Below are 55,643 nucleotides of genomic sequence, written 5' to 3'. Positions count from 1 at the left end.
ACTTGCTGTCCGATTATCAACGAGGCAGTGCCCAGTTGTTGAAGATCGGCTGTGACCAGCAGTTCGTCGTCGAGCCGGGAGGGCCGATGGTATTTGAGCTGTGTTTCGCTCACCACGAACTGGCCGCCGGTTTCTTCCTTGAGCTTGCGCTGCTCGACGCCCAGGGAGCGCAGCCATTCGGTGCGCCCGCGCTCCATGAACTTCAGGTAGTTGGCGTAGAACACGATGCCGCCCGCATCGGTGTCTTCCCAGTAGACGCGGATCGGAAACGCGTAGCTCATGCAGCGCGGTTCTCGGCCATCGCGCGCAGGCGTTCGACGGCTTCCTTCAGATGCTCCATCGAACTCGCGGTGGAGAAGCGCACGAACTTCGCGGTCTCTGCCGTGCCGAAATCGCGGCCGGGCGTGACCGCGACGTGGGCGCGTTTCATCGTCTCGAAGGCGAAGTCCCAACTGCCCGAGATGCCGAGCTTTTCGGCAAAGCTGGTGCAATCGGCCCAGGCGTAGAAGGCGCCATCGGGCACCACGGGCACGTTCAGGCCCAGTGCGTTCAGTTGCGGAATGAACCAGTCGCGGCGCGCCTTGAACTCGGCGCGGCGGCGTTCGTACTCGGCGATGCTCGCATCCTCGAAGCAGGCGAGCGCCGCGTATTGCGACACCGTGCTCGCGCAGATGAAGAGGTTCTGCGCGAGGCGCTCGACCACCGGCACCAGCACTTCGGGCACCACCAGCCAGCCGAGGCGCCAGCCGGTCATGTTGAAGTACTTGCTGAAGCTGTTGATGCTGATGACGTTGTCGTCGATGTCCAGCGCCGTCTGCCCGAAAGCGTCGTCGTAGGAGAGACCCAAGTAGATCTCGTCGATCAACGTGATGCCGCCGCGCTCGGACACGACCTTGTGGATGCGGCGCAGCTCATCTGGCGCGATCGAGGTGCCGGTCGGGTTCGATGGCGAGGCGAGCAGCACGCCGCGCGTCTTGTCGGTCCAGGCGGCCTCGACCTTGGCGGCGGTGAGCTGGAAGCGCTCTTCGGCCGTGGTCGGGATGAGCACGGCCTTGCCGTCCGCGGCGCTCACGAAGTGGCGGTTGCAGGGGTAGCTCGGGTCGGGCAGCAAGATCTCGTCGCCCGATTCGATCAGCGCGAGGCAGGCGAGCTGCAACGCGGCCGAGGCGCCGGCCGTCACCACGATGCGGCGGGCGGGCACGTCAACGCCGAAACGTTGGGAGTACCAGCCGCTGATGCGTTCGCGCAGGTGGTCGAGGCCGGTGGCTTGCGTGTACTGCGTGGCACCGGCGCGCACGGCGCGCAGCGCGGCTTCCTGCACCAGTGGCGGGGCGGTGAAATCGGGCTCGCCGATGTTCAGGAAGATCATCGGCCGGTCGGTGTGCGCCACTTCGCGCGCCAACGCACCAGCAGCCTTCGCCACCTCCATCACATAGAAGGGCTCGATGCGCTCCGCGCGCGTCGAGATCCTCATGCCTTGGCCTTGCCGGAAGCGCGATCCGCTTCCACTTCGAGCGGACGCAGCTGCGGCGCCAGCCCGTTGAGCACGGCGTTCACGTACTTGTGGCCGTCGGTGCCGCCGAATTCCTTGGCGAGCTCGATGCACTCGTTGAGCACCACGCGCCAAGGCACGTCGGGGCAGTTCTGGAACTCGTACACACCGATCCACATCACGGCGTGCTCGATGGGCGAGATTTCCTCGAACTTGCGGTCGAGCAGCGGACGGATCAGCGCATCGAGCTGCTCGGCGTTGTCGATCGAGCCGTGCAGCAGCGCGTCGTAGTGCGCGGCGTCGGCCTTGTGAAAGCCCGCGAGGTCGCGCGTGAAGTGGTCGATGTCGGTCGGGTCGTTGCGGCCCACCAGGTGCTGGTAGAGCGCCTGCAGCGCGAACTCGCGTGCGCGGCTGCGGTTGGACTTGGCCGAAGCCTTGCGTGCGCCGGTGCTGGTGAGGCCCGTGCGCGACTGGCGGGGCTTGGCGCCGCCTGCCTTGGTGGTGTCTTCGGTCATGAAAGGGTGGCCAGCAGTTGCGCCATCTCGACGGCGACCTGGGCTGCATCGCGGCCCTTGTCGGTCTGCCGTGCGACGGCCTGCTCGAGGTTTTCGGTGGTGAGGATCGCGTTGGCGATGGGAAGGCGGTAATCGAGCGCGATGCGGCTCACGCTCGCGCCCGATTCGTTGGCCACCAGTTCGAAGTGGTAGGTCTCGCCGCGGATGATGCAGCCCAGCGCGACGAGCGCGTGGTAGCCGCCTCGCTCGGCCAGCGCCTGCAGCGCCACGGGCACTTCGAGTGCGCCGGGCACCTTCAGGTGATGGATGTCGGCCGCAGCCACGCCCAGCGCTTCGAGCTCGGCGAGGCAGGCCGCTGCCAGCGCATCGGTGATGTCGGCGTTGAAGCGTGCCTGCACGATGCCGATGCGCAGGCCCTTGCCGTTGAGCGCGATTTCGCCCTTGTTTGAACCTTGCATGGTCGGTCAGTCTTTCGTGAGGTAGCCGGCGATTTCGAGGCCGTAGCCCGCTGCCATGCTGGGCATGCGACGCGGCGTGCCCAGCAGGTTCATCTTGTGCACGCCGCATTCGCGCAGGATCTGTGCGCCGATGCCGTAGCTGCGCAGGTCCATGCGGCCGCGCTCGGGCGCTTGCGCCGGGCGCGCGGTGCCGTCGAACTGCGCGAGCAGCTCGCCGGCTGTCTCGCCGCAATTCAGCAGCACGGCCACGCCCTTGCCCTCGGTCGCGATGTGCGAGAGGCTGGCGTCCAGGCTCCAGGAGTGCAGCGAGCGGTTGATTTCGAGCGCATCGAGCACCGAGAGCGGCTCGTGCACGCGCACCGACACCGTGTCTTCAGGCGCCCACTTGCCGCGCACGAGCGCCAGGTGCACCCCGCGGCTGGGCTTGTCGATGAAGGCGTGGGCGGTGAAGGCGCCCCAGGCGGTTTGAATCTCGCGGCAGCCGACCTTCTCGACCAGCGATTCGACGCGGCTCCTGTGCTCGATGAGCGCGGCGATGGTGCCGATCTTGATGTCGTGCTCGGCCGCGAAGACCTGCAGGTCGGGCAGGCGGGCCATGGTGCCGTCTTCGTTCATCACCTCGCAGATCACCGAGGCGGGCGAGCAGCCGGCCATGGCGGCGAGGTCGCAGCCGGCTTCGGTATGGCCGGCGCGCATCAGCACGCCGCCGTCCACCGCCTGCAGCGGGAAGATGTGGCCGGGCTGCACCAGGTCGGCGGCCACGGCATTGCGCGCGACGGCCGCCTGCACGGTGCGGGCGCGGTCGGCGGCAGAGATGCCGGTGGTCACGCCTTCTGCCGCTTCGATGGACACGGTGAAGGCGGTCGAATGCTTGGCGCCGTTGCGCTGGACCATCGGCGGCAGCTGCAGCCGCTCGCACATTTCGCGCGAGAGCGTGAGGCAGATGAGGCCGCGCGCATGGCGGGCCATGAAATTGATGGCTTCGGGCGTGATGTGGTCGGCCGCGATGACGATGTCGCCTTCGTTCTCGCGGTCTTCCTCGTCCACCAGGATCACCATGCGGCCCGCGGCCAGCTCGGCGACGATCTCCTCGACCGATGAAATGGGGGCTGGCGCGCGCGCGGCGCTCGGGGCGGCGCCGATGGGCGTGACGGAGGCGTTCATTCGGCGGTGTCCTTGGAATACGTGGCGGTCTGCGGGACCCCGACGCCGGCCTGGAGCATGCGCTCCACGTAGCGCGCCACGGTGTCGATTTCTAGATTGACCTTCGAGCCGGCCTTGAGGCCGCCGAGGGAGGTGTTGTCCACGGTGTGCGGGATCAGGTTGATGCTGATCTCGGCGCCGTCTTCGGTGTCTTTGACGCTGTTGACGGTGAGGCTCACGCCGTTGATGGTGATCGAGCCCTTGTAGGCCAGGAAGCGGGCGAGGGCGGGCGGTGCGACCACGCGCAATTCCCAGCTTTCGCCGACCGGCTCGAAGAAGCTCACCGTGCCGATGCCGTCCACATGGCCCGAGACGATGTGGCCACCGAGGCGGTCGCTCGCGCGCAGGGCCTTTTCGAGGTTGATGCGGCTGCCCTCGTCGGTCAGGCCCGCGGTCTTGTCGAGGGATTCGGCCGAAATGTCGATGGTGAACTGCTGCCGCTCGGGAGCGAGCGTGGTGACGGTCATGCAGGCGCCGTTCAGCGCGATGCTGTCGCCCAGCCCGACGTCGTCGAGATAGCCGTCAGGCACCGCAATGCTGAGTCTTTTGCCGTAGGAGGAGGAGGTGCCGAGGTCGTGGATGGCGGCGATGCGCCCCACGCCGGTGATGATTCCGGTGAACATTTGCACATTTTCGCAGACATCCAAGCCCCCCCGGCTTTTCATGGCGCTTTGCGCCATGCAATTCGCTACCCCCCGAGGCGCAGGTGCGGCCCGCCTTGGGGTGGCCCGGCGGCGGCCGCCGCTATCCATCTCTCTAGAAGACGTCTTTTTCGCGGACCCGGGCGAGGATTCGGATATCGGGGCCGAGCATGTCCACGGACCTGAATTCGAGGGGAAGGGCGCCCGTCAACGCAGTCAGAGGGCCGTCTGTGTGAATGTGGCTGGCGATGTCGAGCCCCTGGCCGATCAGCTTTGGGGCGAGGTAAACGAGCAGTTCATCGACGCAGCCCTCCCGGATCAGCGAGCCGTTGAGCTTGTGTCCCGACTCGACATGCAGCTCGTTGACGCCGCGCACTGCCAAATCTTTCAGCATCGCGCCCAGATCGACCTTGCCATCGGCATTCGCCAGGCAGGTGACGGTGGCGCCACGGGCTTCGAGCGCGGCGGCCTTGGCTTCGTTCCGCACCGCCGCATAGATCCAAACGGGCCGGCCTGCTATGAATATGTGAGCGTCGGGCGGCGTTTGAAGACGGCTGTCGACCACCACGAGATGCGGCTGGCGCGGCGTCTCGACCAGCCGTACATCGAGGCGCGGGTTGTCCTCGAGCACGGTGCCGACGCCGGTCAGCACGGCGCTCGCGCGGGCGCGCCAGGCGTGGCCGTCCATACGCGCGGGCTCGGAGGTGATCCATTGGCTCACGCCGTTCTCCAGCCCCGTCTTGCCGTCCAGCGAGGCCGCCACCTTGAGCCGCACCCACGGCGTCTTGCGCACCATGCGGCTGAAGAACCCGATGTTGAGCTCGCGCGATTCGGCGGCGCCGGGGCCGACCTCGACCTCGACACCCGCCGCGCGCAGCCGCTCGAAGCCCTGGCCCGCGACCAGCGGGTTCGGATCGGCCAACGATGCCACGACCCGCCCGATGCCCGCCGCAATCAGCGCATCGCAGCAAGGCCCGGTGCGGCCGTGATGCGAACAGGGCTCCAGCGTGACATAGGCCGTCGCGCCTTCGACCGAGTGACCTTGGGCTGCCGCATCGCGCAGCGCCATCACCTCGGCATGGGGCCCGCCGGCCTTCTGCGTGTGCCCCTGGCCCAGCACGCGCCCATCGGCGTCGCACAGCACGCAGCCCACGCGCGGGTTCGGATCGGTCAGCAGCAAGGCGTCGGAAGCCAGGCGCAAGGCTGTCGCGATGTGCTGCGCGTCTTGTTCGTGTGAAGGCATGGGAAGGAAAGAGGCGGGACGGGAAAAATTTAACACCGGTGCCGTTCGATCATACGAGCGGCATACCCATGCGGATGAACGGTGCGCGCCCTGCCGCAAGCCGCCCCTACGCTCGAAGTTCGATGGCGGGAACAAAGAAGCAACACAAGTTGCAGCAGATCAGGGAGGACATCGAACATGGCTTCAACGAAGCATCGGGCCGCGGGCTTTTCGCTCGTGGAGGTATTGGTATCCATCGTCGTATTGAGCATGGGACTGCTCGGCGCGATCGGCATGCTGCTGGCGTCGGTGCGCACCAGCAACGAGTCGGCCACTTTCACGGCAGCGCTCAGTCTGGCGCGCGACCTGTCGGAGAAGGTGCGAATGAACAAGGGCATCGCCACGCGCAACGACGCCGGCAATGCCTACCTTGTCGAGGACTGGCGCGAGGGCGGCGCATCGGAGGCCGCTGCCACCGGTGCGGCCTGCGTGGGCGGCGGCGCGGTTTGCAGCACGGCGGACCTTGCGGCATGGGACATGAACGAGTGGCAGCGCCGCATCGCCAAGGCGCTGCCCGATGCGCGCGTCAGCGTGTGCTTCGACGAGGCGCCGTGGAACGCGGCAGCGCAGGCGTACACGTGGACATGCAGCAAAACGGGCCGCACCGTGGTCGTGAAGCTTGGCTGGACGCCGCGCGCCGGCCTCGGTGCGAAGGCGGATTCATCGTCGGCGCCGCGGCTGGTGATGCAACTGGTCGCAGGGCAGGTGCGCGATGGCCAGGCGGGTTCCTGAGTTCGCCGGCCGCGTGCTCGAACGCGGTGTGACGCTGGTCGAGCTGTTGGTTGCCATGGTCGTTGCAATGGTCGTCGTGCTCGCGGCCACGGTCGCCTTTGTCGCCAGCCAGCGCTTGTTCACGGCCGATGCCGACGCACAGGCGGTGGAGGAGTCGCTGAGGTTCGCGGGTTTCGTCGTCAGGAGCGTCGCGCGGCAGGCGGGCTATTCCGACTACACGCCCGACGCCGGGGGCCCCCAGGGTTCCGAAGGCACGGCAGGCAGCACGGGCGCCACGGCATCGTCGGACGACCCCGCCGACCTCGACATCGTGGGCGCGAGCGACACCCGCGTCAGCGGCGTTGGCGATAGCCACGGCGCGCACGGCACGCGCGGCATCAACGCCAGCGATTCGCTGCGGGTCCGCTTTTTCGGCCGCAGCCGTGCCGATGGCGACGGCACCGAACCCGACGGCACCATGATCGACTGCATGGGTTTCGCCCAGCCCGGTCCGGCGGCGGACACGCCTGTCTCCGCAGACCGCGCCTGGAGTTTTTTCTATGTCGCCGAAGCCGCGGACAGGGAGCCCGAGCTCTACTGCAAGTACCGCAGCGGCAAGGGCGGGGCGTTCAGTGCGCAACCCCTGGCGCGCGGCATCGAAGTGTTCAAGGTTGTCTACGGCCACGACGCCGACGGCAACGGCGTTCCCGAGCAGTGGCTGGACGCCGCGCAGCTCGAGGCCATGGCGGCCTCCAGAGACAAGGTCGGCGACGAATGGCGCAAGGTGGTGGGCCTGCGCATCGGCATGGTGGCGCGCAGCGCGCTTAGCCGGGGCGGGCGCCAGGAGGCGGAGGAGGTGCTCTATCCGTTGGGTACCGATTTCTCCGAGCTGAGCTTCAGGCCCGCGGCCGATGGCCGGCTGCGGCGTGTGGCGACCTTCACGGTCATGCTGCGCAATGCAATGAAGGCGCCGGCATCGTGAGTCCGCGCCGTCTTTCGCCGTTGCAGCGGGGCTTCTCGCTGATCGTCGTGCTGCTGCTTCTCGTCGTGGTGACCGTGCTGGGCCTCGGAGCGGCGCAGGTCTCGCTGGTCAACGAGCGCAGCGCCCGCAACGACCGCGATGCCGAGGTGGCATTCCAGGCGGCCGAGGCTGCCCTTGTCGATGCCGAAACAGACGTGCTCGGGCCCAACGAGAACCCACGGCAGCGCCTCTGCCTTTTCAATCGCCAGGATGCGACGGCCTTCGTCGCAGGGTGTGGTGGCGACGGCGAGCAGCAGGGGTTGTGCGCACCAGCCGGGCCGGGCGTCGATCCGGCGTGGATGACCGTCGATCTTTCGGCTGGGAGCGGCAAGTCGGTCGCCTACGGCACCTTCACGGGCCAGACCTACTTCAGCGGCGACGCCGCCACCGACAGCAGCGCCGGCGCGTCGCCGGCCCGTGCGCCGCGCTACATCGTGGAAGCGGTTCGCAGCCGCGGCTGGCACGCCAACACGTTGCAGAGCGCGAGTGCCCAGGACGCCAGCTACATCTTTCGCGTCACGGCCATCGGCTACGGCATGCGTGAAGAGACACAGGTCGTTCTGCAGACCACCTTGTACAAACCGGCGGCCAGCCTTGGCTGCCCTTCCTGAGGACGGGACCTTCATGCGCTCTCTTCGAATTTGCGCGATGGCGGCCTTTGCCGCCACGTGCTTCCATGTCGCGACGGCGGCCAACGCAGCAGACGCGGAGCTTCCGGGCGAGCCGATGTTTTCGCTGGCTTCGCGCGCCGACCCGGGGCTGGTGATCGATCTTTCGCTGAAGCGCGCGAATGCCGGTGCCGCGTACCGCGACAACTTCGACGCGAAGAAAATCTACGGCGGCTACTGGGACGCGATGGGCTGCTACAGCTATGCGCCGGGTGACGGTTACTTCAAGCGCTCGTCCACCGCAGCAAGGCTGAGCGGCGGAGAGATAGCCTGCACCAACCAGTGGAGCGGCAACCTGCTGAACTGGGCAGTGTCGTCTTCCCTAGACGGAGTGCGCCTCGCATTGACGGGCGGCGACCGCGTGATCGACGAACCCGGCCGCACGGTGCTGCAGCGCGCGGTGTTGCCGGAGGACTTTCATCGCAGCACCCACTTCCCCGACAAGGCGATCATCGGCAACCTGAACAGGCTGACGCCACTCGTCACGGGCGCGCGCGGCGGAATGCGCGCGACGGACTCGCTGCACTTCAGCAGTTGCCTCGATCGGTTTGTCGTCGGGCCTGCCGCTGCCGGCACTTGCGCGGCGCCGGGCGGCACGTCTTACATCGCGCGCGTCGAGGTGTGCGCGGCGGCCGAGGCGGCGATTCGTCCCGGGCTCTGTGCCAGGTACCCGGCTGGCAATTCCAAGCCCGTGGGGGCCATCCAGCGCCATGCCGGGCGGATGAAGTTCTCCGTTTTCGGCTACTTGCCGGACGACGATCCCGCACGCTACGGCGGTGTCCTGCGCGCACCGATGAAGCACGTCGGACCCAGGAAGATCGACACCGCTTTCGACATGGTCGACAACCCGCAGGCAGAGTGGCATGCGACAACGGGCGTCTTCAAGGCCGACACTGCAGAGGGCCCTGGTGTCGTCAACGCCATCAACCGCTTCGGGCGCAACGGCGTCCGACATGGCGCGTACAGCGTGTTCGATCCTGCAGGGGAGCTTTACTACGAGTCGCTGCGCTACCTGCAGGGCAAGGCGCCGACGCCGCAGGCGGTAGCCGGTAGCGACAGCCCCCGAGGCCATCGCGACCCCATCGCCGTCAGCTGCCAGAGAAACGATGTCCTGGTGATCGGCGATGCCGACACCCACTACGACCGCTCGTTGCCCGGCATGTCGAGGGGAAACTCCATCGGCGATTTCGATCGCAGCTTCAACATCGCTGACCATGAGCCCGACACGGCCCACTGGACAGGCCTGGTCGGCGCCTTCGAAAACAGGGAGGCGCTGGCCTATGCGCACCCGTCGGGCAAGGCGGGTCTCACCACCCGTGGCAACGAGGGGCCGCGGGCGTTCAACTACAAGGGCGGCGTGTCGTTGACCTCGGCCGACATCGCGAGCGCTGAAACCGGCGCCGACAAGGGATCGTTCGGGATGGCAGGCCTTGCTTACTGGGCCCGCACGCAGAAGATACGCAGCGACCATCCCGGCTTGCGCGTGCAGACCTTCGCCATCGACATGGGGCAGGGCGGTACGAGCGCCATCGGGCAGCGGCAACGCGGCAGCGTCTTCTACCTGGCCGCGAAGTACGGCGGTTTTGCCGACAGCAACGACGACGGCAATCCGTTCCTTGCGTCGGGCGGCGGTTCCGAATGGGCCGAAGGCCTCGACGGCGACGGCCAGCCCAAGCCCGCCAACTACTTCCTGGCCGGCGAACCGGCACAGATGACCGAGGCCGTCCGCCGGATCTTCCTGCGCGCCGTGGCGCCGACCGGCGGCACCACGGCGGGAAGCGCCATGTCGTCGAACACGATCACGCAGGGCGGCGCGCGCCTCTACGTGCCGCAGTTCAACGGGCGACGCTGGTCGGGCACGTTGCTGTCGCATCCCCTCCAGCTCGATGCGGCGACCGGCGCGGTCCAGCCTGCCGACAAGCCCGACTGGGACGCCGGCGAGCTGTTGACCGGCAACCCGAACGCCGTGCCGCCCCTGGCCGCGCGCGATGTCGCGAGCAGGCGCATCTTCACGCTCTCGACGGCGGATGCCGGCACGCCATTTCAATGGGAAGCGCTCGACAACGGGCTGCGCGGCTGGCTGAACGCAACGCCCTATGCCGTGCCGGAAACCTCCGATGGCCTGGGCGCGGAGCGGCTGGCTTATCTGCGTGGGGATCGCCGGAGGGAACTGTCCGCCCCGCAGGGCATTTTTCGCGTGCGCGATTCGGTCATGGGCGACGTGACCAATTCGAACCCGTTGCATGTGGGGGCACCCGGCCTCGCGATCCAGGAGCCGGGCCACGAAAGATTCCTGGCCGCCCATCGCGACCGGCCGCCCGTCGTGTACGTCGGTGCCAACGACGGCATGCTGCATGCCTTCGACGCCCGCACCGGGAACGAGCTCTTCGCCTATGTGCCGCGCATCATGTTCGCCCGGCTGGCCGCCTACACCTCGCCGGACTATGTGCACCGCAGCTACGTCGACGGAACACCCGTCGTCGGCGACGCCCGCATGGCCGGCGGCGAGTGGAAGACCGTGCTGGTTTCCGGCAACGGCGGCGGAGCCACCGGCGTCTTCGCGCTCGACGTGACGGATCCCGCGGCGTTCTCGGCGGACAAGGTGCTCTGGGAATTCAGCGGCGCATATGACGACGACATGGGCCATGTGACCCAGGCGCCGCGCATCATGAAGTTCCGAACCGCGGCGGCCACCAGAACCCGGGCGGCGACCTATGGCTGGTTTGCCGTCGTTCCCTCGGGCTTCAACAACGCCAATCCCGACAAGCAGGCCGCGCTGTTCCTGCTGTCGCTGGACAAGGCCGCAGGCGAAGCCTGGAAGCAAAACACCAACTACTACAAGATCGTCCTCCCGATCCCCAAGGACAAGACCCTCGTGAATGTCTTGAGCACCCCGGGCGATTACGCGGGCGCGGACGACGCCACGCGCTTTCTCTACGCAGGCGACACGCAGGGCAATCTGTGGAAGTTCGATTTCTCGGGCAATGCCCCGTGGGGCGCCAGGGCACTGGCGCTGAACGGCAAGCCCTTGATGGTCGCCACGGCCGGCAGCGGCGCGGATGCGAAGCGGCAGCCGATCACCGTTGCGCCCGAGGTCGGCGTGGGGCCGGCGGGCGGCGCGATCGTGCTCTTCGGAACCGGAAAGTTCGTGAGCCCCGAAGACCTGGGGCGTTCGAGCCGCGGCGTGCAGACGGTGTATGGCGTGTACGACAACGGCGTGGCCATTCCCGCCGGCGAAGCGCGCGCGCAGTTGCAGCAGCGCAAGGCCGGCGCTGTCGATGGACAGGCATTTCCCCCGGTCACCGGCGATGCCTTCGTGTATGGCGCGTTCGACGGCAAGACGAATGCCCGGCGCGGCTGGTACTTCGACCTGCCGGCGGGGCTCGAGCGGGGCGAGCGGCTGGTCTTCAAGCCGATGCTCGGCGATGGCCAGTTGTTCTTCAACACGTTGATTCCCGATTCCAGCGCATGCAGCGCCGACGGCGGCGGCCGCACCTGCGCGGTGAATGCGATGACGGGGCTCTCGCAGGGCGGCACCTGCATGCCATCGAGCGCCGGCATGCTGGGTGCGCCTCATCTGGTGCAACTGGGCACGGCCGGCTTCGGTGCGTCCGATGCATTCGGGCGCCGCCCGGAAACGAAGCGCCTCGCCATCGTCAGCACGGGCGCGCGCAGCGGCCGGGGCGCAGGCCTCTCGACCGCGCAGCCCGTCGGAGACGGCAACGCGGGCCAGACCGGCAGACGGCTGAACTGGCGACAGATCTCCGACTTCCGGAGGGCAAAGCAATGAGGGCCCCGGTGCTTCGCGGCTTCACGCTGATCGAGATGCTGATCGTGCTGGCCATCGCCGCGATCCTGGCCGCCATCTCCTATCCGTCCTACATGGATTTCGTGCGCAAGAGCTGGCGCAGCGAGGGGCGTTCCGCGCTCATGCAGCAGATGCAGGAGCAGGAGCGGCTCTATACCCGGGTGGGGCGATACCGGCCCTACGAGGGCGAGTCGGGGGATGGGGGCGTGGGCGGCAAGTACATCGTCAAGAGCGCCAATTGCGAAGGGCGGGGGAGCATCGCTGGCTGCATCCGGCTGACGGCCACGCTGAAGGCGGGGTTCTTCGACCCTCACGTCGGCAATCTCTGGGTGGACAGCACGGGTGGCAGAGGATGCGACGGGACGCTGCCCGGCAGGTGCTGGCAATGAAGCGCGGCAACACGACGTCGCTCAGCGGCTTCACGCTGATCGAATTGATGGCGATCGTTGCCATCGTCGCGGTGCTGGCGGCTATCGGCGTGCCGAGCTTTCGCGACATGCTGCTCAACCAGCGTCTGGCGACGGCTGCGCAAGGATTCAATTCGGCGCTGGGCTTTGCGCGCATGGAGGCCATCCAGCGCGCGCAGGGCGTGGAGGTGGCTGCACTCGCGGGCGGAGACTGGTCCGAAGGCTGGGAGGTTCGCACCGGTTCCGACGCGTCATCCCGAACGCAGGGGCCAGCGCAAACGCTGCGGCGCTTCGACCCCTTGCCGCAGGGTGTGAGCATCGACACGACGCTCGGCGGCGGCTTTGCACAAGGCTTGCGCTACGACGGTAACGGGTTCTCGCGCCAGACCGCCAGGGCCGGCTTCAGCGCGGGCTGCCTGACGTTCAAGGCCGAGACCGGGCGCAGGGCCTCGGTCATCGTCTCGGCGTCGGGCCGGGCGAAGGTCTGCAATCCGGATGTGAGCGGCGATTGCGGCTCGGGTGCATGCGCCAGGGGAGAAGGCAGCGGGGCGTGAAAACAGAGGCCGGCGGATTCAAATGTCCCGCAGCAACTGCCGGAACTCGTCCACGTCCTCGAAGCTGCGATACACCGAGGCAAAGCGCACGTAGGCGACCTTGTCCAGGCGCTTGAGCTCGCGCATCACGAGTTCGCCGACCTTGGTCGAATCGATTTCGCGCAGGCCGCTTGCCAAAAGCTTCTGCTCGATGCGCAGGAGGGCGGTGTCGATCTGCTCGATGCTCACCGGACGCTTGCGCAGGGCCAGCATCATCGAGGCGCGCACCTTGGAGGAGTCGAAGTCGGCGCGGCTGCCGTCTTTCTTCACGACCACGGGGAAGTTGACGTCGGGGCGCTCGTAGGTGGTGAAGCGCTTGTCGCAGGCGCTGCACTGGCGGCGCCTGCGGACGAAGTCGGCGTCTTCCGAAACGCGGGTCTCCACGACCTGCGTTTCAAGATGACCGCAAAAAGGGCATTTCATGCGGTCGGACCGTGCAGATCAGCGATAGACGGGAAAGCGGCTCGTCAGCGCGTGCACCTTGGCGCGCACCGCGTCGATGTTCGCCGCGTCGCGCGGGTTCTCGAGCACGTCGGCGACCAGGTTCGCAGTGATGCGGGCCTCTTCGTCCTTGAAGCCGCGGGTGGTCATGGCCGGGGTGCCGATGCGCACGCCGCTGGTGACCATCGGCTTTTCGGGGTCATTCGGGATCGCGTTCTTGTTGATCGTCATGTGGGCGCTGCCCAGCACGGCTTCGGCTTCCTTGCCGGTGATCCCCTTGGCGCGCAGGTCGACCAGCATGACGTGGCTCTCGGTGCGGCCGCTCACGATGCGCAGGCCCCGCTCGGTGAGAGTGTCCGCCACGATCCTGGCGTTCTTGACCACCTGTTGCTGGTAGGCTTTGAACTCGGGCGTCATCGCTTCCTTGAACGCGACGGCCTTGGCGGCGATCACGTGCATCAGCGGGCCGCCTTGCAGGCCCGGGAAGATCGCGCTGTTGATCGCCTTCTCGTGCTGCGACTTCATCAGGATGATGCCGCCGCGCGGGCCGCGCAGGCTCTTGTGGGTGGTGGAAGTGACGATGTCGGCGTGCGGCACCGGGTTGGGGTACACGCCCGCGGCCACGAGGCCGGCGTAGTGGGCGATGTCGACCATGAAGATCGCGCCCACGTCCTTGGCCACCTTGGCAAAGCGCTCGAAGTCGATGTGCAGCGAGTAGGCCGAGGCGCCCGCGATGATCAGCTTGGGCATGTGCTCGTGCGCCTTGCGTTCCATCGCGTCGTAGTCGATGGCTTCGTTGGCGTCCAGGCCGTAGCTCACCACGTTGAACCACTTGCCGCTCATGTTGAGAGGCATGCCGTGGGTCAGGTGGCCGCCTTCGGCCAGGCTCATGCCCATGATGGTGTCGCCGGGCTTCAGGAAGGCGAGCATCACGGCTTCGTTGGCCGAGGCGCCGCAATGCGGCTGCACGTTGGCGGCATCGGCACCGAAGATCTGCTTGACGCGGTCGATGGCCAACTGCTCTGCCACGTCGACGTGCTCGCAGCCGCCGTAGTAGCGCTTGCCCGGATAGCCTTCGGCGTACTTGTTGGTGAGCTGCGAGCCCTGGGCGGCCATGACGGCCGGCGAGGCGTAGTTCTCGCTGGCGATCAGCTCGATGTGGTGTTCCTGGCGCGCGTTTTCGGCTTGAATGGCGGCCCAGATCTCGGGGTCGGTCTGTTCGACCAGGATATTGCGTTGGTACATGGCAGTCCTTTGAAGACGAGGTCCTTGTTCTTCAACCAAACAAGGGCTGCCCAGGCGAACGGCTGAACGCCTGTTGTGGTCAGGCGGCACGCTTCCCAGTGGTATTCCACGTCAGCGCGTGGCACCTTGTTCAGATGCTGCGCCTATCGCCAGTCGCGTACGGGGCCGAGTGTAGCTCACACCCGGCCAGGCCAGCTTCAGGAAACGGCGGAAAGCAGGGCGACCTTTGCGGGTTCCGAGCCTTCCTCGGCCTTGATCGGCGCCGGTGCCGGCGTCACGATGGGAATCGGCTGCGCACGCACGGTCGTGCGGGGCGGCTGCACCGACGGCGCACGGCCATTGGCGACCTGCAACAGGCGCTCATGCTCGGCCATCACCTTGTTGGCGTAGCCGCCGTCGTCTTCCAGGTTGGCCGCGCCGACGTAGTAGCGCAGGCCCCCTTCGAGCGAGCCGGCGCGGGAGATGCATTCCTGCAGCACCTTCACGCCCACGCGCATGTTCGTCACCGGATCGAAGGCGGTGAGCGTGCCGCCCGCGCTTTCGTACTTGTCGCCATGCACGCGGGTCATGACCTGCATCAGGCCCTGGGCGCCGACATGGCTCTGGGCAAAGGGATTGAAACTGGATTCCACGGCCATGATGGCCAGGATCAGCGTTGGGTCGAGCTTGGTGCGCTTGCCGATGTTGTAGGCCTCGGCCACGAGCACGCTCAGCGGCTCGGCCGCCACGCTGTACTTCTTGCTCAGCCAGTACGCCACGGCGGCCTGCTGCTTGGGCAGGTCGCCGGGGCTCGCGGCCGTTGTGCGCTCGATGGCGGTCGGCTCCAGGTCGGTGACTTCAGGCGCGGGCTTGCGCGACTGCAGCCAGCCCATGAGCTGTTCCTCGCCGGTCTGGCGCAGATCGGGCCGTGCCACGAGGGCGAGGGCCGCAAACACGATGGCCAGGCCGACCAACGCGAACCCGTTGTGGGTGATTTCAAAAAAGCCGTCTGCCACATCGGACACAAAGGTCCGCAGCCCGCGGGCTGTGGCATCAAACGCCTTGTTCATCGCTCTTCCTTTCTGTGCGGCACCTGCTCGCAGCGCCCGGAGAGGCGATGGATGAAGGCAGCGGCGCTTGGATTGGTACGAATCAGGCTCCGCGCATGGAGGGTGTAGGGTAAGGAGCGCGGTGACCTGATCAAGCCGGGGGGAGTTCTCGGCAGCGGATTCAGGGTGGCCCCGCTGCGTCAGGCAGTCGGGGCAGGGCGGATTCTAGCGTCGCTAAATACCCGGTCAAGCATAAGAAAATCGTTTCATATGCTAATAGATGTTTAAAAATCCGGCCCCCACAGAGGCATTTCGCCTAAGGGAAATCCCTTGGAAGATTGGATTTGCAATGCGAGGGTGCGGCACCTAATCTGAACGGGCCTGGGTTTTCAGGCGTTTTTCCGAAGTCAGGCAGTCCGAGGTGCAAGTCAAGGGCTCGAATGACGGAGGATCCACGGCGGCAATCTTTTGCTGCCAGCACGGCAGGAACCATTGACTTCCGGTCGCGCGAATCGATGGCTTGGGTGTTAGGCCCGCCATCAAGCCCGGCAACGAGACATTCCGTCGCGCTGCCGGGCTTTCTTGTTTCTGCATCGACGCTTGTTTGCGGCACACTCCCGCGATGGATTTAGCTTCGCTCAAACAAAACAAATGGGTGCGACGTGGGATCGTCGCATTGCTGGTTCTGTTGGCCCTCTGGGTCATCGCATGGTTGGCGGTACCGCCGATTGCCAAGAGCCAGCTTCAAAAGATCGCGAGCGAGAAACTGGGCCGGCAGGTCACCGTGGGCAAGATCGATTTCAAGCCCTGGACTCTCGAACTTGCGCTGCACGACCTGCGCATCGCCACCGCCGACGGCAAGCAGCCGCAGCTGGCCATCAAGCGCATCTACGCCGATGCCGAACTGCAATCGCTCTTTCGCCTGGCGCCCGTGATCGATGCGGTCTCGGTCGAGTCGCCGGCCATCCTGCTCACGCACAAGGCCGACGGCAAGTACGACATCGACGACATCCTGGCCAAGCTGGCCTCGGGTCCACCGCCCGACCCCAAGGCGGAGCCGGCGCGTTTCGCGATCTACAACATCTCTATCAGGGACGGCGCGGTCGACTTCGACGACCAGACGGTCAAGCGCAAGCACGAGTTGCGCAACTTCGTGCTCAACGTGCCCTTCCTCAGCAACCTGGCTTCGCAGCGCGAGGTCAAGACCGAACCCAAGCTGGCCTTCGTGCTCAACGGCAGCAACTTCGATTCGGCCGCCTTCACCACGCCCTTCGCGGAAAGCCGCAAGACCGACGCCCACGTGCAGTTCAAGGGCCTCGACCTCGTGCCTTACCTGGGCTACATCCCCGGCGGCCTGCCGGTGAAGCTGCAGGCCGGCAGCCTCGATGCCGACCTGAAGATCGATTTCCAGCAGGCCGCGACCACCGGCCTGAAGATCTACGGCACGGTCGAGGCGCACGGCGCGAAGCTGAGCGACGCCAAGGGCCGTGACCTGCTGGGCTTCGATTCGCTCAAGCTTGCGCTGGCGGACGTTCGCCCGCTCGAATCGGTGTTCCATTTGAGCGAAGTGGCGCTGGCCAATCCGCAGCTCGTGGTGGCGCGCGATGCCTCGGGCCAGCTCAACCTGATGGCCACCGACCCGGCCACCGGCGCTGCGGAAAAAGTGGCGCCGCTCCCCGCCGCCGCAGCCAGCGCGCCAGCCGGCAAGACGGCGGAAAAGCCCAAGCTGAGGGTGCAGGTCGACAAGGTGGCGCTGAGTGGTGGGCGCATCGGCTGGCGCGACGAGACCGTCAAGCCCTCGGCCGCGGTCGACGTGACCGACCTGGGGCTCGACGTCACTGCCATCACCTGGCCGATGGAGAAACCGGCCCAGTTCAACGGCAGCACCGCCATTGCCGGCGCCTCGCTCAAGTTCAAGGGCAGCGCCACCGACAAGGTGGCGGACGTGCAGACCGAGGTCGACGCGCTCCCGCTCTCGCTGGCCGCACCCTATCTGGCGCAGAGCCTGGAGCCCACGCTCGACGGCAAGCTCAGCGGGCAGATCGACATCGCCTGGAACCAACCCAATCTCAAGTTCAAGGCGCGCCGGCTGGCCGCCGACGGGCTCGCGCTGACCCAGACCAAGACCGCGCTGGCGAGCGTCGGCCGCTTCGAGCTGGTCGATGCCGAGGTCGACATGACGCAGCACACGCTGAACATCGCCTCGTTCACCGCCACCAATCCCAAGATACGCGTGGAACGCGACAACGAGAAGCGCTGGATGTTCGAGCGCTGGCTGCGCACCCCGGCCGGTAGCGGCGGCGCGACCGAAGCGAAGGTCGCGGCGCCCAAGCCGGCTGGCGCCGGATCGGCCAAGGCCGACGCCAACACCAAGCCCTGGGCATTGACCATCGCCTCCATGGCAGTCGACAACGGCAGCCTCTCTTATTCAGACAAGGCCGGCGCGCTGCCGGTGACGGTCGAGGTCACGGCCTTCAAGCTGAACGCACAGAAGATCGCGCCGGAGACCAACACCGTGTCGCCGTTGCAGGTCTCGGGCCGCATCGGTTCCGGGCGCTCCGAACCGGGCAAGTTCGACTACAAGGGCAACGTGGTGCTCAAGCCGCTGGCGGCCGAGGGCCGGCTGGAGGTGATCTCGTTCCCCGCGCATGCCTTCAAGGCCTACTACGCGGACGCGCTCAACGTCGACATCCGCCGCGCTTTCGCGAGCTACCGCGGCACGGTCCACTACGCGACCACGCCAGCCGGCATGACCGTCAAGCTGGCCGGCGACACCGCGCTGGACGACTTCCGCGCGAACAGCGTCTCGCTGACCCAGTCGCCCGGTTTCGACCGCAACACCAACCAGCTCCTGAGCTGGAAGACGCTGAGCCTGCGTGGCCTGCAGGTCAGTCTGGCCCCCAACGCGCCGCCGAACGTGAACGTGCGCGAGACCACGCTGACCGACTTCTTCGCCCGTGTGATCGTCGATCCGACCGGCCGGCTCAACCTGCTCAACCTGACGAAGAAGGGCGAGGCCGAGGGGGCAGCCGCTGCTGCGGCAACCGCCGAAGCCAAGACCCAGAAGAGCCCGGGCGGCACCACCACCACGACCCGCGGGGCGCCGCCGGCGCAGCGCTCGGGCGGTGCACCGGTTCCGGCCGAAGCCATGGTGGGCGGCAGCCCCGAGCAGCCCGCGAAGGCGCAGGCGCCTGTCGCCACGGCGCAGGCGGCCGCAGACACCGGCCCCACGCCGGTCATCAACTTCGGACCGATGAGCCTGGTCAACGGCAAGATCGATTTCACCGACCTCTTCGTCAAGCCGAACTACTCGGCCGACCTGAGCGAGCTGACCGGCAAGCTCAGTTCCTTCTCGTCGAACCCGCCCAAGGGCGAGACCGGCCGGCCTGCGCTCGCCGACCTGGAACTGCGCGGCAAGGCGCAGCAGACCGCCGCGCTGGAAATCACCGGCAAGCTCAATCCGCTGGCCAAGCCGCTCGAGCTCGACGTCACGGCCAAGATGCGCGACCTCGACTTGGCGCCGCTGTCGCCGTACTCGGTGCGCTACGCCGGCCACGGCATCGAGCGCGGCAAGATGAGCATGGACGTGAACTACAAGGTCGCGCCCGACGGCCAGCTCACGGCCACCAACAAGCTGGTGCTCAACCAGCTGCAGTTCGGCGAGGAGGTCGCCGGCGCACCCAACAGCCTGCCGGTGAAACTGGCCGTGGCCTTGCTGGCCGACCGCAACGGCGTGATCGACGTCGACCTGCCGCTCAGCGGGTCGCTCAACGATCCGCAGTTCAGCGTCGGTCCGCTGATCTGGAAGGCCGTGGTCAACCTGATCGTCAAGGCCGTGACGGCGCCGTTCAGCCTGCTCACCGGCGGTCTTGGCGGCGGCGGCAGCGGCGAATCGAGCACCATCACCTTCGAGCCGGGAAGTTCGGTGCTCAGCGCCGTGGCCAAGGAAAGCCTGGACAAGGTCGCCAAGGCGCTGACCGAGCGGCCGACGCTGGAGATGACGGTCATCGGCACCTCGAGCCTCGAGAAGGAGCGCGACGCCTACCAGCGCCAGCGCGTGCGCCAGCTGACCCAGGCCGAGAAGCGCCGTGTCGCGGTGCGCGGCGGCCAGACCGGCACCGATGTGTCGCCGGTCACCGACGCCGAATACCCCGAGCTGCTGACGGCCGTCTACAAGCGCGCCGACATCACCAAGCCGCGCAACCTCGTCGGCCTCGCCAAGGACCTGCCCGTCAAGGAAATGGAAAACCTGCTGTTCGCCAGCGTGCCGGTCGACGAGGAGTCGATGCGGCAACTGGCCGTGGAGCGCGGTGCCGCGGTGCGCGACTACCTGCTGGCACAGAAGCTCACGAGCGAGCGCCTGTTCCTGGGCGCGGTGCGCACCACGGCCAGCGGTGCCGACTGGAAGCCAGGCGCCGAGCTCAAACTGACCATGAAGTAAGAACGGCCACTTGGCTTTTTGCATCGGCTTGCTATATATGTAGTTCCCGCCAATCTCCCAGCCCCGCAGCCAGCGTTGGCCGCCGTTCCGCCACGGAATTCGGCGGTCCATCGCAAGTGGGTGAAAATGTCGATGTGCGCCGGCCTTTGCCGGCGCCTTCGCTTTCTCTACCAAGACAACGATTTCGCCAGTGACCTCTACTTCTTCCAAGCCACACGACCTTCAAGCCCTCGATACGCTCACCGGCGGCGCCTTCACCGCGCCGACTTCGGGCGAGCGCGCCGCGCGCATCCGCGACTGGCTCGCGGGCAACCCGGCATCCGAGCAAATGCAGGAAGTCTTCAAGGAGCTGAGTGGTCGCGACAAGGGCGCGGCACGCCTGCTGCGCGAGAAGCTCGACGAGCTCAAGCGCGCCAAGGGCCAGGAAGCGATTGCCGCCGAATGGGCGCAGAAGGCCGAACTGCTGCTGGGCCAGTCCAAGCTCAACATCGCCGATGCACTCGCCTGGCAGCGCGACGCAGCCAAGGCTGGCGCACCGCTCTCGCGCGAACCGCTCGCCGGCCTGAAGGCCAGGCTGGCCGAACGCGTGAAGGGCATCGAAGACCTGCAGCACCGCGCCCAGGTGCATCGCGAAGCCGCCGTGCTGCTTGCACAGCGTTTTGAAGTGCTCTCCACCAAGGGCTGGCAGGACGCCCAGGCTGCCGAAGAGTCGCTGCGCAACGACGTGACGCACTGGCAGCAGCAGGCTGCCGACATCACCTCCGACATCAACTGGAACAGCCTCGACGCCAAGTTCGCGCCGCAGCTGGAGGCATCGAAGTCGCAACTGCTGGTCGTGTCCGATGCGTTCCACAGCGCGCTGGCGCAGGCCATCGCCGCTGCAGCCGATGCCGCCGCACCGCTGCCGCCGGTGCCCGTGTGGGCCGACGAGCTGCGCAGCGCGCGTGGCGAGGTGATCGCTCCCAAGGCCGCTGCGCCCGCACGGCCTGCGGCGCCGAAGGTCGATCCGGCCGTTCGCGCCGCCGCGCAGGACGCCGTGCAGGCCGCGCTCGCCAAGCTCGAACAGGAAACCGCCGAAGGCCACGGCAAGGCCAGCGCCGGCGCGGCCGCCGCGCTGCGTGCGGTGCTCAAGGAGCACGGCAAGCTGGTCGAGTCGCCGCTCGAAGCCCGTGTGCACGCCGCGCTGGTTGCAGCCGGTGAGCTCGAAGGCTGGCAGCGCTGGAGCGCCGACAAGGTCCGCGAAGACCTCGTCGCCAAGGCCGAAGGCCTGCTCAAGCGCCCCGAAGGCCAGGCCCTCGGCGGCCGCAAGATGCAGGAAACACTGCGCGCGCTGCGCGACCAGTGGAAGCAGGCCGACCAGGGTGGCGTGCCGAACCATGCACTGTGGAAGCGCTTCGACGAAGCCTGCAACGAAGCCCACAAGGTGGTCGAAGCCTGGCTCGAGAAGGTTCGCGCCGATGCGGCCGAGCACCGCGCGCATCGCGTGGCGCTGATCGAAGAGGTCAAGGCCTGGGCCGCCGAGCATGCCGGCGCCACCGACCTGAAGGCGCACAACCGCGCGCTGCACCAGTTCGCCGACCGCTGGCGCGATGCCGGCCACGTGGGCGAGAAGGTGTTCGCCGAGCTGCAGCCGCAGTGGAACGAAGCCTTCGGTGCCGCGCGCGCGCCGTTCGAGACGGCCCAGAAGGCCAGCGTCGAACGCCGCCAGGCCATGATCGCCGAGGCCACCGAGCTCGGCGCCCAGCCGATGCTGCGCATCGACGCCGTCAAGGCGCTGCAGCAGCGCTGGCAGCACGAGGCGCAAAGCGTGCCGCTCGACCGCCGCCACGAACAGAAACTGTGGGACGCGTTCCGCGCCCCCATCGACGAAGCCTTCAACCGCAAGACCGCCGAGCGCGAAAAGGCATCGGCCGCCATGAGCGAGCACGACCGCCATGTGCTCGAGGCCTCCAAGGCGCTGGACGCAGCCAATGCCGGCGGCGACGTGCAGAAGATCCGCGCGGCCATCGCCCGCCTCGAGGGTGCGCTGCGCGGCGAAGCGCCGCCGCCCGCACCCAAGGCCGAACAGGCCGTGGCGAGCACCGACGGTCCGTCGGTCGGCGCAACCGAAGTCGTGGCGCCCGGACAGGCCGCCGCTGAATTCGCCGAAAGCGCAGAGCAGGCGCCGAGCCCGAGCGATGCGGAAGCCTCGCCAGCCGCGCCGACCGAAGCAGCGCAGGCTGCCGCACCCGACCTCGTGGCCCCGGCCGATGGCGCCGATGCCTCTGCACGCGCCGACGGTGCAGCGCACGAAGCCGGTGAGGCCGCCGCTGTCGAAAGCCCGGCACCGGCCGCTGCGCCCAAGCCAGCGCCCAAGCCGGTCGTGGCCATGCGTGGTGGTGACGATCGTCCCAGCAGCAGGAAGACGGACGCGGCGCCCGCAGGCCGCGCTGGCGGCAAGTTCGGCGACCGTCGCGACGGCGGCCGGCCAGGTCCGGGTCGTCCCGGCGACCGTGGCGGTCCTCGCCCCGATGGACGCGGCGACCGTGGTGGCGATCGCGGCGCACCGGCCGGTCGTTTCGGCGACCGTCCTCCGCGCTTCGAAGACCGCGGCCCGCGTCTGGGCGATGCCGCTTTCCGCGCCCAGCGCGAAGCGCTCGAACGCGCGGACATGGCGCTGCGCAAGCTCGCGGCGCAAGCCCACGGCGAGGCGCTGACGCAAGTGCTCGGCGCCTGGGAGCAGCGCGATGCGGCGCGCCTTCCGAGCGTCCAGGAACTGGGGCGCGCGGTCACGCCGGCTGTGCGCACGAACTGGTCGCAAGCCATCGGCAGCGCACCGACGGCTGCTGCCAGCGATGCCGCGGAAGCGCTGCTGCGCCTGGAAATGGCCGCCGAAGTGCCGACGCCCGCCGAGCAGCTCGACGCGCGCCGTGCGCTGCAACTCAAGCTGCTGACGAAGCGCGGCGACCCGGCGCCGGCCCAGACCTGGGGCCAGGATGCCGGCAAGGTGCTGGCTGCGGCGCACGATGCGGCGAGCGCACGTCGTCTGCAGAACGCGTTGAAGGCGCTGCTGCGCAAGTAAATACGCAAGCAAGGCCGCACGGGCCGCACGGCCATGAAAAAGACGCCCCACGGGGCGTCTTTTTTTGGGGAGGTGCCGAAATCAGCGGACCCTGTCGCCGCTCAGTCTTGCCTGCCCAGGAAAAACTCATCAAAGAGAACGGTCACCGCGGCGAAATCCCGGGCGAAGTTCGGACGATTCACGAAGTAGGCCTCGCAGGCCACCGCGAAGAACTCGCTGATCGATGTCGCGCCGTAATCGTCCAGCCACGGCGGCTCGGCACCGAAGCGCTCGGCCATGATGGTCTTCTCACGGAAATCGTCGTAGGCCGGTTGCAGCACGGCCAGCCACGCGGCGCGCGATTCGCGGGCACTGCGCTTGCCCGCGAAGCCGGACGGCAAGGGCGGGCAGCCATCGGCGTCGCCGCCGCGCATGTCGATCTTGTGGGCGAACTCGTGGATCACGACGTTGTAGCCGCCTTCGCTGGTGACGCTGCTCGCGAGCACGTCCTGCCAGCTGAGCATGACCGGGCCGCGGTCCATGGCTTCGCCGGCGACCACCTCGTCGTACTCGTGCACGACCAGCGCCTCGTCGACGACCTTGCGCCGCGCCACGACCTCGGACGGATGCACCACGATGCCGACGAAATCGTCGTACCAGTCGAGATGGCCCTTCAGGTGCAGCACGGGCAGCACGGCCTGCGCGGCGATGGCCAGTGCCACCTCGTCGGTGATGACAAAGCCTTGGGTGCCGTGGAATTCCTTGTCGCGAAGGAATTCGGCCGCCAGCGCGCGCAGCCGCTGCACATCGGTAGCGGGGCGGTCGGCCAGGAAGGCATAGCGCGCCAGCGTGGCCTGCCAGGCGGCATCGGGAATCGGGGGCAGGGCGCGCAGACGACGCAGCCACTTGAACATCGGCAGTTCCGCGGTTCGGGCGCGACTAGCGCAGGTCGACGCGTTGCGCGCCGGCGGCGGAGAGGCACAGCAACTGCGCGCGCGGCGGATGGGCTGCCGCGTCCCAGTCGCTCAGCACGATGCGGCGCAGGCCGTTGCCCAGATCGTGCTCGGCGGGGCGGTGCGTGTGGCCGTGCACCATCGTTCTTGCCTGGGCCTGCTGCAGCCATTGGCGGGCGGCACCGGTGTCCACGTCCGCCCAGATCGTCGACGGATTGCGCTTGCGGTCTTCGCTCTGCGTGCGCATCGCGCGCGCAAGGGCGCGCCGTTCCTCGAGCGGGTGGGCTAGAAACGCGGACTGCCATTCGGGCGTGCGAACCATCGCGCGGAACTTGAGGTATTCGGTGTCTTCGAGGCAGAGGATGTCGCCGTGGCTCAGAAGCCAGCGCTGGCCGTGCAGCACCAGCACGGTGGGATCGTCGAGCAGTGTGAGGTCGCATTGCGCCGCGAGCGCGGGGCCGACCAGGAAGTCGCGGTTGCCGTGCATGAAGAACACCGGCAGCCGCTCGGCGGTGCGGCGCAGCAGTTCGGCGCATTGCGCCTCGAAGCCGGGCTCGGCTGCGGCGTCGTCGCCCACCCACACCTCGAACAGGTCGCCGAGGATGACGAGCGCATCGGCCGGCGTGGTTTCCAGGTAGCCCTTCCAGGCATTGAAGGTGGCGGGCTCGCCGGCCTGCAGGTGCAGGTCGGAGATCAGGTCGACGGTGCGCCACGCGGGCGGCGCCACCAGCTCGGTGAAAGCCGGGTTCGCCACGTTGGTCATGCCGCGCCGTACCTGTGGGTCATTCCGAGATGACGACAGCCTTTTCGATCACCACGTCTTCGAGCGGCACGTCGTCGTGGAAGCCCTTGCGGCCCGTCTTCACGGCCTTGATCTTGTCGACCACGTCGGTGCCGTTGATGACCTTGCCGAACACCGCGTAGCCCCAGCCCTGGGCCGAGGGGGCCGTGTGGTTCAGGAAGCCGTTGTCGGCCACGTTGATGAAGAACTGCGCGGTGGCCGAGTGCGGCGCGCTGGTGCGGGCCATGGCGACGGTGTAGTTGGCGTTCTTCAGGCCGTTGTTGGCTTCGTTCTCGATTTCGGCGCCGGTGGGCTTTTGCTTCATGCCGGGCTCGAAGCCGCCGCCTTGCACCATGAAGCCCGGGATCACGCGGTGGAACACCGTGTTGTCGTAGTGGCCCTTCTTCACGTAGGCGATGAAGTTCTCGGCCGACTTGGGGGCCTTCTCGGCGTCGAGTTCGAGCGTGATCACGCCGTAGTTCTTGATGTGCAGTTCGACTTGGGGGTTGCTCATGAGGGACTCCTTCTTCGGAAATTGGGGATGAATTACTTCGCCAGCGTGGCGGATTGGATGGTGATGGTCTCGACAGGCACGTTCTGCATGCCGCCCTTGTTGCCGGTCTGCACGGCGCGGATCTTGTCGACCACGTCGGTGCCGGACACGACCTTGCCGAACACCGTGTAGCCGTAGCCGTCGGGGTTGGGCGCGTTGAGCGAGTCGTTGTTCTTCACGTTGATGAAGAACTGCGAGGTGGCCGAGTTCGGGTTGCCGGTGCGCGCCATGGCGATCGTGTACTTGTCGTTCTTCAGGCCGTTGTCCGCTTCGAGCGGGATCGGCGCGCGCGTGGGCTTCTGCTTCATGTCGGCGGTAAAGCCTCCGCCCTGGATCATGAAGCCGTCGATCACGCGGTGGAACACCGTGCCGTCGTAGTGCTTGTCCTTCACGTACTGCAGGAAGTTCTCGACCGTCTTGGGTGCCTTGGCCGCATCGAGCTCGACCACGATGTCGCCGGCCGAGGTGGCCAGCTTCACGCGCGGTGCGGCTTGCTGCGCGTAGCCGGTGGCGGCGAAACCGATGGCCGCGGCCAGGATGAAGGCGTTGCGGCGGCTGAATCTTGAAAAGGCGTGGATCGTCAAGTGATGCTCCGTTTGCGAAAGGGGGGAGGGCGCGGACCGTGCAACGAATACGTCGCACCGCCCGTGCCGGCAGCGGCTTACTTGCTGGACTTGCCGACCGGCTTGCGGATGACCGGAGGCGCAGCCGGCAGCGCGGCGGCTTCGGCTTCGGCCTTGGACGTGAAGATCTGGCGGATCAGCACGAGCTTGGGCGCGACGCTGGCGTTGGTGCTGGCGAACTGCTGCGCCTTCACGTACTCCTGAGCCGCGAGGCGCGCATACACGTCGCCGAGGTTCTCGTGCGCGGTCGCGTAGTTCGGATTGAGCCGGAGGGCGGTTTCGAGCGCGGCGCGTGCCTGGTCGAACTTGCTCTGCGAGGCATACAGCGCCGCGAGATTGTTGTAGGGCTCGGGCAGCTCGGGGAAGTCTTGCGTGAGCTGGGTGAAGGCGATGATGGCCTCGGGCTGCTTGTTCTGCTCGGTGAGGATCACGCCGCGCAGAAAGCGCATCTGCGGATCGCGCGGCTTGCCGGCGATGTAGGTGTCGGCCTTGGCGAGCGCTTCGGTGGCCTTGCCTTGACGCAGCAGAAGGTTCACTTCGTCGTACTCGTTGGCATGCGCAACGGAACCCCACAGGCTGAACAGGAGCGCGAAGGCGATGGAAAATTTGGTGAACACGGCGTGCTTCATGAAGCCTCGGCAGGATTGGGGAATGCGGGCCTGGAGAACACCCGGGAGGGACGCGGCAGCAGGCTGCGGCGGCCGTTTATACTGCGTTGCATTGTAGCCGAGGGGCCATGTCCAACCCCTCGTGGCCACTGTCCCCGTCACCCCTGAAATACCCCGTCGTTCGCCCGTGCCGCACGTGCGCGAAGCGACGCTTTCCGAGTCTCATGAGTCTGCGCATCTACAACACGCTGTCGCGTGAATTGGAGGAATTCTCCCCATTGCAACCTGGCAAGGTGCGCATGTACGTTTGCGGCATGACGGTCTACGACTACTGCCACCTGGGCCATGCCCGCTCGATGATCGCCTTCGACGTGGTGCAGCGCTGGCTCAAGGCCAGCGGTTTCGATGTGACCTATGTGCGCAACATCACCGACATCGACGACAAGATCATTCGCCGCGCCGTGGAAAACGGCGAGAGCATCCGCGCACTGACCGATCGCATGATCGATGCGCTGCACGAAGACGCCGATGCCCTCGGCATCGAGCGCCCCACGCACGAGCCGCGCGCCACCGACTACATCCCGCAGATGCTGTCGATGATCGGCACGCTCGAGAAGAAGGGCCTGGCCTATCGCGCCGAGAACGGCGACGTGAACTACGCGGTGCGCAAGTTCCCGGGCTACGGCAAGCTGAGCGGCAAGTCGATCGACGAGCTGCACGCGGGCGAACGCGTGGCCGTGCTCGACGGCAAGGACGACCCGCTCGACCCCGTGCTCTGGAAGAGCGCGAAGGCCAGCGAGCCCGAAGAGGTCAAGTGGGCCAGCGAGTTCGGCGCCGGTCGTCCGGGCTGGCACATCGAGTGCTCGGCCATGGCCTGCGCGCTGCTGGGCGAAACGCTCGACATCCACGGCGGCGGCGAAGACCTGCAGTTCCCGCACCACGAGAACGAAATCGCACAGAGCGAAGGCGCCAACGACAAGCCGCTGTCCAACTACTGGATGCACAACGGCTTCATCGTGACCGACAACGAGAAGATGTCCAAGAGCCTGGGCAACTTCTTCCTGATCCGCGATGTGCTGAAGAAGTACGACGCCGAGACCATCCGCTTCTTCGTGCTGCGCGCGCACTACCGCCGGCCGCTCAACTACAGCGACGTGCACCTGGACGACGCGCGCAACTCGCTCACGCGGCTGTACACGGCGCTCGACCTGGTGACGCCGGCCGAGGTGACGGCAATCGACTGGAACGACCCCTACGCCGCGCGCTTCAAGGCCGCGATGGACGAAGACTTCGCCACGCCCGAAGCGGTGGCCGTGCTGTTCGACCTGGCGGGCGAGGTCAACCGCACGCGGTCGGCCACGCAGGCCGGGCTGTTGAAGGCGCTGGGCGGGTGCGTGCAGATATTGCAGAGCGATCCGAAGAGTTTCCTCCGCGCAGGTGCGACGCTCGACGATGCGGCCATCCAGGTGCAGATCGATGCACGTGCCGCCGCCAAGGCCGCGAAGAATTTCGCCGAGGCCGATCGCATCCGCCAGGGGTTGCTGGACCAGGGCATCGTGCTCAAGGATTCGCCCACCGGCACGAGCTGGACCGTCGCGAAGTGAACGGAACCACCAACCCCATGCCCGCTTCCAAGAACCCGACCGTTCAGATCTACACGCCGGACTATTGGGAAGAGGCCTGCAAGCACCTGGCCAAGAAAGACCGCGTGATGAAGCGGTTGATTCCGAAATTCGGCGAAGCCTGCCTCGAATCGCGCGGCGACGCCTTCACCACGCTGGCGCGCAGCGTCGTGGGCCAGCAGATCTCGGTGAAGGCCGCGCAAACGGTCTGGGACAAGTTCGCCGTGCTGCCGCGCAAGCTGACGCCGGCCAACGTGCTCAAGCTGAAGGTCGACGACATGCGCGCCGCGGGCCTCTCGGCGCGCAAGATCGAATACCTGGTCGACCTGGCCCTGCATTTCGACTCGGGCGTGGTGCACGTCGATGCGTGGAAGGACATGGCCGACGAGCTCATCATCGAAGAGCTCGTGGCCATTCGCGGCATCGGCCGCTGGACGGCCGAGATGTTCCTCATCTTCCACCTGATGCGGCCGAACGTGCTGCCTGTGGACGACGTCGGCCTGCTCAACGGCATCAGCGTCAACTACTTTTCGGGCGACCCGGTCAGCCGCAGCGATGCCCGCGACGTCGCCGTGGCCTGGGCGCCATATTGCAGCGTGGCGACTTGGTATATTTGGCGGTCGCTGGACCCCGTGCCGGTCGCGTATTGAAATAAAACAGGAGAAGACGTTGGCAAAACGAACCTTCCTCGACTTCGAGCAGCCCATTGCTGAACTCGAAACAAAAATCGAAGAACTGCGCTATGTACAGACCGAATCGGCGGTCGACATTTCGGAAGAAATCGATCAGCTCGGCAAGAAAAGCCAGCAACTCACCAAGGACATCTACAGCGACCTGACGCCCTGGCAGATCACCAAGATCGCCCGGCATCCGGAACGCCCCTACACGCTCGACTACGTCAACGAAATCTTCACCGATTTCGTCGAACTGCACGGCGACCGGCACTTTGCCGACGACCTGTCGATCGTGGGCGGCCTCGCGCGCTTCAACGGCGTGCCCTGCATGGTTTTGGGCCATCAAAAGGGCCGCGACACAAAAGAGCGCACTGCGCGCAACTTCGGCATGAGCAAGCCCGAGGGCTACCGCAAGGCCCTGCGGCTCATGAAGACGGCCGAGAAGTTCAAGCTGCCCGTGTTCACCTTCGTGGATACGCCCGGCGCGTACCCCGGCATCGATGCCGAAGAGCGTGGCCAGTCCGAAGCCATTGGCCGCAACATCTTCGAGATGGCGCAGCTCGAGGTGCCGATCATCGTCACGATCATCGGCGAGGGCGGCTCCGGCGGTGCGCTGGCCATCTCGGTCGGCGACCAGCTCGTGATGCTGCAGTATTCGATCTATTCGGTCATCAGCCCCGAAGGTTGCGCGTCCATCCTCTGGAAGACCAGCGACAAGGCGCAGGAAGCGGCCGATGCGCTCGGCATCACGGCGCATCGCCTGAAGGCACTGGGCCTGGTCGACAAGATCGTGAACGAGCCGGTTGGCGGCGCGCACCGCGACCACCGCCAGATGGCGGCTTTCCTCAAGCGGGCGCTGAACGATGCGTTCCGCCAGGTCAGCGACCTGAAGCCGAAGGAACTGCTGGAGCGCCGCTACGAGCGCCTGCAGAGCTACGGCCGTTTCAACGACACCAAGGCCGACACCGGCAGATAAGCAAGCCCCCCATGAGCGAAGCCTTCGAACGCGCCATGGCCGCGTTCGAGCCGGCGCAGTGGCCGCTGGCGGTGGGCTTCAGTGGCGGTGCGGACTCCACCGCCTTGCTGGCCGCCTGCGCATCGCGCTGGCCGGGGCAAGTGGTGGCTTTTCATGTGCATCACGGACTGCAGGCCGCGGCCGACGATTTCGAGCGGCATTGCGAAGCGGTGTGTGAGAGGCTCGGCGTGCCCCTCGTCGTGCATCGCGTCGATGCTCGACATGCGCCGGGCGACAGCCCCGAAGATACGGCTCGACGTGCGCGTTACGAAGCCTTCGCCGTCATGGCCCGCGCCGGCGATGCGCAGCGGCCCCCCATTTCATCGATCGCCCTGGGGCACCATGCCGACGACCAGGTCGAGACGCTCCTGCTGGCGTTGTCGCGTGGCGCGGGGCTTCCGGGCCTGTCGGCCATGCCGGCGTGCGCCGAGCGCAATGGTCTGAGCCTGTACAGGCCGCTGCTCGCGGTGCCCGCGGCCGATATCCGCGCGTGGCTCGCGCAGCGCGATCTGTCCTGGATCGAAGATCCGAGCAACGGCGACGCCCGCTACACCCGCAACCGGATTCGCGCGGTGCTGCTGCCCGCGCTGGAGCAGGCGTTTCCGCAGTTCCGCGCTACCTTCGCGCGCAGCATCGGCCATGCGGCGCACGCGCAGCAACTGCTGCTCGAACTCGCCACACAGGACCTGGAAGCCGTGGGCGACCCGCCCCTTATCACGGCGCTGCAGGCGCTTTCACGGGCCCGCCAGGCCAACGTGCTGCGCCACTGGCTGATGCAGTCGCACGGCTGCGCCCCCAGCGCAGCGCAGCTCGACCAGCTGCTCGACCAGGTCCGCGCGTGCACCACGCGCGGCCACCGCATCCACCTCAAAGTGGCCGGCGGTTTCGCCGAGCGGAGGGGGGGCAGGCTGCATTGGTACAATGCCCCGCCCTCGCCGAAGACTTAGCTCCCACAGCTTGCAGGGCGCCGCCTATACAGCGGCCCTTTTCTTTTCTCTGATTTCACCCATGGCATTGATCGTTCACAAATACGGCGGTACGTCGATGGGCTCGACCGAGCGCATCAGAAATGTCGCCAAGCGCGTCGCCAAGTGGGCGCGCGCCGGCCACCAGATGATCGTGGTTCCGAGTGCCATGAGCGGCGAAACCAATCGCCTGCTCGGCCTCGCCAAGGAACTGGCGCCGAGCAAACCGGGCGATGCCCACAACCGCGAACTCGACATGCTGGCATCGACCGGCGAGCAGGCTTCGTCCGCGCTGCTGGCCATTGCGCTGCAGGCCGAGGGCATGGAGTCGGTGAGCTACGCGGGTTGGCAGGTGTCGGTGCGTACCGACAACTCGTACACCAAGGCCCGCATCGAGAGCATCGACGACGCGCGCGTGATGGCCGATCTGAACGCGGGCAAGGTGGTGGTCATCACCGGCTTCCAGGGCGTGGACGACGCAGGCAACATCACCACGCTGGGCCGTGGCGGCAGCGACACCTCGGCCGTGGCCATTGCGGCGGCCATGAAGGCGCACGAGTGCCTGATCTACACCGACGTGGACGGCGTCTACACCACCGACCCGCGCGTCGAGCCCGATGCGCGGCGCCTGACCACCGTGAGCTTCGAAGAGATGCTCGAGATGGCGAGCCTGGGCTCCAAGGTGCTGCAGATCCGCTCGGTGGAATTCGCCGGCAAGTACAAGGTGCCGCTGCGTGTGCTCTCGAGCTTCACCGCATGGGACATCGACATCAATGAAGAGGCCAAGTCCGGCACGCTGATCACTTTCGAGGAAGACGAAAACATGGAACAAGCCGTCGTATCCGGCATCGCATTCAACCGCGACGAAGCCAAGATCTCGGTGCTCGGCGTGCCCGACAAGCCGGGTATCGCGTATCACATCCTCGGTGCCGTGGCGGACGCCAACATCGAGGTCGACGTGATCATCCAGAACCTGAGCAAGGACGGCAAGACCGACTTCAGCTTCACGGTGCACCGCAACGAATACGCCAAGACGATCGACCTCCTGCAATCGAAGGTCATGCCCTCGCTGGGCGCGACCGAGATCGTGGGCGACACCAAGATCTGCAAGGTCAGCATCGTGGGCATCGGCATGCGCAGCCACGTGGGCGTGGCGAGCAAGATGTTCCGTGTGCTGAGCGAAGAGGGCATCAACATCCAGATGATTTCGACCAGCGAGATCAAGACCTCGGTCGTGATCGACGAAAAATACATGGAATTGGCCGTCCGGGCGCTGCATAAAGCCTTCGATCTGGACCAACCGGCCGCCTGACAGTGGCATAATCTCGGCTTCTTTCAGGAACTGTGACCGAGTGGCCGAAGGTGCTCCCCTGCTAAGGGAGTATGGGGTGTAGAGCCTCATCGAGGGTTCGAATCCCTCCGGTTCCGCCAAGTTGATGAAGCCCTGTTGATCTCCGGATTGACAGGGCTTTTTTCATGTTCTTCTGGAAACGCTGCAAGCATGGCTTTGAAGCCATCTGCAGCTTTTTTTTCGTCTGCGTTTTCTGACTGCTCTAGGTCTTCTGCCATTGCGGTGATGAATGCTCTTGTTGGGTCTTCGCCCAGTACTGCCCGCAGTTTTCCCCTCACTCGCCAATTGCATGGCCGGGTCCCGTTCTTCATCTGAATCAGAGTTGGTGCGGTTGTGTCGAGTAGAGCGGCCAGCTTGACTTGGCTACCTGCGACTTGGGCTGCTGCCTCAATCAGTTCTTTTATGTTCATGGGTGTTGCAGTTTGCGACTGGGTGGTGTAAATTCCGTCTGACTATTGCAGTTTGCGACAGGTTGCAAATTGCTCATTTTAGGAGCCGGCATGCACCAAGTCTGTTTTGTTGCCTTTGCGCAGCACATCGTCTGTCCTCCCCCACCTGCTTCGGCTAACGGCTCAGTGCCGAGTCTGCCGGCTCCTGCTGAGCCCGGGGTGGGGGTGGACACCCCTCGGTTTGATGGTCTCTTTGTTCCGCGTCGTTGCGCCAATGTGAGGCACATGCAGGGTGGCTGGGACAGCGAGTGGTGGGCTGATTGGCAGCTAGATGGTTGTTCGCTTGATGCGCCTGATTTGCTCCCTTCTGGTTCCCATTGCGCCTTTGGGTCGTGTGACCGCGTCTATGCCGATGGCTATGCGGGGTATCGGCCGTGACCCCCGCTCAACGTTGGTCCCTCATTCGTCGTCGTGAGTTCTGGGTACAGGGGAGGCTGTTCTGACTCGCCAGCTCGTAGCCCTCTCGAGAGGGTTTCCGGCTGGCACGTTCGCCAGTGCTTCGTGTAAGCAAACCAAAGAGGAAAAACCATGCAAGGCATCCTGCGTATCTTCAAAATCGATGAGCCCAAAAAGGGCATCTCCACCAAGACCGGCAAGCCCTACGAAATCCACACCGCGCAGTGCGCGCTGCTGACTGACGCTGGCGAACTCGATCAAGTGGGTGTGCTCGATCTGCCGCCCACGTTTCGCGGCAAAGTGACGCAGGGCGACTATCGCGGCACGTACGCGATGGGTGTGAATTTCCAGAACGGCAAGATCGGTCCTGTCCTTACGGACCTCCAGCCGCTGACCCCTCGTCAGCCCTCGGCCCCTGCGCCTTCTGCTCCGGTGAAGCAGTGATGTTCGCCGCGCTCGCTCTCGGCTTCGCAATCGGCATGTTTTTCGCCGCCTTGATCTGGCTCGATGGCGAGCGCGCCGAACGCAACTACCGCATTCAGTGCGCCCGTCGTCGCGACCACAGCAAGGTCCCCGCCATTCGTTGGAGGGCGCAGTGATGACCGCTCACGAGCTTGCATCGGTAGTGGGTGAGGTCATGTCCTTGCTCACCGTCTACGTCTTCGTCGTGGCATTCCTGGGCTACGTCGCCGGGCAGGTCGCAGAGTTTCTCGGTGTCGCCGCGTGGCGTTTCATTGTGCGTCGTCGTAAGCCCGCTCCGTTCGCGGATCGTGTGCGTCGTATCGAGCGTGCGACTCAACGCAATGTCGATCTGCTCCAGCGCATTCGTGCGCGCATGTACCGTGAGGCTGAGCGTCGCGGTGAGACCTTAGAGGGGTTGTGATGGACGTGTTTCACGACATGAGTTCTGTTGTGCCCGCGCCGGTCGTTCGGGCGGTGTGTGCCTCGTTCGGTGTGCTCGGGTTGTTGGTCGTGGCTTCTGTTGCATGGGCGCATTGGCGTGCGTTTGTGGATCGTGATGTGCCGATGACCTTCGGGGAGTGGATGGGTCTTGTCATCGGTTTGTGTGTGTCGCTGTCGTTGTTGGTGGGCTGACCATGTACTGCATCAAAGCCGAACCTTCCACCGTCAACGGTGTTGCACAAGACGTGCTGACTGTCGATCACACGTGCAGCACGGGCTATGTGGTCACCACCAAAGAAGAGCTCGCAAAGCTCACCTACTACATCCAGCCGCTGACGTCCGAGCAGGCTGGGCAGTTGGCCACATCCGTGTTGGCCATCCTTGTGACGGCATGGGCCTTGGGCAGGTTCGTAGCGTTTGTTTGGTCCTCGCGATGACGTGCGGACAGCGTAGCCAGTTGTTGAGCATCGTCGTGAGACGCCCTCGATCTCTGGGTGCGCTGTTGCACCGTCAAACGGAGGTCCAAATGGACATGAAGAAGAAGCGCGCTCGTGCAGCGCTGGTAGGTGTGGCGGCTCTGGCTGCTGCGGGTGGTGCGATGGCTCAATCGACCGGCATCGACGTCTCGGTGGTCACCACCGGCATCGATCAGGCCAAGACCGCCATTACCACCGTGGGTGGTGCCTTGATCGGTCTGGCAGTGGTCGTCATGACCTACCGTTGGATCAAGGGCTTCGTTGCAGGCGGTTAATGCGACTGGGCGGGGGGTCGAAAGGCCCCCCGTTTTTTTATGCCTCTCGATTTTGATTTCTCCAACAACGTCATCCTCTACGTGACCATTGCGGCTACGTGGCTCTTTCTCGTGAGTGCGGGGGGCCGTTGATGCGTCGCTTCATCTTGGGGTTGATGTTCTGTGTCTCATGGGTCGGCGTAGCTCATGCGCTGGTGCCTAAGGCTGTCCAGTACTACGTGTTGATCAGTCCGTTGACGGAGGTCACAGCGCCTAAGGCATCCACTGGCGATCAAGCGTGTCAGCTCGCGACTGTGGCCGCCACTGCGGCGTCGTCATCGTTTGCGCATACGTACCTGTCGTCTGCGACGAACAATTGCTATTTCAAGACCACGAACAAGTCCACGGGTGCTGTGGTGGTTGGCACCAATTCGCAGTCCATCCTGTCCACTGCGCCTGTGTGCCCTGCGAACAGTACTGCTTCAGGTACGGCATGCGCATGTACCGCTCCTTATATCGAGGACTCCACTCATACCTCGTGTGTGGTGCCTCCCAATGATTGTGAAAGCATCGCTGGTACGTCTGCTGGGAGCGTCAAGTGGGAGGGCGGCACGGGCGTATCTCCGGTGGGCGATGTGCACTACTACTGTGATGGGTGGAATCCCAAAGGCGCTGGCAAGTGTGTTGCGATGGCTGAGCGCGAGGGATGTGTTAAGGATGGCGGCATCTGGTATTGCAGTGGGTCTGCCAAGTACACCGGGGCTACTGCGGCCACGTGTACCGGCCTCGGTGGGGCAGGTACCGATCCTCAAGGCTCTACCCCTGTTCCTGCTGATGGCAAAGTGCCTGACAAGCCCGCGCCCGGTACTACGGCTCCTGACCCTTGCCCGCTTGGGCAAGCGCCCGGTGAGGTCAACGGTCGGCGCGTATGTGCACCCACTGGCAGTGATACGCCAACGTCAGCGCGTGACAGTTCGGAGGTCAAGAACCCTGATGGGTCCACCACGCGCACGAACTCCAACACGAATTGCGAGGCTGGTGGTGCAAGGTGTGTGACCGACACCACGAAATGCACCAAGGCATCGGGGGCGACCACTGAGACATGTGAGACCACCTCCACCACGCAGTCTCGTGATGCCAAGTGCGAGCAGGAACCCGGCTCCAATGCATGCAAAAAAGGCGATGAGGAGGGCAGCAAATACGGCGGTAACTGTGCCTCTGGTTTCGTGTGCAAGGGCGATGCGATTCAGTGCGCGATCGCACAGGAACAGAGTCGTGCTCGTTGCGAGTATGAAAACTTCAATGTGCCGTGGAAGCAAACTGGTGCGATCGATGTGACCGATGGTTCCGTTGCGAGCTCGTTCAAGTCGAACGGCGATGCGGGAACGGCTGGTGCCTGGACTTCGTGGGTCAATGCATCGAACGTCACCGCCGCATGCCCTGCTGGCTATCCCATGAATCTTTTGGGTCAGCAATACGTTCTGTCGTTGAAGCCGCTGTGTGATATCGGTGAGGGGTCTCGGCCTATCGTCATCGCTGTGGCGCTTCTGGTGGCCCTGCGCACGTTCTTGATGGTCGTCACGAGAGACTGAGGGAGGTTCTATGCCGTGGTTGGTCGGAATCATCATGACGGCGCTTACCGGCGTCGTCGGTCAGGTGCTCATGCGCATCCTCACCGGGTTGGGCATCGCCTTCGTGTCCTATCAGGGGCTCAATGAGGCCTTCAGTGCGGCTTCAAATGCCATCGATGCATCGTTCGCTGGTGCGCCCTCGGATGTCATCGCCATTCTCAAAATCATGGGCATCTATACCGCCGTGCAAATCTATCTTGCGGCTTGGGGTTCAGCCATCGCCGTCAAGCTTTCGTTCCGTGTCTTGAGGTTCAAGAAATGACCATTCTTCTCATCACCGGCCTCCCTGGTTCTGGCAAGACGTTGCGTGCTTTGTCGGAGGCCGATAGGCATACAAAAGAGGGTCGGCAGGTCTACGTCTCGAACGTCACTGGTTTGACGCGCACCGATTGGAAAGAGTGCGACCCGACCAAGTGGATGGACCTTCCCGATGGGTCGGTGGTGTTGCTCGATGAGGCTCAGGATTTCTTTCCCCAGCGTGGTCCTCGTGACCCGATACCTGAGGCGGTTCAGCGACTCGATAAGCATCGCCATCGCGGCTTTATCTTCATCTTCACTTGTCAGTACCCCAAGCAAATCGACTTTGCGTTGCGCGGTTTCGTGGACCAGCACATTCACATGCGCCGGACCTTCGGGCTCCCGAACTCGGTGGCTATGGAACTCAATCGGGTCATGGATATTGATGACAAGGGCGACTTGAACAAGGCGATCAAGACCACGTTCCGCTACCCCAAAGAGGTTTTCAGTTGGTATCAGTCCGCCACTGTGCACAACATGAAAGTGAGGTTGCCTGCGAAGGTGCTTGCCTTTCCCGTGCTTGTGCTGGGGTTCCTTGGGCTGGTGTGGTTCGCCTACGTGCAGATCAGTGGCTTTGGCGAAAAGCTTGGGGTTGCAGTCAACCCGAACAAGGCCGTTCCTCTTGGAGCCAAACCACCAGGTCAAGCGCAACCGCAAACCGCCGCGGGGGATGTGAACCTGATGGCTGGTGCCGCGCAGGTTAAGGACGTGTCCAGCTTCAAGGCTTATCAGCCACGTGTGCCCGGGCTCGCTTTCACTGCGCCTCGGTATGACGATGTGGCAAAGCCTGCTCGAGCGCCGTACCCCGCTGCGTGCATCGTCAATGTGTCTCAGGGGTGCAAGTGCTACACCCAGCAGGCCACCCCGTACCGCGTGTCCGATGAGCTGTGTCGCCAGTTCGCGGCGAACGGCTTCTTTTTGGATTTCGATCCGGACGGTCGACAAGGGCGCTCAGACCGTCAGGATCGGCGTCAGGCGGCAGAAACCGTCGAAGTCAAGGGGATGGGTGGTCTTTCGGTCTTTGAGGCTCCTGTGCCCGCTCAACAGGTTGCCTCGCGATTCGGGGGGGGAAAGTGAAACGGTTTTCTGTCGCGCTTGATGATGAGGCCTTCGCTCGGTTGGAGGCTCTTCGTGGTCCGTTGGCAAAACGTGAGACTCGATGGGGTTGGTCGAAGCCTTGGTCTCGGGATGCCACTGCGGCGTGGTTGATTCGTCAGGCTTTGCGGTTGTCTGAGGTCGACCGGCTGATTCAAGTCTCTCCGGATCTTGGCCTATTTGATTCAGCTGCTCGAGCAGACATGGGTCGTCGTAAGTCGCGTGGCGTATGAGGTGGGCGCTGTCCCTTGCTGAGCGGATGTCCGGGGGGATGGGGGTGTCCCCCATGGTGGGCGTGTGTTCGTCCTCGTGCCCTGTCGTTCGTCACTGCCACGCCGCCGGAGGGCGCGGAAAGGCCGCAAGGCCGCGCGCCCGGGGCCGCGCGCAGCGCGGCCTAGATTTATCCAATAAACACTTTAGAACACGGGGCTCTTGAAGGTCCCAAAAGGTAAGGCCAGCACCTGCGGCAAACAGGTCTGGCCTTGTGGTCACAGCTACTGGAGATAGCCATGGCGATTGCGATTCTGGACTGGAAGGGTGGTCGTGTCAAAACGGCTGATTTCGCCTCTGGTCGTGTGTCTGAAGTTCAGGTGGTTGATATCACTCGGTCTGGTCCCTTCACTGTCAAAGCTCATGACCTTGGGAATGGTCATTTGGAAATCACGGCTGCTCGACAGCAGGTTGCTACAGAGCTTGATTGGCCTCGGTCACGCATCCTCGATCACATGGAAATGGTGGATCGATATCGCGAGCTTCATGCTGATGAACTGCGGGAGAAATCAATTGCTGTCGCTGCCAATCGTGCCAAGACACGTGTGCGCAAGCTCTGTAAGGCAATGGGTGCTGACACCATGCTGACCCTCACGTACAGGTCCAATATGCAGGACCTGGAGCTTTGCAAGAAGCACCTCAAAGAGTTCGTTCGTCGTGTGACTCGTGAGCTACCTGATTTTGGTCTGGTCGCAGCCTTTGAGGAACAGAAACGGGGTGCTTGGCATGTTCACGGTGCTACCTGTCGCATCCCCAAATTTTTTCATCGGGTCTGCTACTCCAAGCATGGTGTTCCCTCGGTGATTCGGACCAAAAGTTTTGATGTGCTTCGGGCCATTTGGCGCTCTGTGACCAAGGAACATCAGGGCAATGTGGATGTGTCTCGTCGCAAGGGTGGGGATCGCACTCCAGCTCGGATTGCGAGCTATATCGCGAAGTACATTTCCAAAGGCTACGCAGAGGGAGAAAAGTGGTCCAACCGATGGACCAAATTTGGCGTTTCAGAAGTTCCCAAGGCGATAAATATGGGGACAGTGGATCGTCCTCTCGATCTGCTTGATGTGGCATTCAGCTTCCTTTCTCGGGAGCATGAGGTGGTTGGTAAAACCTGCTGGTCTCACTTCGGCGATTGGCTCTATCTGGCCGCAGAGATTCCGAAGCGGCGGTCTGTAGTGGCCTAGTCTGCTCTCAGGTCGGGTAGCCCTGCTGTGTCGTGCTTTGAGCGTGCTGGTGGTCGTTCTGCGCGGGTGCCTCGCTGTGCATCGCGCATGCCGTCTCTTACTCCCCACCGGATCACGAAATACAAGATCGTCAGCATGATGAACATGCCGATCAGGCCAATGGCTAGTTCTGCGAGGAACCACTGTGCGAGGGCGTTTTCAAGCTGTGTTTGGCGCATGGTGTTGCCAAATGTACAGTTTCTTAAAGTTGATGTGTCTCGGCCTAAGCGCGTATGGATTGGGCGTGTCTAACGGAGGGAGGTCGCGCCGGTGATCCAGCCTCGTAAGGGTGTTTATGCTGATTGGCTATGCGCGGGTGTCGACTCGCGAGCAAGAAACGCATTTGCAGATTGATGCATTGCGGGCTGCTGGTGCTGAGGTCATCTTTCAGGAAAAGACCTCCAGCGTTGGGGAGCGGGTGGAGTTGAGGCGTTGTCTTCGGGAGCTACGGCCCGGTGATGTATTCATGGTCTATAAGCTGGATCGGGTGGCCCGCTCGTTGCCCGATTTGCTGGCGATCTTGGAAGAGATTCGTATCGCTGGTGCGCTCGTTAAGAGCTTGACTGAGCCGCTTGATACGACCACCGCGATGGGGTCGTTTGTGATTCAGATTCTTGGTGCTGTTGCTCAACTTGAGCGGGGCATCATTCGAGAGAGATCTATTGCGGGCCAGCGTGCTGCGCGTGATCGTGGAAACCTCCCTGGGAGATCGCGTGCGCTGTCGTCAGAAGCTGAGGCCGAAGTGGTGCGGTTGTACGCCACCGGTGAGCACACGATGCATGCGATTGCGCTGATGTTCGAGGTGTCCGACTCTGTCGTGAAGCGTGCTGTATATCGTGCAAAGAAGCCGGGCCATTCGAGTCTGAGATAGGGTCGAAAACTTCCGGTTCCGCCAGATAGCAAGCAAAAACGGCCCCTCACGGGGCCGTTTTTCATTTCCAGCCCCACATCTATTTCAGCGCCGAAATCTCCCGACTCTTGATGAGTCTGGAGCGCAGGATGTTCCGGCTGATCCCCAGCAGCCTCGCCGCCTGCACCTGGTTGCGATGGCAGAACTCGAAGGCCGTGCGCATCACGGTGTCCTCGATCAACTCGAACATCTGATCGCGGGGCTCGTTGAACAGCTCGCGCAGCACCGTCTCCAGCGCCTGTTGCGGCGTGGCGTGCGCAGGGGGCTCGCTCTCGGTCGGGCGCCTCTGGATGTTCAGCGAAGACAGGTGCAGGTGCTCCGCGCCCAGCACGTCGTGCTGGCAGATCAGCAGCGCGTGGTGGATCACGTTCTCCAGTTCGCGGATGTTGCCGGGCCAGCCGTGCTCGGAGAGCTTCTGCTCGGCGCCGGCATCGAGGCGCACCGCGCCGTAGCCCAGCCGCTGGCGGTATTCCTCGATGAAATGCCGCGCCAACGGAAGGATGTCGCCGGGGCGCTCCCGCAGCGTGGGCAGCGCGAGGTGCACCACGTGCAGCCGGTAGAACAGGTCTTCGCGGAAGTGGCCGGCAGCCACCGCGTCCTGCAGCCGCACGTTGGTTGCGGCCACCACGCGCACGTCGATCGGCACGCTCTTGCGCGAACCCAGCCGCACCACCTCGCGCTCCTGCAGCACGCGCAGCAGCTTGACCTGGATCGACAGCGGCAGGTCGCCGATTTCATCGAGGAACAGCGTGCCGCCGTTGGCCGCCTCGAACCAGCCTGTCTTGGCCGAGAACGCACCGGTGAACGCGCCTTTCTCGTGGCCGAAGAGCTCGCTCTCGACCAGGCTTTCGGAGAAGGCGCCGCAGTTCACCGCCACGAAGGGCTTGCCGCTGCGGCGGCTCAGGTCGTGCACATGCCGTGCGATCAATTCCTTGCCGGTACCGGTCTCGCCAATGATGAGCACGTTGGCATCGCTGGGCGCCACCATGCGGATGCGTTCGAGCAGCGCGGCCGAGCGCGGGTCCTGGAAGACCTGCGCAGTGGCGCGGATCGAGGTGGTGAGCTTGCGCGGGTTGGGAAAGGTCAGCAGCGTGGGCGCGTCCCGGTCCTCATCGTCGGCGGCGGAAGAGGCATCGACCGATGGCAGCACATCGAAGGGGCGGGTGTAGGCGGTCATGAGTAGAAGGTCGGTACGGGGTATTGCTGCTTGAGGGCCCATTCGCCGAGCTCGCGCAGCTTGTAGGCCACGGGGTCGTGCAGGGTCTGGGTGCGCAGGTTGCGCCAGTGGCGGTCCAGGCGCAGGCCGCCGTGGGTGGCGCGCGCGCCGGCCACGTCGAACATGCGCGTACAGATGTCCAGCCCCGTGTTCGTGGCCGCCACCTTGGCGGTGGCCACCGCCACCGCGACGTCGCCGCGCTCGCGCTCGGTCAGCGCGGGGCCGCGCCGCCAGGCTGCGTCGAGCCGGTCGGCTGCGCGGTCGGCCAGCACCCGCACGCTCTCCAGGCCCACCCAGAAGTCGCCGTAATGGCCGAGCACATAAGGGTCTTCGTGCATCTGCGCCACATGCGCGGCATGCCAGGGGCGCGACTCGTGCAGCGTGTAGTGCTTCGCATCGTGGAAGGCGGCCTCGGCGATGCCCAGGTAGATGTTGGCCAGCACGAGCTGCGACACCAGCGGCCGGAGGCACGCGAAAGGCGTCGAGAGCGGGCCGGGGTCGGCCAGCACCTCGTGCTGCTCCACGCGCACCTTCTCGAAGGTCACGCTGCCGCTGTCGGTCTGGCGCTGGCCGATGTTGTTCCAGTCGGGGGCGACGAAGATGCCCGAGCGGCCGGTAGGCACCGCCGCGACGATGAAGGCGCCGCTGCCCGCTTCGCGCGCCGAGGCGATGAGCATCTCGGAATCGAGCGCGCCCGAGCAGAAGCTCTTTTGCCCGGTGAACTCGCGCCAGTCCTCGCGTGCGCTCGACACCGTGCGGTCGTCCAGCGGATTGAGCGCGTTGCCCCAGAACCAGCGGCGGCGTGCGGTCTGCTCGAACCACGGCTGCCATTGCGCGGGCCGTGCGAACAGGCGCACCGTGGCCAGCATCAGGTGATGAAACCCGAACACATGCGCGATCGAGCTGTCGGCCTGCGCGAGCAGGCGCACGACATCGAGCGTTTCGCGCCAGTCCGCGCCGCCACCGCCGAACTCGTGCGGAATGCTCAGCGCGAGCAGGCCGCTGTCGCGCAGGGCATCCCGTTCGGCCTTCGGCGTGCCGCCGCGCTCGTCGCGCTCGACCGCGGTGGCCGCGAAGCGTTCCATGAGATCGCGCGCGATGTCGCACGGGGATTCGGCAGCCGGAATGGAAAGAACGGAACTCACACACAAGTCCTTGGTGATTGATGCGCAGGCAGCACGGTTGCTGCGCCAGCAGCATGTTCGCGGCGAAGAAGAGCGCGGCCAACGATGCGATCCATATATCGATCCTTGTTTTGCTTCCATGGCAGCAGCGCAGACGGGTCGATGCAGCGCGTGCAGCAGATGTGGTGTTCGGCTGCTGCTCCAGCAGCAGAAATCGCGCGCTTTCGCGTGTTCCCGCAGGCAGGGCGACTGGCACGCTAACTGCTGAATCGCCGCATGCAACTTTTCTGGTTCCTCCCCACGCACGGCGACAGCCGCTACCTCGGCACTTCGCGCGGCGCGCGCACGGTGAGCCATCGCTATCTGCGGCAAGTGGCGCAGGCCGCCGACGAACTGGGCTACGAAGGCGTGCTGATTCCCACCGGGCGCTCGTGCGAAGACTCGTGGGTGGTCGCCTCGTCGCTTGCGGCGCAGACAGAGCGGCTCAAGTTCCTGGTCGCGATACGCCCCGGCATCATTTCGCCGACGGTCTCGGCGCGGCAGGCCGCAACCCTCGACCGCTTTTCCGACGGCCGCCTGCTCATCAACGTGGTGACCGGCGGCGACCCCGACGAGCAGCACGGCGACGGCAGCTTCCTCACGCATGCCGAGCGCTATGAGGTGACCGACGAGTTCCTGCGCATCTGGCGCGGCGTGGCGGCGGGCGAGACGGTCAATTTCTCGGGCAAGCACCTGCGCGTGGAGAACGCGAAGACGCTCTATCCGCCGGTGCAGAAGCCGTACCCGCCGCTGTGGTTCGGCGGCTCGTCGGATGCGGCCATCGAACTCGCGGGCGAGCAGGTCGACGTGTACCTCACCTGGGGTGAGCCGCCGGCAGACGTGGCCGACAAGATCGCCAAGGCCCGCGCCGCCGCGGCGAAGCACGGCCGCGCGCTGCGCTTCGGCATCCGCCTGCATGTGATCGTGCGCGAGACCAGCGAGGCGGCATGGCGCGCCGCCGACGAGCTGATCTCCTACGTGACCGACGACACCATCGCTGCCGCGCAGAAAGCCTTCTCGCGCTTCGACTCGGTGGGGCAGCAGCGCATGGCCGCGCTGCACGGCGGCCGTCGCGACAAGCTGGAGGTGTCGCCCAACCTGTGGGCCGGCGTGGGCCTTGTGCGCGGCGGCGCGGGCACGGCGCTCGTGGGCAGCCCCGAGGAGGTGGCGGCGCGCATCAAGGAGTACGCGGCGCTCGGCGTGGAGACCTTCATCTTCTCGGGCTACCCGCATCTCGAAGAGGCGTACCGCGTGGCCGAGCTGCTGTTTCCGCTGCTGCCGCTCGCCCATGTGCGCCCGGCGGGGCAGGCCAACATCACCGGGCCCTTCGGCGAGGTCATCGCCAACGACATCGTGCCGCCTTCGCCGCAAGCGCCGGTGCGCGAGAAGGCCGCCGCATGAAGCACTTCTCTGCAGAGGCCGGCGATGAAGTCGTGCCCTGGCATGCGACCGCGCAGCGCGTCACGCAGGCACTGGCAGAGACTGCCGTAGAGCGCGACCAGCGCGGCGGCACGCCCAAGGCCGAGCGCGAACTGCTGCGCGACAGCGGCCTGCTCATGCTCAGCGTGCCGACCGAATTCGGAGGCCTGGGCGCGAGCTGGCAGCAGACGCTCGACGTGGTGCGCGGCTTCGCGCGCGTCGACAGTTCGGTGGCGCACCTGTTCGCCTTTCATCACCTGCTGCTCGCGACCACGCAGCTCTTCGCGCAGCGCGCGCAGTGGCAGCCGTGGATCGAGCAGACCGGCGAACGCCGCTGGTTCTGGGGCAACGCGCTGAACCCGCTCGACAAGTCCACGCGCGCGGAGGCGGCTGATGGCGGGTACGTGTTCTCTGGCCGCAAGAGCTTCTGCTCCGGCGCGAGCGATTCCGACATGCTGCTCGCCTCGGCCCTCGATGCGAACGACCGCCTGCTGATCGGCGTCGTGCCCACGCGGCGCGCGGGCATCACCGTGCTCGATGACTGGGACAACATGGGCCAGCGCCAGACCGACAGCGGCAGCGTGCGGTTCGACAACGTGCGGGTCGATGCGGGCGAGTTGCTGCTCGACCCCGGCCCGCTCTCGACGCCGTTCGCCTGCCTGCGCCCGTTGCTCGCGCAACTGATCCTCGCGAACATCTACCTGGGCCTCGGCGAGGGCGCGCTCGAAGAGGCCAAGGCTTTCACGTTGCAGCAGGGCCGCCCCTGGCTGTTCTCGACCGCTTCGGCCGCAAACGAAGACCCGTACGTGCTCACGCACTACGGCGATTTCTGGCTCGCGCTGCAAGGCGCCCGCATGCTGCTCGACCAGGCAGCGGCGGCATTCGACCAGGCGTGGCTGCGCGGCACGTCGCTGAATGAACACGAGCGCGGTCAGGTGGCCGTCGCTGTCGCCGCGGCCAAGGTCGCGAGCACGCGCGCGAGCCTCGAAGTGGCGCACCGCATGTTCGAAGTGACAGGCGCGCGCGCCACCACCGCCGCGTTGCGCCTGGACCGCTACTGGCGCAACCTGCGCGTGCACACGCTGCACGATCCGGTCGACTACAAGGTGCGCGAACTCGGCGACTGGGCGCTCAACGCGCGGCTGCCGCAGCCCAGTTTCTATTCCTGAACTTCAGCGTCCGATGCAACGGGCCTGCGACCTCGCGTCGCAGGCCCGTTGTGCTTTGAGCGTGCGCTTGGGCGAGGGCGCAGCGCTGCTGGCTCATCAGCAATCCAGCCGCAGCCTGCTGCCGACCCAGCATGCGCGAAGGCAGTCATTTCGCGCTAACTCGTTGATTTGTATGGAGCGAGCAAGTGGCACGCGATTCGCATATATCCATTGCGCTGCGAATACATCGCGGCTTCCAAACTGAGGTCATATCAACATGCGTCGAAAAGAGAATGTCCTTGCTGCGCCCGGCACGTCGGCCACTGCGCCTTCCGCCATCGCATCGGCCCTGAACCGCCGCCGGTTCATCGGCACGGCAGCCGCCCTGGGCGCTGCGGGCGTGCTCGCAGCCTGCGGCAAGAAAGACGCCGAGGCACCGCCGCCCGTCGCCCCGGCCGAGGCTGGTGCGAGCGCGAAAAAATACGCGGGCCAATCGCTGAACCTGCTGTTCAACCAGCCGCATGCGCTGGCCGGCAAGCTGCTGGCGCAGGAGTTCGAAGCGCTCACGGGTGCGAAAGTGACCGTCACGCCGGTGCCCTACGACCAGCTGCATGCGCAGGCCACGCTCGATGTGCAGTCGGGCGCGAACCAGTTCGACGTCATCGATTATTTCTATCACACGCTCGGCGCGCTGGTGGCCGACAAGGTGGTGGTCGACGTCACCGACCGCATCGCGCGCGACACCGCGCAGATCGAGCCCGGTGACTTCCTGCCGTCGCTCTACGACACCTACACGCTGCGCGATGGGCGCCGCTGGGGGCTGCCTTACGACGGCGACACGCACGTGTTGTTCTACAACACCGAGATCTTCGGCCGGCATGGATTGACGGCCCCCAAGACCTGGGACGACTACTACAACGCCGCCCGCCTCATCACCGAGAAGGAGTCCGCCAACGGCATCTACGGCGCGGTGGTGCAGGGCTTCAAGATTCCGGTGATCGTGGGGTCGTCGTATGCCAACCGGCTCGCCGGTTTCGGCGGCAGCTTCTTCACGCCCGACGGCAAGCCCGCATTGACCAGCCCGCAGGCCATTGCCGCAGCGGAAGAGTTGGCGCGGATCGTGCCCTATGCCTTGCCCACGCCGGCGGAAACCGCGTTCGAACATGCCTTGCCCGCCTTCCTGTCGGGCAAGGCCGCCATGATCGATTTCTGGACCGACCTGGGCGTGACCGCGCAGGACCCCGCCTCTTCGAAGATCGTGGACAAGTGGGCGCTGGTCCAGTTGCCGGTCGGCGGAGACAACAAGACGCCGCGCGCGGCATTGAATGCGGGCTTCGGCCTCGGCATCACGGCCGGCACCAAGAAGACCGAACTGGCCTGGGAATTCATCAAGTGGGCCACCAGCAAGGACATCTCGCTCCAGCAGGATGTGCTGCCCGGCAGCGGCATCGACCCGAACCGCACCTCGGTGCTGAACCATCCCGACTACATCAAGGCCGCGCCCAAGCTGCAGCCCGAGCTGAAGGCCGCCATCGGCGATGCGCTGGCGTGGCCGCTGCAGGCGCAAAGCCCCAAGCTGATGGATGCGCTGACCGAGCAGCTCGCGCTGATCGTGTCGGGTAAGAAGAAGCCGCGTGAAGCGTTGGAGGCTGCGCAGGCCAGCTGGGTGCAACTGCTCGACGCATGAGTCTTGCGTTGCAGTCATCGCAGGGAAGGTGGCAACGCACGGCACCGCGCTGGATGCTGACGCCTGCGGCCCTCGGCCTGGCGCTGGTGTGCGTGGTGCCGGGGCTCTATACGCTGGCGCTGGCGTTCACGAAGTCCACGCTGGGCCAGCCGTTGACCGCGTGGGCGGGCTGGCGCAACTTCGCGCCGCTCGCGCAGACCTCCGACTTCGCATTCACGTTGCTTCGCACCGTGCTCTATGCGGTGCCGGCTTGCTTGCTCCAGCTCGTCTTCGGCCTGCTGATCGCACTGCTGCTGCAGGCACTGCGGCAAGGGCGCTGGGCGTACAGCCTGATCCTGCTGCCGCTGATGACGCCTCCGGTGCTCGTCGGCGTGGCCTGGAAGCTGCTGCTCGCGCCGGCGGGTGGCCTGTTCAACGGCACCTTGCTGCGCCTGGGATGGCTGAGCGAACCGGTGTCGCTGCTGGGCTCCACCACCTGGGCCCTGCCTGCTGTGATGCTGGCGGACAGCTGGCAGTGGCTGCCGTTCGTGGTTGTGTTGTGCGTGGCCGCATTGCAGGCCTTGCCTTCCGATGTGTACGAGGCGGCTGCGCTCGATGGCGCGAGTCCGCGTCGGATCTTCATCAAGGTCACGCTGCCCTTGCTGGCGCCCGCGCTGGTCGGCATCTTCCTGCTGCGGGTGGTGATGTCGCTCAAGACCTTCGACCTGGTCTACATCCTCACCGCCGGCGGACCGGGGCGCGCCACGACGTTGGCAAGCTACGAAGTCTGGAAGTCGGGCCTGCAGAACTTCGACATCGGGCAGGCCGCCGCGCAGACGCTTGTCTTCTGCGTGCTGGTGGCGTGGGTGACATGGCCGATTCTCCGGACCCTGGCGTGGGTGGAGCGGCGCACGGGCTAGCCCGCGCGCACAGGAACACGGACTGCGACATGACGACTGCCCACGTATCCACCGCGCACGCCGGCACGGGCTCGGCCACGACGCACAAGAGCACCACGAAGGATCGAGCGAGGCCGGCGGTCCACTCGCGCGAAGGGCTGCGCAAGACGGCGCTGCGCCTTGCGCTGGCGGCCGTGCTGGTCTTCTGCCTGCTGCCGATCGCCTTCCTGGTCGCGACCTCGTTCAAGTCGCGCGACGAGGTGCTGTCGGGCCATTTCCTGCCCCTGGCGCCCACGCTGGCCAACTGGTCCTCGGTGTTCGAGATCGCGCCGCTGCATTGGCACCTGTTCAATTCATTGGCGGTGGCCATCGTCAGCGTTGCGGTGACGCTGGTGGTCGCGGTGCCCGCGACCTATGCCGTGGTCAAGCTGCGGCGCGGGCCCGCATTGGCCGGCGCATTGCTGTCCAGCTATGTGGCGCCGCCCGTGGTGGCGCTGCTGCCGCTGTTCTTCATGATGCGCCACGCGGGATTGAACAACAGCATCCTCGGGCTGGGCCTGGTGGATGGCCTGATGAACGTGCCCGTCGCGTTCTGGCTGCTGCGCAGCTTCTTCAAGCAGGTGCCCGTGGCGCTGGACGAAGCCGCCTGGCTCGATGGCGTGGGCTACTGGCGAACGCTGTGGCGGGTGAACCTGCCGTTGCTGTGGCCGGGCCTCGTCTCCACGGGCCTGATCTGCCTGATCCTGACCTACAACGAATTCCTGCTGGCCTCTGTGCTCAACAGCCGGCCCGACATTCGCACCATCACCGTTGCCATCTCGCTCTTCCAGGGCGAGCGGGTGGTGAATTTCGGGCAGATGGCCGCGGCCTCGCTGGTCGGCATCGCGCCGGTGTACCTGGTGGCGCTGGCATTCCAGAAGCACCTGATCAGCGGCCTCGGGGCTGGCCGCTGAGCGGCCGCCGTCCATTCTTCATTCGAGTTCCATGTCCCACATACAGATCACCGGCCTGTCCAAGAAGTACGGCAGCACGGCCGTGCTGCGCGACGTTCACCTCGGCATCGGCGAGGGCGAGTTCGTCGTGCTGGTCGGGCCCTCCGGCTGCGGCAAGTCGACGCTGCTGCGCGCGATTGCCGGGCTGGAGACCACGGACGGCGGCACCATCGCGTTCGACGGCGAAGCGGCCGACCATCTGCCGCCGCAGCAGCGCCGCCTCGCCATGGTGTTCCAGAGCTATGCGCTCTACCCGCACATGACGGCGCACGACAACATGGCCTTCGGTCTGCGCGAGCAGCGCCAGAGCGAAGCGCTGATCGCCCAGCGCATCGCCAAGGCCTCGGCCGCATTGCACCTGGACGACTACCTGGACCGCTATCCGCGCCAGCTCTCGGGCGGCCAACGCCAGCGGGTGGCGATGGGACGGGCCATGGTGCGCGAGCCGCGGGCTTTTCTTTTCGACGAGCCCTTGTCCAACCTCGATGCGCAGTTGCGCGTGCAGATGCGCGCCGAGATCCGTGCGCTGCAGCGGCAGTTGGGCACCACCACCGTCTACGTCACGCACGACCAGGAAGAGGCCATGACCATGGCCGACCGCATCGCGGTGCTGCGTGCCGGCCGCATCGAGCAGGTGGGCGATCCGCTGACGCTCTACGACGAACCCGCCAACGAGTTCGTGGCGCGCTTCATCGGCTCGCCGCCCATGAACGTGGTCGATGCCCGGTGGACACAGGGCCAGTTGTCGCTGGGCGAGGGCATTCGCCTGCCGGCGCCGCCCGGCTTGACGGGGCGGCACGACGACGCGGTGCGCCTCGGCATCCGGCCCGAGCACCTCGTGTTCCATCGCGGCGAAGCGCAGCCCGATGCGCCGCTGCTTCGGCTGCGCGTGTCCGCTGTCGACTACCTGGGCTCCATCACCGAGCTGCACGGCACCGTGCCGGGCGCGTTCGATGCCAGCCCCTGGCTCGCTCGGCTCGCCGGACGCCACCGCGCCACGGCGGGCGAGGAGGTGACGCTGACCTGGAATCCCTCGCACGCCCATTTGTTCAACCCGGAGTCGGGCGCACGCCTCTCCCTCGCAACCCAGGCCGCAAGGCCTTCGCATCGCCATGAGCACTGAAACCATCCTCGCCCCTCACACGACCAGCACCACCACCGCCGCGTGGACCCCCTGCGAGCATCCCGCGCTCGCACAGAAGTTCCGGCCCGTCTTCCAGCGCATCGCCGAGACGGCGCTCGAACGCGAGCGCAATCGCCAGTTGCCCTTCGAGCCCATCACCTGGCTGAAGCAGGCCGGTTTCGGCGCGGTGCGCGTGCCGGTGGAACACGGCGGTGGCGGCGCATCCATTCCGCAGCTGTTCCAGTTGCTGGTCGAGCTCGCAGAGGCGGATTCCAACGTGCCACAAGCGCTGCGCGGGCACTTCGCGTTCGTGGAAGACCGCCTCAACGCACCGCCCGGCGCGGCACGCGACGTGTGGCTGCATCGCTTCGTGAAAGGCGAGCTGGTCGGCAATGCGTGGACCGAAGTCGGTGCGGTGGCCATCGGCGACGTCGGCACGCGCATCTCGCAAAAGAACGGCCGCTGGGTGGCCAACGGCCGCAAGTTCTACAGCACCGGCAGCATCTTTGCCGACTGGGTCGACCTGTATGCGCGCCGCGCCGACAACGATGCCGACGTGACGGCCGCCGTCAGCACCCACCAGCCGGGCGTGGTGCAGCACGACGACTGGGACGGCTTCGGCCAGCGCACCACCGGCAGCGGCACCTCGGTGTACGAAAACGCCCACATCGACGACGAGAACGTCTTTCCGTTCGAGACGCGCTTCAAGTACCAGACCGCGTTCTATCAACTGTTCCATCTCGCCACGCTGGCGGGCATCGGCCGCGCCATCGAACGCGACGTGGGGCACGAGGTGCGCAACCGCCAGCGCATCTACAGCAACGGCAACGCGCAGCATGTGAGCCAGGACGCGCAGATTCTTCAGGTCGCGGGGCAGATCTCGGCGCTGGCCTATGCCGCCGAGGCCACGGCGCTGCGTGCGACGCTGCCGGCCCAGCGGGCCTACGAGGCGCGCCTGCAGGGCGACGAGGCCGCGGAGCGGCAAGCCAACATCGATGCCGAGATCGAATCGGCGCAGGGCCAGATCGTGGTGTCCGAGCTGGTGCTGCGCGCGGGCTCCGACCTCTTCAACGCGCTCGGCGCCTCGGCCGCGAGCAGCGCCAAGGCACTCGACCGCCACTGGCGCAATGCGCGCACGGTGTCCTCGCACAACCCCACCGTCTACAAGGCGCGCATCGTGGGCGACTGGCGCGTCAACGGCACCGAGCCGCCCTATGTCTGGCAGATCGGCAGCGGCCCCGGCCGCAAGGGTTGATCTGCATCGCGTTCTTCTCTTGTTCGCCCGTTCCTTCCTATTTTTCTGGAGCTCACCATGACCACCGCAACCCTGGACCGTCCCCGCGTCAACACCTCCGAGCCGTTTGCGCCGCGTCCGCGTCCGGCCCAACCCGCGCATGTCATTCGCGACGATGCCGAGGCTGTCGCCGTCGCCCGGCGTCTGGCCGCCGAGTTCGGCTCCGAGTCGGCGCTGCGCGACCGCGACGGGCTGCTGCCGCTGGCCGAACTGGACGCCTACTCGCAGAGCGGCCTCTGGGGCATCACCGTGCCCAAGGCGTACGGCGGCGCGGGCGTGTCCTTCGCCACCTTGGCGGAAGTGATCCGCACTGTGGCGGAGGGCGACTCGAGCATTGCCCAGATCACGCAGAACCATCTGGCGCTGGTGAGCCACATCGAGCTCGACGGCACGCCGGAGCAGAAGAAAGAGCTGTTCGGCCTGGTGCTGCAGGGCATCCGTTTCGGCAACGCCTTCTCGGAGAAGAACAGCAAGAACGTCGCCGCGTTCGAAACCACGCTGGTGTTCGACGGCGACGACGTGGTGGTCAACGGGCAGAAGTTCTACACCACCGGTGCGCTGCTCTCGCACATCGTGCCCATCGTCGCGGTGGACCCGGTGGAGGGCAAGGGCTACCTGGCGTTTGCCGAGCGCGATGCGCCGGGCCTCACCGTGCACAACGACTGGTCGAGCTTCGGCCAGCGCACCACCGCATCGGGTTCCATACAGATCGCCAACGTGCGCGTGCCGCGCAGCCGCTTGTTGCCCGTGGCCGCGTTCGACCGGCCCACCGCGGCCGGCGCGATCTCTCAGATCATCCAGGCGGCCATCGATGCAGGCATTGCCGCCGCCGCCATTGCGGAGACCATCGCCTTCGTGCGGACCCGCAGCCGTCCGTGGATCGACAGCGGCAAGGAGACCGCGGCCGAGGACCCGTTCATCATCAGCGCGATCGGCGACCTGACACTGCGCCTGCACGCGGCAGAGGCCTTGCTGGAGCGCGCGGGCCGTGCCATCGACCGGGCGCTGGCCGATCCCGAGGAGAGCGCCGTCAACGCCGCCACCGTGGCCACGGCCGAGGCCAAGGTGCTGACGACCGAGGTGGCCATCAACGCCTCCAACAAGCTCTTCGAACTGGCGGGCACCCGCTCCACGCTGGCCGAGCACAACCTCGACCGCCACTGGCGCAATGCGCGCGTGCACACGCTCCATGACCCCGTGCGCTGGAAGTATTTCCACCTCGGGAACTACCAGCTCAACGGCGTGCATGTGCCGCGCCACGCCTGGAGTTGAAGGAGAGATTCCCGCATGACCAAGACCATCCGCTTCAACGCCTTCGAGATGAACTGCGTGGCGCACCAGTCCCCCGGGCTGTGGGCGCATCCGCGCGACCGTTCCTGGGAATACAAGGACCTCCACTACTGGACCGACCTCGCGAAGCTGCTGGAGAAGGGCATCTTCGACGGCATCTTCATCGCGGATGTCATCGGCTATTACGACGTGTACAAGGGCGGCAACTACCACGCGCTGCAGCAGGCCGCGCAGATCCCGGTGAACGATCCGCTGCAACTGGCGGCGCCCATCGCCATGGTGACCGAGCACCTGGGCATCGGCATCACGGCGTCGACTTCGTTCGAGCACCCCTACACCTTCGCGCGGCGGCTCTCCACGGCCGATCACCACACCAGGGGCCGCCTGGGCTGGAACATCGTCACCTCGTACCTGGAGAGCGGCGCCAGGAACATCGGCCAGGGCGGGCTGCGCAAGCACGAGAACCGCTACGAGGTCGCGCAGGAATACGTGCAGGTGCTCTACAAGCTTTTCGAAGGCAGCTGGGAGAGCGATGCCGTCGTGCGCGACCGGCGCACCGGCATCTTTGCGCACCCCGAGAAGATCCACGAGATCGGGCACAAGGGCGAGTACTTCGACGTGCCCGGCTATCACCTGTGCGAGCCCTCGCCGCAGCGCACGCCGGTGCTCTACCAGGCGGGCGCGTCGGGTCCGGGCAAGGCGTTTGCCGCGCAGCATGCGGAGTGCGTGTTCGTGGCTGCGCCGAGGCAATCCACTTTGAAAAACTATGTGCGTGAAGTGCGCGAGCAAGCCGCGGCGGCGGGGCGCGATGCGCAGAAGCTGCTCATCTACAACCTCGTCACGGTGATCGTGGACGAGACTGATGCCAAGGCCGAGGCCAAGTTCGAGGACTACAAGCGCTATGTGTCCTACGACGGCGCGCTGGTCTTCATGTCGGGCTGGACCGGCATCGATTTCGGCCAGTACGCGCCGACCGATCTGGTGCGGCGGGTGGAGACCAACGCCATCGTCTCGGCCATCGAGCACCTGGCCGGCGGCGACAGGGCCTGGACCATCGAAGAGCTGGCGCAGTGGGGCGGCGTGGGCGGCATGGGGCCCGTGTTCGTCGGCTCTGCGAGCACGGTGGCCGACATCCTGCAGCAGTGGGTGGAAGCGACCGATGTGGACGGCTTCAACCTGGCCTACGCGGTGGCGCACGAGACCTTCGAAGACGTGGTGACGCACCTCGTGCCCGAGCTGCAGCGCCGGGGCGTGTACCCCACGGCCTATGTGCCGGGAACGCTGCGCGAGAAGCTCTTTGGCCAAGGGCCGTTGCTGCCGAAGAGCCACCCCGCGCATCTGTACCGCGACATCGAGCGCGTCAAGCGCGAACAGGCGCTGTCTGCGCATGGCCGCGTGGCCGGGCGGCCATCGAAGGCGCCGGAGCAACTCGCACAAGCGAGCTGATACGAGTTCGCGGTTGATCGACAAGAACCGTTCGGACTGAGCTTGTCGAAGTCTCGCGCGGCGCTTCGACAAGCTCAGCGTGAACGGATGGATGTTTTTTGAAGGCGCATCCGTACGAGCGCTTCGCGCGTGCGCATTGCTGCAAGAGCAGCAATCCCAGCCCGTATTGCTGCCTGGCGTTCATGCGATGCGCGCATACCGATCTGCTTCAAACAACTATGGCGGCAGCGCTGCTGATCCAGCAGCAATCCAGCCGCAGCCTGCTGCCGATCCAGCATGCGCGAAAGCAGTCATTTCGCTCTAACTCGTTGATTCATAAGGCCTCGCGAAGTGGCACGCCATTCGCTTATATGCAATGTGCCGCGAACGGGTCGCAGCTTCCAAACAAAGGTCATATCAACATGAGTCGAAAACTGAAAGTCGTTGCCGTCTCCGGCAGCTTGCAACGTCCCTCACGCACGCTGGTGCTGGTCGACCGGCTGCTGGCCGCGCTCGGCGACGAGGTCGCCATCGATGCGCGCGTGATCTCGCTCGGCGAGATCGGTCCGCAGTTCGCCGGCGTGCTGTATCGCAACCAGTTGCCCGCGGTCGTGGAGGAAAGCATCGCGGCCATCGAGTCCGCCGACCTGCTGATCGTGGCGAGCCCGGTGTACCGCGGCTCGTACACGGGGCTCTTCAAGCACCTGTTCGACTTCGTTCATCACGAAGCGCTGACCGACAAGCCGGTGCTGCTCGCTGCCACCGGCGGCAGCGACCGCCACGCGCTGGTCATCGACCATCAGCTGCGCCCGCTCTTCAGCTTCTTCCAGGCGCGCACGCTGCCCATCGGCGTCTACGCGGTCGAGAAGGATTTCGAGGGCTACGAGGTGGCCAACCCGGCGCTGCGCGAACGCATCGCGCTGGCTGTGGCGCGCGCCGTGCCGCAACTGCGCGACCTGCGCGATGCGTCGCCGAGCGCAGCACCCGTCATCCAGAAGCCCGCGCCCGTCGCGCTGGCCGCCTGAAGCATTTTCCGATTCGACCGTTCACAGAGAGGAACCCCGCCATGAGCCAATCGCCTTCCACCGCCGCCGCCCCCGTCAAGTTCGCCTACTGGGTGCCCAACGTCAGCGGTGGCCTCGTGGTCAGCACCATCGAGCAGCGCACCGACTGGAGCCTGGAATACAACCAGCGTCTCGCGCTCGCGGCCGAGAAGGCCGGCTTTGAATACGCGCTGAGCCAGATCCGCTTCACCGCGGGCTATGGCGCGGAGTACCAGCACGAGTCGGTGTCGTTCAGCCAGGCGCTGCTGCACGCGACCACCAAGCTCAAGGTGCTGGCCGCGATCCTGCCGGGCCCGTGGAACCCGGCCGTGGTGGCCAAGCAGATCGCCACCATCGACCACATCTCCAACGGCCGCATCGCCATCAACGTGGTGAGCGGCTGGTTCAAGGGCGAGTTCCAGGCCATCGGCGAGCCGTGGCTGGAGCACGACGAGCGCTATCGCCGTTCGAACGAATTCATCCGTGCGCTCAAGGGCATCTGGACGCAGGACAACTTCACCTTCAAGGGCGACTTCTACCGCTTCAGCGACTACACGCTGAGCCCGAAGCCGGTGCAAAAACCCCACCCCGAAATCTTCCAGGGCGGCAGCTCGCGCGCCGCGCGCGACAACGCAGCCAGCGTGTCCGACTGGTACTTCACCAACGGCAACACGCCCGAGGGCCTGAAGGCGCAGATCGACGACATCCAGGCCAAGGCCGCGGAGAACGGCCACACGGTGCGCATCGGCGTGAACGCCTTCGTCATCGCCCGCGACACCGAGGAAGAAGCCAAGGCCGTGCTGGCGGACATCATCAAGCACGCCCACGTCGAGGCGGTGCACGCCTTCGGCGATGCGGCCAAGCAGGCCGGCAAGTCGTCGCCCGAAGGCGAGGGCAACTGGGCCAAGTCCACCTTCGAAGACCT

At 65.7% G+C, this 55,643-nt stretch carries 54 protein-coding genes, 1 tRNA gene and 1 riboswitch (2 of these 56 running past the window's edge); of the genes, 36 read left to right on the top strand and 19 right to left on the bottom strand.

Annotation, left to right across the window (positions count from 1 at the left end; genetic code table 11):
• The 7 genes from J2W23_RS01350 to ribD all read right to left on the bottom strand — a co-directional run.
• Positions 1-281 carry the 5' portion of a YbgC/FadM family acyl-CoA thioesterase gene (locus tag J2W23_RS01350; protein ID WP_307647393.1) on the bottom strand. 178 nt of this gene lie to the left of the window's left edge, so the window shows 281 of its 459 coding nt (coding positions 1-281); the start codon lies at positions 279-281; its stop codon lies off the left edge, out of view.
• Positions 278-1,474: a pyridoxal phosphate-dependent aminotransferase gene (locus J2W23_RS01345; protein ID WP_307647392.1), complete on the bottom strand. Its 1,197-nt coding sequence runs from the start codon at positions 1,472-1,474 to the stop codon at positions 278-280. The genes J2W23_RS01350 and J2W23_RS01345 overlap by 4 nt, the downstream gene beginning before the upstream one ends.
• Positions 1,471-2,007: a transcription antitermination factor NusB gene (nusB, locus tag J2W23_RS01340; RefSeq protein ID WP_013541937.1), complete on the bottom strand. Its 537-nt coding sequence runs from the start codon at positions 2,005-2,007 to the stop codon at positions 1,471-1,473. The genes J2W23_RS01345 and nusB overlap by 4 nt, the downstream gene beginning before the upstream one ends.
• Positions 2,004-2,465, bottom strand: coding sequence for a 6,7-dimethyl-8-ribityllumazine synthase (gene ribH / locus J2W23_RS01335; RefSeq protein ID WP_176658009.1), 462 nt, complete (start codon positions 2,463-2,465; stop codon positions 2,004-2,006). The genes nusB and ribH overlap by 4 nt, the downstream gene beginning before the upstream one ends.
• 6 nt (positions 2,466-2,471) lie before the next feature.
• A complete protein-coding gene (gene ribBA, locus J2W23_RS01330; RefSeq protein ID WP_176658008.1) occupies positions 2,472-3,629 on the bottom strand; it encodes a bifunctional 3,4-dihydroxy-2-butanone-4-phosphate synthase/GTP cyclohydrolase II in 1,158 nt (385 codons plus the stop codon).
• A complete protein-coding gene (locus J2W23_RS01325; protein WP_307647391.1) occupies positions 3,626-4,291 on the bottom strand; it encodes a riboflavin synthase in 666 nt (221 codons plus the stop codon). Before J2W23_RS01325 ends, ribBA begins: the two co-directional genes overlap by 4 nt.
• Before the next feature lie 133 nt (positions 4,292-4,424).
• A complete protein-coding gene (ribD, locus tag J2W23_RS01320; protein ID WP_307647390.1) occupies positions 4,425-5,552 on the bottom strand; it encodes a bifunctional diaminohydroxyphosphoribosylaminopyrimidine deaminase/5-amino-6-(5-phosphoribosylamino)uracil reductase RibD in 1,128 nt (375 codons plus the stop codon).
• 177 nt (positions 5,553-5,729) lie between these two features.
• Between ribD and pilV the strand changes: the two genes are divergently transcribed.
• From pilV to J2W23_RS01290, 6 genes are read left to right on the top strand one after another with little or no spacing between them, the layout of a single operon-like run.
• Positions 5,730-6,323: a type IV pilus modification protein PilV gene (gene pilV, locus J2W23_RS01315; protein WP_307647389.1), complete on the top strand. Its 594-nt coding sequence runs from the start codon at positions 5,730-5,732 to the stop codon at positions 6,321-6,323.
• Entirely contained in the window at positions 6,304-7,284 is a 981-nt protein-coding gene (locus J2W23_RS01310; RefSeq protein WP_307647388.1) for a PilW family protein, read from the top strand. The genes pilV and J2W23_RS01310 overlap by 20 nt, the downstream gene beginning before the upstream one ends.
• Positions 7,281-7,934, top strand: a complete 654-nt coding sequence (locus J2W23_RS01305) for a pilus assembly PilX family protein (protein WP_307647387.1) — start codon at positions 7,281-7,283, stop codon at positions 7,932-7,934. Before J2W23_RS01310 ends, J2W23_RS01305 begins: the two co-directional genes overlap by 4 nt.
• 13 nt (positions 7,935-7,947) lie before the next feature.
• A complete protein-coding gene (locus J2W23_RS01300; RefSeq protein WP_307647386.1) occupies positions 7,948-11,781 on the top strand; it encodes a pilus assembly protein in 3,834 nt (1,277 codons plus the stop codon).
• Positions 11,778-12,188: a type IV pilin protein gene (locus J2W23_RS01295; protein WP_176658001.1), complete on the top strand. Its 411-nt coding sequence runs from the start codon at positions 11,778-11,780 to the stop codon at positions 12,186-12,188. The genes J2W23_RS01300 and J2W23_RS01295 overlap by 4 nt, the downstream gene beginning before the upstream one ends.
• Positions 12,185-12,760 (top strand): GspH/FimT family pseudopilin, encoded by a 576-nt coding sequence (locus J2W23_RS01290; RefSeq protein ID WP_307647385.1) that lies wholly within the window; start codon positions 12,185-12,187, stop codon positions 12,758-12,760. Before J2W23_RS01295 ends, J2W23_RS01290 begins: the two co-directional genes overlap by 4 nt.
• An 18-nt stretch (positions 12,761-12,778) precedes the next feature.
• On the opposite strand, the gene nrdR is transcribed toward J2W23_RS01290, so the two are convergent.
• The 3 genes from nrdR to J2W23_RS01275 form a co-directional block, all read right to left on the bottom strand.
• Complete coding sequence (nrdR, locus tag J2W23_RS01285) at positions 12,779-13,222, bottom strand: transcriptional regulator NrdR (protein ID WP_013541926.1); 444 nt, start codon at positions 13,220-13,222, stop codon at positions 12,779-12,781.
• Positions 13,223-13,240: 18 nt separating this feature from the next.
• Positions 13,241-14,485 carry a serine hydroxymethyltransferase gene (glyA, locus tag J2W23_RS01280; protein ID WP_176657999.1) on the bottom strand — a complete coding sequence of 415 codons (1,245 nt, stop codon included), beginning with the start codon at positions 14,483-14,485 and terminating at the stop codon, positions 13,241-13,243.
• Between the two features lie 41 nt (positions 14,486-14,526).
• Positions 14,527-14,652: riboswitch (ZMP/ZTP riboswitch) on the bottom strand.
• 30 nt (positions 14,653-14,682) lie between these two features.
• Entirely contained in the window at positions 14,683-15,534 is an 852-nt protein-coding gene (locus tag J2W23_RS01275) for a lytic transglycosylase domain-containing protein (protein WP_176657998.1), read from the bottom strand.
• Positions 15,535-16,135: 601 nt separating this feature from the next.
• Here J2W23_RS01275 and J2W23_RS01270 point away from each other — a divergent pair.
• Positions 16,136-19,954, top strand: coding sequence for a DUF748 domain-containing protein (locus tag J2W23_RS01270; protein ID WP_307647384.1), 3,819 nt, complete (start codon positions 16,136-16,138; stop codon positions 19,952-19,954).
• A gap of 190 nt (positions 19,955-20,144) precedes the next feature.
• Positions 20,145-23,015 carry a DUF349 domain-containing protein gene (locus tag J2W23_RS01265; protein ID WP_307647383.1) on the top strand — a complete coding sequence of 957 codons (2,871 nt, stop codon included), beginning with the start codon at positions 20,145-20,147 and terminating at the stop codon, positions 23,013-23,015.
• A gap of 101 nt (positions 23,016-23,116) precedes the next feature.
• Here the strand turns inward: J2W23_RS01265 and J2W23_RS01260 are convergent, their stop codons facing one another.
• The 5 genes from J2W23_RS01260 to J2W23_RS01240 all read right to left on the bottom strand — a co-directional run bounded on the left by J2W23_RS01260 (position 23,117) and on the right by J2W23_RS01240 (position 26,533).
• Positions 23,117-23,908 (bottom strand): M90 family metallopeptidase, encoded by a 792-nt coding sequence (locus tag J2W23_RS01260; RefSeq protein ID WP_307647382.1) that lies wholly within the window; start codon positions 23,906-23,908, stop codon positions 23,117-23,119.
• 25 nt (positions 23,909-23,933) lie between these two features.
• Entirely contained in the window at positions 23,934-24,710 is a 777-nt protein-coding gene (locus tag J2W23_RS01255; RefSeq protein WP_307647381.1) for a UDP-2,3-diacylglucosamine diphosphatase, read from the bottom strand.
• Between the two features lie 19 nt (positions 24,711-24,729).
• Positions 24,730-25,242 (bottom strand): peptidylprolyl isomerase, encoded by a 513-nt coding sequence (locus J2W23_RS01250; RefSeq protein WP_176657993.1) that lies wholly within the window; start codon positions 25,240-25,242, stop codon positions 24,730-24,732.
• A 32-nt stretch (positions 25,243-25,274) separates the two neighbouring features.
• Entirely contained in the window at positions 25,275-25,865 is a 591-nt protein-coding gene (locus tag J2W23_RS01245; protein WP_176657992.1) for a peptidylprolyl isomerase, read from the bottom strand.
• A gap of 77 nt (positions 25,866-25,942) precedes the next feature.
• On the bottom strand, positions 25,943-26,533 hold the full coding sequence (locus J2W23_RS01240) for a tetratricopeptide repeat protein (protein ID WP_176657991.1): 591 nt from the start codon (positions 26,531-26,533) through the stop codon (positions 25,943-25,945).
• 203 nt (positions 26,534-26,736) lie between these two features.
• Between J2W23_RS01240 and cysS the strand changes: the two genes are divergently transcribed.
• The 6 genes from cysS (at position 26,737) to J2W23_RS01210 (ending at position 32,219) form a co-directional block, all read left to right on the top strand.
• On the top strand, positions 26,737-28,116 hold the full coding sequence (gene cysS / locus J2W23_RS01235; protein WP_307647380.1) for a cysteine--tRNA ligase: 1,380 nt from the start codon (positions 26,737-26,739) through the stop codon (positions 28,114-28,116).
• Positions 28,117-28,133: 17 nt separating this feature from the next.
• Positions 28,134-28,784: a DNA-3-methyladenine glycosylase family protein gene (locus tag J2W23_RS01230; RefSeq protein WP_176657989.1), complete on the top strand. Its 651-nt coding sequence runs from the start codon at positions 28,134-28,136 to the stop codon at positions 28,782-28,784.
• Positions 28,785-28,803: 19 nt separating this feature from the next.
• Entirely contained in the window at positions 28,804-29,784 is a 981-nt protein-coding gene (locus J2W23_RS01225) for an acetyl-CoA carboxylase carboxyltransferase subunit alpha (RefSeq protein ID WP_093246974.1), read from the top strand.
• A gap of 11 nt (positions 29,785-29,795) precedes the next feature.
• Positions 29,796-30,770: a tRNA lysidine(34) synthetase TilS gene (gene tilS, locus J2W23_RS01220; RefSeq protein WP_307647379.1), complete on the top strand. Its 975-nt coding sequence runs from the start codon at positions 29,796-29,798 to the stop codon at positions 30,768-30,770.
• Between the two features lie 61 nt (positions 30,771-30,831).
• Complete coding sequence (locus tag J2W23_RS01215) at positions 30,832-32,100, top strand: aspartate kinase (protein WP_176657987.1); 1,269 nt, start codon at positions 30,832-30,834, stop codon at positions 32,098-32,100.
• A 26-nt stretch (positions 32,101-32,126) separates the two neighbouring features.
• A tRNA-Ser gene (locus J2W23_RS01210) sits at positions 32,127-32,219 on the top strand.
• Here J2W23_RS01210 and J2W23_RS01205 read toward each other — a convergent pair.
• Positions 32,187-32,549: a hypothetical protein gene (locus J2W23_RS01205; protein ID WP_307647378.1), complete on the bottom strand. Its 363-nt coding sequence runs from the start codon at positions 32,547-32,549 to the stop codon at positions 32,187-32,189. The genes J2W23_RS01210 and J2W23_RS01205 overlap by 33 nt on opposite strands.
• 567 nt (positions 32,550-33,116) lie before the next feature.
• Here J2W23_RS01205 and J2W23_RS01200 point away from each other — a divergent pair.
• The 10 genes from J2W23_RS01200 (at position 33,117) to J2W23_RS01155 (ending at position 39,091) form a co-directional block, all read left to right on the top strand.
• A complete protein-coding gene (locus J2W23_RS01200; protein ID WP_307647377.1) occupies positions 33,117-33,428 on the top strand; it encodes a hypothetical protein in 312 nt (103 codons plus the stop codon).
• Positions 33,428-33,583 carry a hypothetical protein gene (locus J2W23_RS01195; RefSeq protein ID WP_307647375.1) on the top strand — a complete coding sequence of 52 codons (156 nt, stop codon included), beginning with the start codon at positions 33,428-33,430 and terminating at the stop codon, positions 33,581-33,583. The genes J2W23_RS01200 and J2W23_RS01195 overlap by 1 nt, the downstream gene beginning before the upstream one ends.
• Positions 33,583-33,867, top strand: coding sequence for a hypothetical protein (locus J2W23_RS01190; protein WP_307647374.1), 285 nt, complete (start codon positions 33,583-33,585; stop codon positions 33,865-33,867). Before J2W23_RS01195 ends, J2W23_RS01190 begins: the two co-directional genes overlap by 1 nt.
• A complete protein-coding gene (locus J2W23_RS01185) occupies positions 33,867-34,079 on the top strand; it encodes a hypothetical protein (protein ID WP_307647373.1) in 213 nt (70 codons plus the stop codon). The genes J2W23_RS01190 and J2W23_RS01185 overlap by 1 nt, the downstream gene beginning before the upstream one ends.
• Positions 34,080-34,081: 2 nt before the next feature.
• A complete protein-coding gene (locus J2W23_RS01180; protein ID WP_307647372.1) occupies positions 34,082-34,324 on the top strand; it encodes a hypothetical protein in 243 nt (80 codons plus the stop codon).
• 89 nt (positions 34,325-34,413) lie between these two features.
• Entirely contained in the window at positions 34,414-34,638 is a 225-nt protein-coding gene (locus J2W23_RS01175) for a major capsid protein (RefSeq protein ID WP_307647371.1), read from the top strand.
• Between the two features lie 1,031 nt (positions 34,639-35,669).
• Entirely contained in the window at positions 35,670-36,209 is a 540-nt protein-coding gene (locus J2W23_RS01170) for a virulence factor TspB C-terminal domain-related protein (protein ID WP_307647370.1), read from the top strand.
• Positions 36,210-36,219: 10 nt separating this feature from the next.
• Entirely contained in the window at positions 36,220-36,510 is a 291-nt protein-coding gene (locus J2W23_RS01165; protein WP_307647369.1) for a DUF2523 family protein, read from the top strand.
• On the top strand, positions 36,507-37,622 hold the full coding sequence (locus J2W23_RS01160) for a zonular occludens toxin domain-containing protein (protein WP_307647368.1): 1,116 nt from the start codon (positions 36,507-36,509) through the stop codon (positions 37,620-37,622). Before J2W23_RS01165 ends, J2W23_RS01160 begins: the two co-directional genes overlap by 4 nt.
• Before the next feature lie 527 nt (positions 37,623-38,149).
• Positions 38,150-39,091 carry a rolling circle replication-associated protein gene (locus J2W23_RS01155; RefSeq protein ID WP_307647367.1) on the top strand — a complete coding sequence of 314 codons (942 nt, stop codon included), beginning with the start codon at positions 38,150-38,152 and terminating at the stop codon, positions 39,089-39,091.
• On the opposite strand, the gene J2W23_RS31370 is transcribed toward J2W23_RS01155, so the two are convergent.
• Positions 39,088-39,309: a DUF6019 family protein gene (locus J2W23_RS31370; protein WP_373423856.1), complete on the bottom strand. Its 222-nt coding sequence runs from the start codon at positions 39,307-39,309 to the stop codon at positions 39,088-39,090. The two genes, J2W23_RS01155 and J2W23_RS31370, sit on opposite strands and share 4 nt — an antisense overlap.
• Before the next feature lie 116 nt (positions 39,310-39,425).
• Here J2W23_RS31370 and J2W23_RS01150 point away from each other — a divergent pair, with 116 nt between their 5' ends.
• Positions 39,426-40,001 (top strand): recombinase family protein, encoded by a 576-nt coding sequence (locus J2W23_RS01150; protein ID WP_307648043.1) that lies wholly within the window; start codon positions 39,426-39,428, stop codon positions 39,999-40,001.
• A gap of 79 nt (positions 40,002-40,080) precedes the next feature.
• On the opposite strand, the gene J2W23_RS01145 is transcribed toward J2W23_RS01150, so the two are convergent.
• On the bottom strand, positions 40,081-41,217 hold the full coding sequence (locus J2W23_RS01145) for a sigma-54 interaction domain-containing protein (protein ID WP_307647366.1): 1,137 nt from the start codon (positions 41,215-41,217) through the stop codon (positions 40,081-40,083).
• On the bottom strand, positions 41,214-42,341 hold the full coding sequence (locus J2W23_RS01140; RefSeq protein ID WP_307648042.1) for an acyl-CoA dehydrogenase family protein: 1,128 nt from the start codon (positions 42,339-42,341) through the stop codon (positions 41,214-41,216). The genes J2W23_RS01145 and J2W23_RS01140 overlap by 4 nt, the downstream gene beginning before the upstream one ends.
• A gap of 315 nt (positions 42,342-42,656) precedes the next feature.
• Between J2W23_RS01140 and ssuD the strand changes: the two genes are divergently transcribed.
• The 11 genes from ssuD to sfnG form a co-directional block, all read left to right on the top strand.
• Positions 42,657-43,820 (top strand): FMNH2-dependent alkanesulfonate monooxygenase, encoded by a 1,164-nt coding sequence (gene ssuD / locus J2W23_RS01135; RefSeq protein WP_307647365.1) that lies wholly within the window; start codon positions 42,657-42,659, stop codon positions 43,818-43,820.
• Positions 43,817-45,007, top strand: coding sequence for an acyl-CoA dehydrogenase family protein (locus J2W23_RS01130; RefSeq protein WP_307647364.1), 1,191 nt, complete (start codon positions 43,817-43,819; stop codon positions 45,005-45,007). Before ssuD ends, J2W23_RS01130 begins: the two co-directional genes overlap by 4 nt.
• Positions 45,008-45,263: 256 nt before the next feature.
• Complete coding sequence (locus J2W23_RS01125) at positions 45,264-46,673, top strand: ABC transporter substrate-binding protein (protein ID WP_307647363.1); 1,410 nt, start codon at positions 45,264-45,266, stop codon at positions 46,671-46,673.
• A 53-nt stretch (positions 46,674-46,726) separates the two neighbouring features.
• Positions 46,727-47,572: a carbohydrate ABC transporter permease gene (locus J2W23_RS01120; RefSeq protein ID WP_307647362.1), complete on the top strand. Its 846-nt coding sequence runs from the start codon at positions 46,727-46,729 to the stop codon at positions 47,570-47,572.
• A 29-nt stretch (positions 47,573-47,601) separates the two neighbouring features.
• Positions 47,602-48,504: a carbohydrate ABC transporter permease gene (locus J2W23_RS01115; RefSeq protein ID WP_307647361.1), complete on the top strand. Its 903-nt coding sequence runs from the start codon at positions 47,602-47,604 to the stop codon at positions 48,502-48,504.
• A gap of 31 nt (positions 48,505-48,535) precedes the next feature.
• Positions 48,536-49,666, top strand: coding sequence for an ABC transporter ATP-binding protein (locus tag J2W23_RS01110; RefSeq protein WP_307647360.1), 1,131 nt, complete (start codon positions 48,536-48,538; stop codon positions 49,664-49,666).
• Positions 49,656-50,921, top strand: a complete 1,266-nt coding sequence (locus J2W23_RS01105; RefSeq protein WP_307647359.1) for an acyl-CoA dehydrogenase family protein — start codon at positions 49,656-49,658, stop codon at positions 50,919-50,921. Before J2W23_RS01110 ends, J2W23_RS01105 begins: the two co-directional genes overlap by 11 nt.
• Positions 50,922-50,978: 57 nt before the next feature.
• A complete protein-coding gene (locus J2W23_RS01100; RefSeq protein ID WP_307647358.1) occupies positions 50,979-52,232 on the top strand; it encodes an SfnB family sulfur acquisition oxidoreductase in 1,254 nt (417 codons plus the stop codon).
• A gap of 15 nt (positions 52,233-52,247) precedes the next feature.
• Positions 52,248-53,696 carry an LLM class flavin-dependent oxidoreductase gene (locus J2W23_RS01095; RefSeq protein ID WP_307647357.1) on the top strand — a complete coding sequence of 483 codons (1,449 nt, stop codon included), beginning with the start codon at positions 52,248-52,250 and terminating at the stop codon, positions 53,694-53,696.
• A gap of 401 nt (positions 53,697-54,097) precedes the next feature.
• On the top strand, positions 54,098-54,700 hold the full coding sequence (msuE, locus tag J2W23_RS01090) for an FMN reductase (RefSeq protein ID WP_307647356.1): 603 nt from the start codon (positions 54,098-54,100) through the stop codon (positions 54,698-54,700).
• A 41-nt stretch (positions 54,701-54,741) separates the two neighbouring features.
• Positions 54,742-55,643: the 5' portion of a dimethylsulfone monooxygenase SfnG gene (sfnG, locus tag J2W23_RS01085; protein WP_307647355.1), read on the top strand. It continues 241 nt past the right edge of the window; 902 of the gene's 1,143 nt are visible here — the first part of the coding sequence; it begins with the start codon at positions 54,742-54,744; its stop codon lies off the right edge, out of view.

The sequence above is a fragment of the Variovorax boronicumulans genome, assembly GCF_030812215.1.
Classification (GTDB): Bacteria; Pseudomonadota; Gammaproteobacteria; order Burkholderiales; family Burkholderiaceae_C; genus Variovorax; species Variovorax boronicumulans_C.
Note: the sequence above shows the minus strand (reverse complement) of the source record. Positions and strands in the feature narration are given on the sequence as shown.

Excerpts from the sequence above, each read along its gene's own strand:
- J2W23_RS01345 (WP_307647392.1), bottom strand. The coding sequence starts at position 1,474 with ATGAGGATCTCGACGCGCGCGGAGCGCATCGAGCCCTTCTATGTGATG.
- nusB (WP_013541937.1), bottom strand. The coding sequence starts at position 2,007 with ATGACCGAAGACACCACCAAGGCAGGCGGCGCCAAGCCCCGCCAGTCG.
- ribH (WP_176658009.1), bottom strand. The coding sequence starts at position 2,465 with ATGCAAGGTTCAAACAAGGGCGAAATCGCGCTCAACGGCAAGGGCCTG.
- ribBA (WP_176658008.1), bottom strand. The coding sequence starts at position 3,629 with ATGAACGCCTCCGTCACGCCCATCGGCGCCGCCCCGAGCGCCGCGCGC.
- J2W23_RS01325 (WP_307647391.1), bottom strand. The coding sequence starts at position 4,291 with ATGTTCACCGGAATCATCACCGGCGTGGGGCGCATCGCCGCCATCCAC.
- ribD (WP_307647390.1), bottom strand. The coding sequence starts at position 5,552 with ATGCCTTCACACGAACAAGACGCGCAGCACATCGCGACAGCCTTGCGC.
- pilV (WP_307647389.1), top strand. The coding sequence starts at position 5,730 with ATGGCTTCAACGAAGCATCGGGCCGCGGGCTTTTCGCTCGTGGAGGTA.
- J2W23_RS01310 (WP_307647388.1), top strand. The coding sequence starts at position 6,304 with ATGGCCAGGCGGGTTCCTGAGTTCGCCGGCCGCGTGCTCGAACGCGGT.
- J2W23_RS01300 (WP_307647386.1), top strand. The coding sequence starts at position 7,948 with ATGCGCTCTCTTCGAATTTGCGCGATGGCGGCCTTTGCCGCCACGTGC.
- J2W23_RS01295 (WP_176658001.1), top strand. The coding sequence starts at position 11,778 with ATGAGGGCCCCGGTGCTTCGCGGCTTCACGCTGATCGAGATGCTGATC.
- J2W23_RS01290 (WP_307647385.1), top strand. The coding sequence starts at position 12,185 with ATGAAGCGCGGCAACACGACGTCGCTCAGCGGCTTCACGCTGATCGAA.
- nrdR (WP_013541926.1), bottom strand. The coding sequence starts at position 13,222 with ATGAAATGCCCTTTTTGCGGTCATCTTGAAACGCAGGTCGTGGAGACC.
- glyA (WP_176657999.1), bottom strand. The coding sequence starts at position 14,485 with ATGTACCAACGCAATATCCTGGTCGAACAGACCGACCCCGAGATCTGG.
- J2W23_RS01275 (WP_176657998.1), bottom strand. The coding sequence starts at position 15,534 with ATGAACAAGGCGTTTGATGCCACAGCCCGCGGGCTGCGGACCTTTGTG.
- J2W23_RS01270 (WP_307647384.1), top strand. The coding sequence starts at position 16,136 with ATGGATTTAGCTTCGCTCAAACAAAACAAATGGGTGCGACGTGGGATC.
- J2W23_RS01260 (WP_307647382.1), bottom strand. The coding sequence starts at position 23,908 with ATGTTCAAGTGGCTGCGTCGTCTGCGCGCCCTGCCCCCGATTCCCGAT.
- J2W23_RS01255 (WP_307647381.1), bottom strand. The coding sequence starts at position 24,710 with ATGACCAACGTGGCGAACCCGGCTTTCACCGAGCTGGTGGCGCCGCCC.
- J2W23_RS01250 (WP_176657993.1), bottom strand. The coding sequence starts at position 25,242 with ATGAGCAACCCCCAAGTCGAACTGCACATCAAGAACTACGGCGTGATC.
- J2W23_RS01240 (WP_176657991.1), bottom strand. The coding sequence starts at position 26,533 with ATGAAGCACGCCGTGTTCACCAAATTTTCCATCGCCTTCGCGCTCCTG.
- cysS (WP_307647380.1), top strand. The coding sequence starts at position 26,737 with ATGAGTCTGCGCATCTACAACACGCTGTCGCGTGAATTGGAGGAATTC.
- J2W23_RS01230 (WP_176657989.1), top strand. The coding sequence starts at position 28,134 with ATGCCCGCTTCCAAGAACCCGACCGTTCAGATCTACACGCCGGACTAT.
- tilS (WP_307647379.1), top strand. The coding sequence starts at position 29,796 with ATGAGCGAAGCCTTCGAACGCGCCATGGCCGCGTTCGAGCCGGCGCAG.
- J2W23_RS01215 (WP_176657987.1), top strand. The coding sequence starts at position 30,832 with ATGGCATTGATCGTTCACAAATACGGCGGTACGTCGATGGGCTCGACC.
- J2W23_RS01205 (WP_307647378.1), bottom strand. The coding sequence starts at position 32,549 with ATGAACATAAAAGAACTGATTGAGGCAGCAGCCCAAGTCGCAGGTAGC.
- J2W23_RS01200 (WP_307647377.1), top strand. The coding sequence starts at position 33,117 with ATGCAAGGCATCCTGCGTATCTTCAAAATCGATGAGCCCAAAAAGGGC.
- J2W23_RS01195 (WP_307647375.1), top strand. The coding sequence starts at position 33,428 with ATGTTCGCCGCGCTCGCTCTCGGCTTCGCAATCGGCATGTTTTTCGCC.
- J2W23_RS01190 (WP_307647374.1), top strand. The coding sequence starts at position 33,583 with ATGACCGCTCACGAGCTTGCATCGGTAGTGGGTGAGGTCATGTCCTTG.
- J2W23_RS01185 (WP_307647373.1), top strand. The coding sequence starts at position 33,867 with ATGGACGTGTTTCACGACATGAGTTCTGTTGTGCCCGCGCCGGTCGTT.
- J2W23_RS01180 (WP_307647372.1), top strand. The coding sequence starts at position 34,082 with ATGTACTGCATCAAAGCCGAACCTTCCACCGTCAACGGTGTTGCACAA.
- J2W23_RS01175 (WP_307647371.1), top strand. The coding sequence starts at position 34,414 with ATGGACATGAAGAAGAAGCGCGCTCGTGCAGCGCTGGTAGGTGTGGCG.
- J2W23_RS01165 (WP_307647369.1), top strand. The coding sequence starts at position 36,220 with ATGCCGTGGTTGGTCGGAATCATCATGACGGCGCTTACCGGCGTCGTC.
- J2W23_RS01160 (WP_307647368.1), top strand. The coding sequence starts at position 36,507 with ATGACCATTCTTCTCATCACCGGCCTCCCTGGTTCTGGCAAGACGTTG.
- J2W23_RS01155 (WP_307647367.1), top strand. The coding sequence starts at position 38,150 with ATGGCGATTGCGATTCTGGACTGGAAGGGTGGTCGTGTCAAAACGGCT.
- J2W23_RS31370 (WP_373423856.1), bottom strand. The coding sequence starts at position 39,309 with ATGCGCCAAACACAGCTTGAAAACGCCCTCGCACAGTGGTTCCTCGCA.
- J2W23_RS01150 (WP_307648043.1), top strand. The coding sequence starts at position 39,426 with ATGCTGATTGGCTATGCGCGGGTGTCGACTCGCGAGCAAGAAACGCAT.
- J2W23_RS01145 (WP_307647366.1), bottom strand. The coding sequence starts at position 41,217 with ATGACCGCCTACACCCGCCCCTTCGATGTGCTGCCATCGGTCGATGCC.
- J2W23_RS01140 (WP_307648042.1), bottom strand. The coding sequence starts at position 42,341 with ATGGAACGCTTCGCGGCCACCGCGGTCGAGCGCGACGAGCGCGGCGGC.
- ssuD (WP_307647365.1), top strand. The coding sequence starts at position 42,657 with ATGCAACTTTTCTGGTTCCTCCCCACGCACGGCGACAGCCGCTACCTC.
- J2W23_RS01130 (WP_307647364.1), top strand. The coding sequence starts at position 43,817 with ATGAAGCACTTCTCTGCAGAGGCCGGCGATGAAGTCGTGCCCTGGCAT.
- J2W23_RS01125 (WP_307647363.1), top strand. The coding sequence starts at position 45,264 with ATGCGTCGAAAAGAGAATGTCCTTGCTGCGCCCGGCACGTCGGCCACT.
- J2W23_RS01120 (WP_307647362.1), top strand. The coding sequence starts at position 46,727 with ATGCTGACGCCTGCGGCCCTCGGCCTGGCGCTGGTGTGCGTGGTGCCG.
- J2W23_RS01115 (WP_307647361.1), top strand. The coding sequence starts at position 47,602 with ATGACGACTGCCCACGTATCCACCGCGCACGCCGGCACGGGCTCGGCC.
- J2W23_RS01110 (WP_307647360.1), top strand. The coding sequence starts at position 48,536 with ATGTCCCACATACAGATCACCGGCCTGTCCAAGAAGTACGGCAGCACG.
- J2W23_RS01105 (WP_307647359.1), top strand. The coding sequence starts at position 49,656 with ATGAGCACTGAAACCATCCTCGCCCCTCACACGACCAGCACCACCACC.
- J2W23_RS01100 (WP_307647358.1), top strand. The coding sequence starts at position 50,979 with ATGACCACCGCAACCCTGGACCGTCCCCGCGTCAACACCTCCGAGCCG.
- J2W23_RS01095 (WP_307647357.1), top strand. The coding sequence starts at position 52,248 with ATGACCAAGACCATCCGCTTCAACGCCTTCGAGATGAACTGCGTGGCG.
- msuE (WP_307647356.1), top strand. The coding sequence starts at position 54,098 with ATGAGTCGAAAACTGAAAGTCGTTGCCGTCTCCGGCAGCTTGCAACGT.